This is a genomic window from Secundilactobacillus malefermentans DSM 5705 = KCTC 3548, from assembly GCF_001436395.1.
Taxonomy (GTDB): domain Bacteria; phylum Bacillota; class Bacilli; order Lactobacillales; family Lactobacillaceae; genus Secundilactobacillus; species Secundilactobacillus malefermentans.
Map to the genome: position 1 here is coordinate 1 of NZ_AZGJ01000010.1, position 52,208 is coordinate 52,208.

Here is a 52,208-nt window from a genome sequence, read left to right on the forward strand (position 1 = left end):
CTTGACTTATTACCACAAGGCTAAATTATTGTTCATCATTATTCTAAACCTTAAAGTTCACTTCATAGCAACCCTTATTACTCACAACTTACTTTTCATCGTTTGATATAAATTTATCAGATTCCCACAACTTTTCCGTGTTATCCGCATCCATATCACCAGCCTTAAACTTGGCAACGTGATCATCGTAGGTCTCAATTTTATACTTCAAGATGTCTCTGGTTCTATTTAATTCATCAAATTTTTTATCTATTTCTTCAAGCTGTTCCTTCAAAAGGTCTTTTTGCGCATTTGAGACATCATGTTTCGATTGTGCCAATGTGGCAAACTCAATCATCGACTCAACTGACATCCCCGCCTTTTTAAAATTTTTAGCTAGGAAAACCCAATTCAAATCATTGGTTCTAAAATTTCGATAGCCATTTTCATCTCTACCAATGGGTGGAATCACACCGACTCGTTCGTAATACCGAATCGTATCAATTGAAATTCCCATTAATTCAGATGCCCGCTTACTATTCATTAACTCATCTCCTTACCTTACAACCACATCATAAACCTTAAAGTTAACTTCATAGCAAGCAAAGCGTTTCAATTTATCCAAATTACATCTGTTATTTAACACCTAAGCCATCGTCGGCTTTTTTTGTTTGATCCGAATCACAATGGCCAAAATTAATGTCAAACCAGCATAAACCGCTGCATTTAGCCAAAATAGATCTCGTAAATTCGTAATATTCAACCAATCTTGAATCAATAGTGACGTATAGGGTGACAGTGATTCTGCCAAATTATAAACGACCAGAACGATTGAAGTCGCTAATGCGTTACCGGTTCCCCCAATGTTGACGGCATTTAGAACCCATGGGAAGAAGAACCGGGCACCGATTCCAGTGAAGAAACCGCCAAGCATCGTCAACCAGGTTGTGTTTGAAACGGCAATCAAGCTCATCGCGAGGGCCAAAAAGACAAACGCAATGACTAAGATGTAATCCTTCATTAATAGGAACACGCGACCAAACAAAATTCCACCGAGCATGGCCCCTAAACTCAAGGATAAAATGACAAAGCTTGCGGAAGTTGCGGTCCCATATCCTGCGCTAACCATCAGAGTTGGCACTTTAATCCCCATAATCATATGGAAGGTAATCACAACAAAGGTCATCACAAGATAACCAAAGAGGGCTTTTGGCAGCTTCGCTTTTGAGGCAACTTTTGTTTCCTTAGTCGTAGTTACATCTGCTTTGGGAATGCTTGGCACAAACAAGGTAAATAAAATGAGTGCAGGAATCGTAATCGCATATGCCCAAAACGACATGTGCCAATTAATTTGAACTAATTGACCTGCGATAAAGGTGACTAAAACGCCACCCAAGCCTTCAAACGTGCTTTGAAACCCAAGCGTTTGTGAGCGTTCGGGTCCTTTGAAAAAGTAGCTGATGATGGTAACCAGTAATGAGTTAAACAGGCCGACCCCAAAGCCAAACAGCGCTCGAGACACCATCAATAAACTAAAACTATTGATAAAAATGGGTGATAAACCGGCAACTGCCGTCATGATAACCCCAACAATCACGGTTTGTTTTAACCCAATCCGTTTCGCAATCCAGCTACTCAATAGGACTGCAATCATTAAAAAGAATGACGGAATTGTTGTGAGCAGTTCAATCTGTGCCAACGGAACGTTTGGAAACGCCTTTGCCAGCACTGGAATATTTGCATTAATTGCGGGTGCTGAAGCGGTGATAACTGAAACTAGTAAAATGGATAGTTTCATTAACGTGTGATTTTTATTTTGCATGTTATTTCTCTCCTTAATCAATTGGTAGTCTGAGTAACCAGTTCTTAAACTGGTCTCGCGTACTCTCTAATTTCGTATCATGAATGGTGTAGCCGGGTAAAATCTTTGCGGATTTTGGTAGTAAGGCCTGCAAGACCATTTGCGTATCACCATTCCCGTAACCTGCATTTGTTGAAAACGACGTGACCGTTTTGCCGGCCAACTGATCTCCAACTGTTTCCAAAAATTGACGCATGGGGTTCGCAATGGTCATCGCCCAAATTGGGTGTCCCAGCAGGATATTGTCATACTTAGAAAAATCTGGCAGGTTCTTCGTGATGATTGCCGGCCATTCCTCCGGTTCACGTTCCGCCGTTGCCCGCTCCACTGAAGCTCGGTAGTTTGCTGGATACGGGCTCTCAACAACCAGTTCCACCATGTCTGCCGTTAACGTTTCTTGAGCAAAAGTTGCTTGGGCTTCCGTATTACCACTTCGCGAAAAGTAAACAATCAACGTCCTCGTGTCATTGGTTAAAATTTGCATTGGCTTATTCTTCGCATTCGTATCAGCACCATCTGAAACGGCGCCGCAACCCTTAGGTAAGTTTGTCATCATCAATTCTCTCCTTCTATAATAATGACCATTAGTCATATTTACTGTTTAAGTTAACCACCATTTCTGGTGGCTGTTAGTTTGTTTGAATGAGGTAATCGCGTAATAGCGATGGTAACTGTAAATCGCAAAATCGTTTGACGGTGGTCACTGGATTAACGGTTTCAGGCGAAATACACCAAGTTAATAAAATGCCGTACATTTCGGTTAGCATCAATTGCGCAATTTGGTGAACGGGCGTCGTGATTTTTAATTTACCCGCATCAATGAGTTTCATCAAAATTCGTTCAAACGACTGAACATCGAACTTCCATTTATTACGATTGGCCGATGAGGCACTGACGTAGCTGATCCACTGGCGGGCAAGTTCGATTTTGGAATTCTCAATCACCGTCATGTAATCAACCAAATAATTTTTGATTACATCAAATGCATCCCCAGAAACCGCCTCATTGTCGTCAATTACATTAGCAAAATGTTCCTTGCTGAGTTCAAAAATGAGATCCTCTTTTCGCTCAAAGTAATTATAAAACGTGCCTTTGGCGATTCCCGCCGTTTTGACAATTTCATCAACTGAAATATTTTCATAACCGCGTTGCACAATGAGCTGGTCTGCAGTATCTAATAATTTTTTTCTGGTTGCAATGGCGTTATCTTCTCTCTTGCCCACTTCTATCACCTCGAAAAATAGTATACAACGTTTTAATTTAAAAAACAATGACTAATGGTCATTTATTTTTATAAATCTGGAATGAGCTTCCGATACAGCTTCAATATGGCCGCTTTTGATAAGGGTTCAGGTGCCTGAACGACCTGTTGCGCAAATTGGAGAATGGTCGCACCTAAGAAGGTTGCCACAAAGGTTCTATTGGGCTCCGGATAATCTCGCAAAATTAAGATTCGTAGTGCAGCACCTGAAATGACCGGTTCAATTCGAGGACGGCTTTGACTCCAATTCATTAATCGAATCAGATCGAAATTGGCATCAATTATGTTTACCAGTTCTTGGCTCCCGGTCTCAAAGTCCAGAAAGGTTAATTGATCCACCCGCGCTTCGAGTTCCGAAATCACAATGATAAACTGAACCGTCAATATATCGCGTAGATCTTGATGATGACGGTAAAAAGTCGCTCGAGAAACGTTGGCTTGTTCGCATGATGCTTTGACCGTTATCTTATTAAAATCTATGTTTCTTCCATAATAATGTCGCAAGGCTTGATAGAGCTTTTGCTGACTCTTTTTAGATCTAGCATCGATTGCCATAGGATTACTAAGTGGAATACTTGCCATTTTAATTTGGTATGATACATTGTGCCTAATATGTATCATAAACTCCTTTTTTTCTTAGTATAGCACCCTTACAATACATAATGAATCGGAAAGGACTGTTCACCTTGAAAACCATTACCGTGGAAGAACATTTTGAATCACAGCTGGTGACCGACCTTATGACTAAGGTAACCGGAAAGCCTACCGTTCCGTCATTAAGCGAAGATATGCTCACCTATATGCGGACAACGTTGCCAACGTCAGCCATTATGCAGGATGTCACCAAAAATCGACTAAACTTTATGGATCAGAATGACATTGATATGCAGATTCTGTCCTACGGCAACTCGCAACCCCAAAATATGGATCCAAAATTTTCAATCGATATTTGTCGGGTCGCTAATAATGAACTTGCCAAAATTGTAAATGAGAATCCTGACCGGTTTGGTGGTCTAGCCGTCTTGCCTGTCGGAGATCCCCAAGCCGCAGCCACTGAATTAAAACGAGTTGTCGAGGACCTCGGACTGAATGGCGTGCTCTTCAAGGGAAATTATGGTGGAAAATATTTCGACGACCCCTTCTTTCTCCCAATCTTTCAAATGGCAAGTGACCTGGACGTTCCTGTTTACTTTCATCCCTCGTTTATTCCAAACGACATTGCCCAACATTATTATGCCAACGATAACTGGTCAGATGTTGTGACCGGAATTCTCTCCTCTGCTGGTTTTGGCTGGCACATGGACGTTGGTATTCAAGTGATGCGTATGGTTATTTCTGGTATTTTCGATAAGTTACCCAATTTGAAACTCGTTTCTGGTCACTGGGGCGAATTAATTCCAATGTTCCTTGAACGATTAGATGACGAACTTACGCCATACGCTGGATTGAAGCACCCCTTTAGCACCTACTACCGCAATAACGTTTACGTGACGCCAAGTGGCATTTTGGCAGAGCCCCAATTACGGTTTATCCTGGATGAAATGGGTGCGGATCATCTTTTATATTCGATCGATTACCCCTACAAAACACCAGAAAACAGCGGAACATTTTTGGAGACGGCTCGTTTAACTGATGAGCAACGGGAGAAAATTTTCCATAAAAACGCAGAGACCATTTTTCATTTGAAAGGAGAAAAATAATATGACCTTAAATCCTAAACAATTAGACATGACCCGGCACGAGCTGCAACAAAATTTTGAGCTTAGTGGCTTGACGAAAAAGCAGGTCGCAACTGACCTCAATATTAGTGAAATCAAATTAGACCACCTATTTAACCTCAATCAACAATCCCTGGATGACCCTTGGATTTTGCGCAATTACCTCATTGAAAAGGTGCAGGAGGCTGGCAAGGAGCCCGTCCCATTCTCAGCAATGGGTGGTGATTGGCACCGGCACTGGTTCCTGAATAGTGAGGCGATAGATGCGCGCCAAATGACGCCGGGAGATAATTAAAGAAGGTGCGATAAGCTAAAGAGGAGAAGACAAAACGTTAGTTTTGTCTTCTCCTCTTTCTATTTACTATTCAATCACTAACATATCATGTTCATCAAATTGCCAATCCTTGGAATAGGCCACTTCCCAATAATAGCCATTAGGATCTTGGAAGTAACCGCTATAGCCACCCCAGTCGCCCCAAACCGGTTGTTTGACGATCACTGCGCCATTTTGCTGGGCATTTTCAAAAACAGTATCGACCTCTTCCTTCGATTTCGCATTGTAGGCGTGCGTCACGCCATTAAAGGTTGTGGGCATTGGATTGTCCTCAGCCTTAATGCCGATATCCTTCAATAGTTCATCATACGGAAACAGTTCTAATTTAGTACCCGTGTTATTGAAAAAGACGATGGTATCAGCCATTTTATCGTTCGGTTCGTCAAACCCGATTGCTTTGTAAAATTTGCGTGAGGCTGCGAGATCATTGACGCCAAGACAGATTAGATGAATGGTATTCATGGAATCATCTCCTATTTTTGCTTAAATTATAGCACGAAAAAAGGCTTGGCCACTTATGGCAAGCCTTCATTATTATTCTTAATTAGCTGAATACACCAACCGTTTGCAAGATTAGGTAAACATTTAAAGCAATCAAAACGATAGTTGATGTCCAGGCGCTGTACTTAACCCAGGCGTGATTCTTGAACTCGCCCATGAGCTTCTTGCTACTGGTGAAGATAACCAGTGGCACCACTGCGAATGGTAGTGCAATACTCAAGAAGACCTGTGAGAATGTCAGTAAGTTTTCAATCTTTGCTTCGTCACCGTGGTAATAAATGGCAAATGCAAGCACTGGTGTTACTGAAATCAATCGAGTGAGTAATCGTTGTGCCCAAAGTGGCATCTTCAATCGAATGAAACCTTCCATAATAATTTGTCCTGAAAGGGTTCCAGTAATCGTTGAACTTTGACCTGATGATAACAGGGCAACGGCGAACAACATACTGAGCATTGGACTGGCAATGGCACCTACGATTTGGTGATTACTTAGAGCGTTGAATAAATCAACGAAACGACCAAGTGAACTGTCAGTACCGAAGAACAATGCAGCTCCCAAGATTAAGAGCAAACTGTTCACGATAAATGCGATGAACAATTGGATATTTGAGTCAATTGTTGAGAACTTAACGGCCTTTGCAACGCCTTCGCGGTCGCTACGGTCAATCTTCCGTGTTTGAGAAACGGATGATCCAAGGTATAAGTTATGAGGCATAACCGTTGCACCAATGATACCAAGTGAAAGGTACAACATTGAGTGGTTCGTAATAATCTTATCTGAAGGAATGTAACCGTTCATGATACCGCTGATACTTGGGTTAGAAAGTAAAACTTCGTAAGCGAACACAAGGAGGATAACCCCAACCAGCGTTGCCACGATTGCTTCAATTTTCCGGAAACCAAGCTTCATTAATAATAGCAAAATCAATACGTCAGCAGTTGTAATCACAATACCGACAATCAGTGGAATATTGAATAACAACTTGATAGCAATCGCTGAACCGATAATTTCAGCAACATCCGTCGCCATAATTGCTAATTCAGTGATAACCCATAGGAAAATTCCCATTCCCTTTGATGTATGTTCACGGGTTAGTTGAGCTAAATCTTTTCCCGTTACGATTCCAAGCTTTGAAGACATTGCTTGTAGCAACATCGCAATCAAACTGGAAATCAAGATGACGGCTAATAAACTGTACTTGTACTGAGCGCCACCAGCAATTGATGTAATCCAGTTACCTGGGTCCATGTACCCCACGGCAATCAAAACACCTGGTCCTGTATATGCAGCTAACGTGCGCCAGAAACCGGCACCCTTTGGTACTTCAATACTTCCATTAACTTCATCCAGACTCTTGCTTCCTGCTGGATCAATATCTAAATTCGTTTCTTCATTAACACTTGTTACTTTCATTGTGTTCCCTCTTTTCTATTAGCTTAGAAATTCAGGTGATCTTCAAATTGATTAAATTGACAGATCTTGATTTATAGAAGTTTAAACGCAGCTAGTTTCTCTGAACTAAATATTTTTAAACAACCATCAATCGCCATCATTTTTTACAATCCAAAACCTCCTCAAAATTATAAGACGTTACTTTTTCGTCCTTACATACTATAGCACCTTTATTTGCTAAGTCAACAGTAATCTGGAATTTAATTGTGCCCGTTGAGTATAAAGTTTGGACAGCCTAACTTTATGATAAAAAAGCCAGTCCAACTTGAAGTGGTCTCCCAGATTGAGCAGATTAAATTCAATTTTCACCCTTTTCTCGATTTACAATGGCATAAATCCTACTTCAAATTCGATTTTTGTCGTTTTCTCAATTTACAACGGCGTACATCTCACTTCAAATTCAATTTTCGCCTTTTTCTCGATTTACAATGGCGTACATCTCACTTCAAATTCGATTTTTGCCGTTTTCTCGATTTACAATCAATTATATCCCGATTCAAATTCAATTTTACATAAAAAAACCAGTCCACTTCTGGACCGGTTCTCCGCTTGGTTGATTCATTATGTGTTTTGTACGAGTTGTTGCTATGTTTGGAAGAAAATAGTAATCCTAAATTTTCCGTCATCACCTCCAGATATGTGGGTTATTTCCAATAGGCATACTTATATTGAACGGCATTTAACATCCCGTAATGAATGCCACCAATTTTCGTACTCAATAGGTTGGCAGTTGCTGGCTGATACAAAGGAATCGTTCCTTGAATTGCCATTAGTCGTTCGTCAGCCTGTTGAATGTAGTTGGCGCGTTCCTTATCCGTATACTTGCCAAGGTTGTTCGCCTTAGCCATTAAGGCTTCATACTTGTTGTCAGTCCATTGGGTAAAGTTGATGGTGTTCCCCTTTGTGGCTAAGTTCATCATGTCGGTTGGATCAGGATATTCGGTTGAATATCCGGTTAGATTCATTTCAAATTTACCGGAAAAATCGCGGGAAACGTGTTGGGCATGTGGAATTGACGTGATTGAAATTTTAATTCCAGGAAGGTACTTCTCAAGTTGCCCTTGAATGTATTGGCCCGCCTTCTTATCGGAATCGGTATCATCCGTTAGCAGCTCCATCGTGAGCGTTGATTTACCAGTTTCCTTCTTAAAGGTGTTCCAGTATTTCTTAGCTTTAGCGAGATCGTACGTTTGCAGCTTATGGTTGCCATAGTAATCCTTTCCGGTTCGGGGATCCTGGTACTGATCCTTAATAATTTCACTTTGAGCCGCAACCGATCCATCTTGAAGCACTTTATCGGTGATGGCGGAACGGTCAAGCGCATTACTAACGGCTCTCGCTAAATTAGGATTGTTTAGGGTTTTGTTTTTGGCGTTAAACATCAAGTAGTTCAAGCGGTTTTGCGGTGTGATGTGCAGGCTCTTCAACTTAGCGTCTTCTTTAACAAATTGGCCGGAAACCTGCGTCTCTTGAACCTCATCTGATTTGAATAAATTTTGCGCGGTGTTTGGATCAGAAACGACCCGCGCATCAATTTTACTAATCTTGGTATCCTTGGCATCCCAATATTGCTTATTTTTACTGTATGACCAGGAATCCTTGGAAACGTTCCAGTCAGCTAATTTGTAGGCGCCGTTAGAAACCGTTTTGTCACTGCTGGTCCCGTACTTGCTCCCATATTTAGCGATGGCATTGGTACTTAATGGATAAATTTCAGTTAAAAGGTAATCAAACCAGGAAGATCGCTGGCTCAGTTCAATTTGGAGTTTATATTTGGAAATGGCTTTAACGCCTAACTTACTAGTCGCCATTTTGCCGGAATAAACGCCCTCATAATTTTTGATTGATTTCAAACTATCTGTATTTTGAGATTTCGTTTTTGGATCAAGGTGGCGTCTAAGAGAAAGAACAAAATCTTGGGCAGTCACCGTGTCGCCGTTACTCCACTTTGCGTCTTTTCGTAAAGTAAACGTGTAAGTTTTGCCATTATTTGTGGGCTTAACAATTTTGGTTGCGACCCCAGGAATAATTTTACCGGTGGCACTCTTTGCGTAGAGGCCTTCATATAACTGGTTTTGAATGAGGTCTGAATTAGTGTCCAGCGTCTTGTCGGGGTCGGTGGTCATTGCTCGACCAGGAATCGTGATGTTCAGCGTCTTGTTGGTACTACTCGCTTGCGAATTGCCGCAAGCTGCTAATAAGAGACTACTCGCTGCTAAAATTAAAGTTCCAATCAATTTGTTATGTTTCATGTTAAATCCCTCCAAAAATAATTTTGGCAAATAATCGATTACTGCTAAAAAAATAAACAAAAAAAAGCCCTGCAAGACCTAAAGTCTTAACAGGGCGTTCACACGCGGTACCACCTGATTTTGTTGTTGCCAAAATGGCGACAACCTTATTCGTACAGTAACCTAAATTACGATACGTCAACACGGTAATGGGTGTCCCCATCGCAAACTTTGATTACTCATCGCTCGCGCCACTCAAAGGCTACTTTCATTCATTAGGTTAGGCTTCCTTGCACCGAACGAAGCTCGCTTAACTAACTGCTTGAATTACTTTCCTTATCTGTGTGTTTAATTTCTCATTTATTTTTAATGTACTGAGTATGCCTTATTTTTAGGGGACTGTCAACCCTTAAAATTAAAATAAGATTAAAAAGTGAATCTTAACTTTTTTAGGCTTTTTAATTTGCCGCAAGATGCTTATTATGAATTTAAGGGAGTTCAGACCACCTACAGGAGGTGTATCCAATGACGTATATTCGCGCAAACTTATCCTTATTTATCGGAATCATTTTAGTCTCATTTCTCATCTTTTTTGGATTCGGCGTCTTTGTGTCCAATCATTCAACCAGTCGAGCAGCTTACCATCGACCAACCCTTTTACTAACTGGATACGGTGCGGTATCAGATACGTTTGACGCAATGATTTCCCGAGCCGAGGTTAAAAAGGACAGCCAGGCCACGGTCATTGCCACCATTCATCAGAATTCGGTTAGCTACCAAGGCAAGTGGCATCCCAGTGATAAGCACCCAATGATTAAGGTTGTTTTCGCTGACAACAAGATGTCCTGGATGGACAATGCCAAATGGCTGAATCGCCTACTTTCTAGTTTGAAACAAAAATATGGCATCAAAACCTTTAACGCCATTGCTCATTCTCGTGGCAGTCTCGACTTACTGGTCGCATATGGAGAAAAGCATCCTTTAAAATTAAAGCGCGCCGTTTTTGTCGGAGCTGCTGCAAACGGGCACCTTGGCCAAGATGATAAAATTGGGCGAAACTACTTTTTGAAGAATGGACAACCCAAATACAAGCATCAAGCTTACGCTGATATTACGAAACACAAACAGGATTTTCCAAAGGGAACCCATGTCTTAAACCTTTATGGTAACGTTGGTAATGGATCAGATACCCACGTCACTAATGTTTCAAGCCAATCGCTTTATCCAGGGTTGGGCAGTCGTTTTGCTTCATACCAGCAAAAAATGATTAAGGGAAAGTACGTTTCTCACCACTGGATTATTCGCAAAAATGGCCAAGTGCGCAAATTGGCGCTGAATTATATTTGGCGGTCAAATAACTAAATCTTTGAACACGACAACACAAAAAATCGGCATCCCAAGTGGAATGCCGATTTTTCATTATTTATCCGTTTTTCTTCTTCTGAATCCAAAAAGTCCCGCAAATGCCGCTAGCAGCGTGATGATTCCCGCCCAAATGCTCATCGAACTGGATTGTTAATTTGTTTGTGGAAGTTTGTCAGCACTTGTACTCGTCGTGGCGTTCGAACCCGTCCCATCAGTTGTCGTTGCACTAGTTGGCGTTGTAGTCGCATCGGATGCTAAATCGGTAACACCACTTTGACCACTGCTGGTAGTGCCGGTACTTCCCGACCCATTTTCTGCATTCTCAGCCGTTTCAACCGCAGCCCCGCTAGCTGTGTTGCTTACTGCTGACTCGGTGTTGGTTGTGCCAGTAGAATCAGTTGACGCAGCACTAGTCGTTGTTCCCGTATCACTACTTTCATCAGACCCAGTCGTTGAAGCTGCATCAGTTGAAGCACCACTGCTCGTTGTCCCAGTTGTGTCGGTGTCAGTGTCAGATCCCGTAGTCGTACCACTTCCTGTTCCAGTATCCGTATCTGTGCTGGTGCCAGTATCAGTGTCACTACCTGTGTCTGTATCCGTGTCTGTACCCGTGTCTGTACCCGTGTCTGTACCCGTTCCAGTATCCGCTGCACTCACAACCACGTTAACGGTTTTGGAAATCGTTGTCCCGTTGACCGTTTAACTGTACGTTGCTGTGTAGGTTCCAGCTTTCGAAGTATCGACATCGTCCGTTTCAGTCACGTCTGCATACGTTAGCGTATCACCCGTTGATGGATCAACTAAACTGACAAAACTGTCAGTTTCTGGATCCCAAGTATCACCGACCGTCAAAGAAGCATCTTTGGCGTCAATGACTTGAACCAATTCGACATATTGACTTCCATTTGCCATTTCAACACCCGAAGCCGTTCCGACAACATTTCCATCTGTATCGTAGATAGTGAGACCCGAATTATTCATCGTGTAGCTATAGTAAGCGTATGGCTCACCCGTACTACTATCAAATTTGATCGTGTAGCCATCAGTATCAACAGCTGCTTGCGTTGAGCTGGTGTTAATGTAAAAGTTTGAACCACTATAGAGAACCGTTTGACCGGCCGCGACACTAGCACCGTCATCGAAATTATCAAATGTAATGTCACCATCCGCAACGTCCGGCATTAGACTCTGAATATCGCTGGACACCATCGTATAAGTCCCATCGCTATTTAAGATAGTCCCTATATATTGACCGCCAGGATCCGTTGTCGCTAATTTAGCAAATCGTGCCGTAGCAGATGTCTGTTGCGCCGAATAGCCATTTTCAACATCGTAGTTAATGTCGCCGTATGTCATTGTTGCCGTGCCATCATAGACATTAAGATCGTCCGCATTGGTCAGGGTTAGTGGCGTAGACAAGTTGACGATTTGACCAGCAGCCAAAGTTCCAGTAATCTCAACTGCGATTAATTGATCCCAGGTGAAATCAGGATAGGCGGCTTTCAGTTCTGTTAACGTCAAATATTCCCCACCCTTAATCGAGTAGAGAAGTTGCAGTGATGTGGAAGTATTGGCTTCATTGCTGTAAGTGAGTTCCAAACCGGTGGCTGAAATTCGCGAAGCATCGGCGACAACGGTTGCTGTCGTCCCAGTACTCGTAACGTTATAACTAGGTAGCAGTTGGATGTCTTCAATGACCTTATCCGTATCACTTGTATTAGTGACGGAAGTATTTTCGTTCAAATCGGTTGCCGTATCGACATTGACAATGGCCGAAACACCCGAATTATTTGTCTGCGAGTCACCGGTTGAAACGGTATCACCGGTACTACTGTCCGTTGCCGTCACCGTGGTATCGTGCGTTACGTCATTTTGTGTTGAAGGCGTACTCGTTGACTCAGAAGGATCATTATAAATAGTGGTTGAATCGGCATCGGCAGTTGTGTCGGCGGTATCATCAGTTGTGCTAGTTGCACTTACATCACTAGACTCACTAGTCGTGTCAGCCGCCACGGTAGCAGCCGTTTTAGCCTGTTTGGTAGCGGTGCTAGTTGCGGCAGTTGATGACTCAGCTGAAGTCGTTGCAGCTGTCGTGTCGGCATCAGTCGCCGTCGTATCCGAACTAGTGCTAGAGGTACTTGATGCAGCAGTTGTAGCGGTTCCAGACGTCGTAGTCGCGGCATCACTACTGTCAGCCGCATCCTCACTCCCTGAACTACCGCTAGACGTGGTTGTTGCAGTGGCAGTCGTTGTTGCCGTATCACCAGTGGTATCGGCGCTGGCGGACGAATTTGAAATTGCCAATCCTGTTCCAAACGTGATGACGGTAATCGCAGCAAATACCCAATTCCTGCCGGACTTGTATATCTTGAAACGAACTTTTTGTTCACTCATACTAAAATCTCCCTACATTTGAAGTTTTGTATTTGTAACCGTTATTAACTTAACATCATCTTTACCAGCAGTTACGCAACTTTATTTAAACGTTTAAAAACGTTCCCTTTTTTATCATATTGTTTAAATGAAGGTTAATTGAAGATTAATTGAAGATTAAAATCATCGTGCGTCATCAATAGCTAGTTAGCATTGAATAATCAACCAAACTCTGGAATAATATACCTATGCCGTTGGGGAACGCTTCCATCTTTATCATTTAAGCGGCAAAAACACATTAAAGGAGTGGGGTCATTGAAACAACATCGTAAATTTTTAACCATTATTGTTGTCTTTTTTGCATTATTTTCCGTAGGGGCGACTACGGCAATCGTCAACCCAGAAACTGCCCAAGCAGCCACGCACGTTTACGTGACTGAAACGGGTAAGCATTACTTTTATCACAAAGGTAATAAAGGACTTAACCGCGCAAAGAAAATCTACAAGGTTACTTTAAGTGCCGCCAAAAAGCACGGCTTAACTTTGGCAAAGACGGACTACAAACCGGGCAAACGAAAGGTCGTTAAAAAGACCACCGTTAAGAAGGCCAAGGCCGCAACCAAAAAAGCCAAGAAATCAGCGGGAAAATACGTTACTTCTGGGAAATATAAAGTAAAAGTTCTCAACAGCAATAAACCTGGCTTCTCAAAAGCCACCCTTTCACTTAAAAAGGGGGCATGGCAAAAGTTCGGTAACTTGGATCGATTGAACCGGGCTACCACTGCTAACGCCATGCTAAATAAAAAGTTGATGCCTAAAGGTGAGCGAGAAGCCCTTTACGTGAACCCGACCGCTTGGCACAATAAAAAAATTAAAACTGGCTGGCTTTATAACCGGAGCCACTTAATTGGTTATCAATTAACGGGTCAAAATAACAACCTGAAGAATCTCATTACTGGTACTCGCGAGCTCAATGATCCCGGCATGGTAAAGTATGAAAATAAAGTTGCTAGTTATCTAAAATCTAGCAAGAAACACTATATTCGCTATCAAGTTAAACCAGTTTTCAAGGGAAACAATCTCCTCGCAAGCGGCGTTCAAATGAAGGCTCAATCCATTCATTCAAACGCGGTTCGCTTCTCAGTTTACTTACCTAATACGCAACCTGGCATGAAGCTTAACTATGCCACTGGATACAGTAAGGTTAGCTAATTAATTTTCCGTACAACAATAACTACGAAAATAAATCATCATTCCATTTTTTACTTTGGAATGATGATTTTTTTGTGAAGAACTACTATGATAAACGTTATAAATCAATTTAGGAGATCATCACATGAACGCATCGAAACCAGTACAATGGAAACGAAACTTATGGGCCCTTTGGCTTGGCAACTTTGTCACGGGTGCCGGGTCCAGCATGAGTTTGCCATTCTTACCCCTATTCATTTCAGAAATGGAAAATTACTCCAAAGCCGAATTAAGCATTTTAAGTGGGGTCGCATTTGCCGTCACCTTTCTCAGTCAAGCAATCGTTTCACCGTTATGGGGGAAATTAGCCGATCGGACGGGTCGTAAGCCAATGCTGATGCGGGCCGCCGTCGGAATGACAATCACGGCCACCCTCACTGGTTTGTCACCAAACGTTTGGATTCTGATTGCCTTGCGACTTATTCAGGGTGCCTTTTCCGGCTATATTAACAACGCCTACGCCCTGATGGCCAGTGAAGTTCCAATGAACCAAAGTGGCCGCGTGATGGGCACCCTCACAACTGGTAACGTCGGTGGGCAATTAATTGGTCCCATTATCGGTGGATTCTTAGCTGGTATTTTGGGCTACCGGATTCCGTTCTATTGCTTTGGTGGCTTGATGTTGATTGCATCACTATCCACCCTCTTCTTTGTGAAAGAAGATTTTCATCCCACAACCAGTCAGGACAAATCCGAGAGTCCGTTTGCCCATATCAAAAATCCTTCAATCGTTTGGACGATGATTATTTCGTCCATGCTGATTCAAGCGGCAACGACCTCCATTAACCCAATCTTGAGTCTCTTCATCAAAGAACTCATGCATGGTTCGGGTAACGTGGCGTTTGTGAGTGGGGTAATTGCGGCGCTTCCCGGTATCGCGACTATTTTCACAGCACCACAATTGGGGGCGCTTGGTGATAAAATTGGCCCGCAAAAAGTCCTCATTGTTGGACTCATTTTCTGCGGGGTCGTCTTCTTCCCAATGTTCTTCGTGACAACCGTTATTCAACTAGGGATTCTCCGCTTCTTGGTCGGAATTTCTGACGCCGCCCTGCTACCCGTCACGCAAACGGTGATGACGCTAAACACCCCCAGCGAAGTTGTGAGTCGGATTTTTAGTTACAATCAATCCTTCCAGGCAATTGGATCAGTGATTGGCCCATTGTTAGCCTCGGCTGTTGCGAGTGCCTTAGATTACCGTTATGTCTTTCTGATGACCGTTCTTCTGGTTCTCATTAATTTGGTTGTCGTAACGCGAGCATATCGCAAGGATCGTAGAACTACTCAATCAATGACAAAGTAAAAGAACTAATCAAAAACGATTAGCTCTTTTTTTGACTTATCTATGAAATTGATATTATGAAAACAATTAAATACTAGCTCCTGTCCTAATTTTTGTTTGAACCCAAAAAATAATTTATTTGCTAGTGAATCCTGTAACCAACTTGTAACCATTAAACAGCTGAAATGACACTTTAAAACACTTAGTATTATAATGGTTATTATTCGATAGAAAATATAGGGGTGACAAAATTATGAAGCGTCAACGAATCCAGTGGATTGACGTTGCAAAAGCCTTTGGGATTATCGCCGTCGTTTTAGGACATAATTTACCGTATCATGGGGCTTTTTTCCATTTTATATACTGGTGGCACATGCCACTGTTCTTCATTGTTGGGGGCTTTTTCCTCAAACCAATCTCAAATGATTTACATAAGATTATTCCAACGTGGTGGGCATTCTTTAAAAAGCGCATTTGGCCGTTACTGATTGGCTACTTTGTCCTAGGTGCCTTCTTCATCCTGGCGTATCACTTTATCTATGATAAACAATGGTGGTATACCCGGGGCTATTTCCTTCGATTACTTTGGGGTGGCCGAACGCTGAACCTTTACGTCACAAATTCGTGGTTTATCGAAGTTTTCATTCTATCGTTAATCGTCACAACGTTCGTGATTACCTACGTTAAATCAGTTCGCCTTCAATACATTCTTGCTTTTCTAAGCCTGATTGTTGGCATGTCCTACACGCACATCACAATTTGGAAACATTTTAACTTTTACGCAACGCCGTGGGACTTCGATATCACATTTCTCGCCTTCTTCTTTATGTTCATGGGGCGCGAATTTTTCAGACACGCACGCCAACTGATTGAAAAATGGTATGTGGTTCTGGGCAGTATGGCCATCGGTGCGTTCTTGCTGTACATGGAGCATTTGGATAAATTCCACTTTGCCTTCTTCATGAAGTCACACAGTATCAACGCCCGCCCTGCCAACGCGACAACCTGGGTTGCCATCGTTCCATTTTTAATGGTCGCAGGCGTCTTCGGAGTTTCGTACTACGTTTCCAAATGGATTCCATTTACCGGTGGCTTGCTTGCCATCATTGGTGAGCATTCATTGGTCATCATGTACTGGCACCGATTCATTTTTGACATCATGGATCGAATCGGCTGGACCTCATGGCAATGGCAAGTTGTTGCGGGGGTTCTGTTACCGGTCATTGTGATGGTCCTGTATCAGGCAATCAAGCAAAAGATTCAAGGCAATAAAAGCTCACGAAATTTTAGTTCTAGTAAAGATTAGAATAAGCAGTATTTGTCAGACTTTTAAGCTATAATAATCGTGTAACCATAAAACTAAATTTATCGGACTGGGGTGCCATTTGGCTGAGATTAGACCCATTGAACCTGTGCAGTTAATACTGACGAAGGAAGTCGAAAAGTAAGCGACCCCTTGCGTTTTGTAGGTGGTCGCTTTTCAGTCTGGAAGGGAATTACGATGAAATTTACTGATGATTTATACACGACGGCTAAACCGCTTTGGCAAAAGAGCATGCGCCATCCATTTATTCAGGAACTAGCGGCTGGAACGCTTCCACTGGCAACATTTCGCTACTATCTCAAACAGGATCAACACTATTTAATGGAATTTGGTAAATTGCACGAAATTATTGCCGCAAAAGTGACGGATCCTCAAGATAAAGGCATTTTATTAGCAGGCGCTGGCGCTGAAGACAACGAAGAAACGCTCATCCGCAACGATATGCTTAACCAGTTAACAATTTCTCAAGCTGAAATTGCCGCAACCCCTTTGTCTCCAGCAACCTATAAGTATGTGACTCACATGTACTACGAACTGAACGCCGGTTCCCCGGCACGGGCAATTGCTGCACTCCTCCCCTGTTACTGGCTGTACAGCAACATTGGGAAGCAGTTAAGTCATGCAACATCCCCCGTTCCCATTTATCAGCAATTCATTGACGGCTACGCAGCTGATGCGTTCACAACCGCAACGACGGATATGATTGACCTCGTTAACCGCGAAAGTACGGCAGTTGATGCCGCAGAACAAGTCGACATGAAGGATGCCTTCATGAAAAGTAGTGAGTATGAGCTCGAATTCTGGGAAATGGCTTATACCAAAGAAAAATGGCCGTACGAAAGCTTAAGTATTTAAATCAATACGTGAAAAATGGTTTAACCCAACGGAAATAGTCCGGGTTAAACCATTTTTTTAATCTTTAAATGCTGTTATTCCCTGTTTTAACCGTGACAAAGCATCCAGCAACTGCGCCGTTGGACACGCAATGTTCATCCGAATAAAGTCGTGGCCATCACCACGATAGTCGTTTCCAGTCGACAAAATTAATCCGGTTTCTTGACGCAAAAAGTCGGTCAGTTTCTGCGCATCATCGGTTAAGTCACGAACGTCGAACCAAAGTAGATAGGTGGCGTTTTCTGACACTAATCGAATTTGTGGCAGCTGGTCGTGAACAAATTTAGCAACCTCGTCCCGGTTCTCAGTCAGCTTCGCCTTTAGTTCATGCAACCAGTCAGCTCCCTGCGTATACGCAGCGATTGTTCCCGGTAATGCGGCAAAATTTGGCTCACCTAGCTCCTCGTTATTGAGGCCGCGAGAGACTGAAGCGCGCAAATGAGGCTCGGGCACAATAACGGTTGCAGCGTGCATCGCCGCAACGTTGAACGTCTTGCTGGGTGACACACAAGTGATGGTGTTGTTCCGCAAATTTTCAGGTAGTGAGAAAACGGGCGTATAGTGAGGCTCTCCAAAGACGAGATCCCCATGAATTTCATCGCTTAATAAGGTGACGTGGTTCTTTTGACATAGCGTTGCAATTTTAGTGAGCTCATCCCGTGACCACACCTTGCCCACCGGATTGTGTGGGTTACAAAGAATCATCAACGTTGTCAGTGGTTCTGCTAATTTAGCTGCCAGGTCCTCGAAATCGATATGATAGCGGTGATTCGTTTCATCATAAACTAAGTCGTTTGATAGCACGTGTCGCCCATTATTTTCGATTGAATTGTAAAAAATATTATAAACCGGTTCCTGTACCAAAACGGTGTCGCCAACGTTGCTACTACTGCGAACAACGGACGAAATAGCTGGTACAACGCCAGTACAGAATATCTGCCACTCGTTTTCCAAATGAGCGTGATGCTCCGTTTGGTACCAATTTGCGACAGCATCAAAGTAGTCGTCCCCCGGCTCTTCATAACCAAAAACGCCAAAGTCGACCTTCTTGCGCAGCGCCTCAATAATTGCGGGTGCCGTTTGAAAGTCCATATCTGCAATCCACATTGGCAGTTCATTCGGTTTGATGTCCCATTTGACGGAATTTGTGTTGCGGCGGTTCAATTTTTGCTCAAAATTAGCCATTTAGCCCGCCCGTCTTTCTGTCTGAGCGTCATTGGTGATGATGGTCGTCTTTGATGGATCCACTTTGTCGACTTCCATAATTAATTCGCCAATTGACTCAGCTTTAATGATGCCGCTGATTGGATTTTTAACGCTAGTAATATTGGAATGGATGTCCGCATCAATATCACTGCAGTATTCGAATGCCAAATCGGTCTCGAGTAACGTGCAGTTTTTCATGACAAGGTGGTCGATGTAGCAAAGGCCCTGATCACTCTCAATGGTACAGTTAATGAGCGTTAGATTTTTGGTGTTCCAGCCCAAGTACTCGCCGTTAATGGTGGAATCGTAAATGGTCACGTTCTCACAGTTCCAAAATGCATCCTTGGTCACAAACGTTGAGTTATGAATCTCAACGTTTTTAGCACCATCAAACCCGTAGTTTCCAATTAAGCTGAGGTGATCTGCGTAAATATTTTCGCTGTTCATGCCAAAGTAGTCACCGCGGGCCTGCACATTTTCAATATGAATATCCGAACAGTTCCACAATGTCTCATCTGCATCTGAAAAATAATCGTTAATCAGGGTAATTCCCTTGCCCCGCCTAAATTCTTTGGGCGCCTGGATGGAACTATTTGTCACTTTGATATCGTTGGTATACCAGATTCCGGAGCGGGACATTTCTTCCAAAATGATGTGATCCGCTTCGATGTGATTGCTGTACCAAAGCGGGTACTTCCATTTAAAAATGGTGTTCTTCAAGTTAATGTTGCGACTTTCCTTCAATGGCGATTCACCATCGCTAAATGTGACTTGGTTGAGGGTGGCGTCCTGCTCCGCAAAGAGTGATCGTTCACCAGTGAATAATTGATTTTGATAAGTTGTCAATATAAGTCCTCCTTATGCCTAAAAAGAAACTTTCCGTAAGTTCTACTTTAGCACTAATCGTTGCATTAATAAGTTAATTTAGCCAATTTGAAACAGCCTGACTTGCGCATTCTACTCGTGACCCGCGCATCGGTAATTCTTTCGCAATCGTTGCATCGGGGACGAGCTCATGAATGACTTCGAGGCAATTGCCAAATCTGCTCCCCTCATGTGTACAAAATGGGTGGATGACTTTGCCAGAAAGCGTCGCCTGCTGTCTACTGCTCCCGGTAGCGTGCCCCACCAAACGGGAAAGCCAATGTAAATGTCCCGTTCTGCCCTTAAATCGACCGCAATTGGTTGGATTGCGACTAGTTTTTCAGCATCAAGTTTGCTCCGTTGGAGAGTCTGATCATAACTGTCGGGATAGGGAATGGCCGCCAAAATAGGGAACGTTGGCATCCCTAACTGCTTACCAATTAGTTGCGCTAATTTAGCCGTATTTCCAATGTCTAATTTTTTAATTTCTCCGTTAATCAGCGTTTCACCACCATGAGAAAAGTAAATCACGACTGCCATTTCAAACCCTCCTTTCAACTAAAAAAGCCGTCACTATTGATTATCAATAGCGTACAGCTCGTCCTCTTCATCGTCTAATACTTAATGAAAGTTAATCTATGCTTGAAAAGCATTTTTAAAACGCTTGATTAGCTCGGAGGCCACCGGTGACATGACCCGATTTTTCCGCCAAGCAAGCACACAGTTAGTGGAAATGGCCGGGTCTAGTGGCAGAAAGGTTGTCTCTACATTCCGATTAGTGACCGCCCCTTCGATTCCAACGGCAGCGGCAACTTGTTTTTCGACCAACGGTAAAATATTAAATGCCAAATTGAAATTGCCAACCACGTTTAATTCGCTGGGGTCAATTTTTGCCCAATTTGAAATCAATTTAGTAATTTCCGGTCGTTTGGAAATCATGAGTGGCATCCCCTTGATATCAGCAGGTGTAATCCCTGTTTTGGTTGCCAAAAATGAGTTGTTTGCTACTAATAATCCCCATTTTTCTTGGCGTGGTAATGTCAAAGTGGCGTATTTTTCCGTATCAATTGGTTCCAATAGGATTGCCATATCGACCAGCCCTTTGTCCAAACGGTCGATAATATCATCACTGGTGCCTGTTGTAATATCAAATTTCACTTCGGGATAATCACGCACAAATTCTTCCACCATCATTGCCATGGTGTCCGAATTATCAGCTTCCACACAGCCAATTTTGAAGGTGCCACTGAATAGTTTATGGCGCCTGTCAACGAAGGCTTGCTCAGTCGATTGAGACAGTTCCAAAATTTCTTCAGCCCGACTCTTTAAAAATAGCCCCGCTTCGGTTAGTCGAAATCGTCCCTTTTCGCGGTCGAATAGTGGCGTGCCCAGCTCATCTTCGAGTTCACGCAACTGCCGACTCAAGGTTGGTTGGGTAATATGGAGCTGTTCCGCAGCACCGGAAACTGTGCCGACATCTGCCACCATCCAAAAGTACTGTAAAAGTCGTAGTTCCATGTGCTGGTTTCCCTCCATTTCGAATTCTAATAGATTTATTATACCATTGAAAAACGAGGGTGAGACGAAAGGCGGTTTGCTTTTGAGCATAGCCTAGATTAACGAATAATCCTGCACTTGGGATTGTTTGTTGATCGTAGCTAGGCGGAGAAAGCAGCCTTTTGGAACCCGACTAAGCAAAAGTATTCGGAAATAACAGAGCTGGGACAAAACAAATGTTTTGTCCCAGCTCCGTCTTTTTGTCTTATTTTATTGGAAGTACCACGGTGAAGATACTACCACCACCGGGATTATCGGTCACTTTAATGCGACCATTATGTGCCTTAATAATCCAAGCAGCGATCGCAAGTCCTAACCCATTTCCACCGGTTTCCTTATTGCCTGAGCGTTCTTCCCGATAGAATCGATCAAAGATTCGCTTCTTGTTCGCATCACTGATTCCCTGCCCAGTATCCATGACCTGAATTTTCAGCGAGTTGTTTTCGATAACCGTGCGCACCGTAATCGTATCACCCGGCATCGTATATTTGGCGGCATTATCCAGCAAAATCACCAGTAGCTGATGAATTCGTTTGGTATCCAGCATGACGGACTGCGTTGTTTCCGTCTTAATCACAAACTGTTTATCCTCACTTTGAACAAATTCTTGGTACGGATCCAACACTTCGCTCATAAATTCCGGCACAACGACGCTCGTTTTTTTGATGGCAATGGCGTTGGAATTCGCGCGGGCCAAGGTAAGCATATCGCTCGTCAACCCGTTTAATCGCCTAATTTCCGACAGCGACATGATAATTGGGTCAATCTGATCCTTAATCGTATCGTTGGGTTTGGTCATCAAGCCCTCCAGCTGATTCTGGATGATGGTCAATGGTGTCCGAATTTCATGCGCTGCACTGTCAACAAAGTCCTGCTGCTGTTGCCAGGCTTTTAGAACGGGTTTCATGTTAATCCGCGAGACAATGTAACTAATGATGAAAACTAATACTCCAAATAAAATCAGCGCTGCTAACAGCAGATTTTTGAATCGATTAATTCCCTGCAAATCTGGGGTGATGTTCTGAAGCACCATGGCGTACTTGGCGTTCTTCAAAAAATCGTTATTTTTAATATTATTTCGCTTTTCCACCCCTGCCGGTAGGCGATGCCGCTGAGTGTCTGCATTTACTTTTACGTAAACACCACGCATGGTTGCTTTACCAACCTGTTTGCTAAAAGTTTTATTGAGATCTTTCGTTTGCCCTTTGACCTTCAAAATTGACGCGGAAAAGCGCTGGAGACTGTCGCGATTCAAAATTTTGCCATTTTTATCGTAGTAAATCGTAATCGTCTTAAAATCAGAAGGTCGATCCATTAGCATTGGCTTCTTGGACACGATGGCTGCCCGCTGCTCTAATCCTTTATCAATGTTTGCATAGGTACTTTGTTGAAAGCGCGCAAAGATAATCAGCCCTAAGATCGAGAAAATGACCATAAAACTGATTAACTCGGTTAAAAATAACCGTAACTGTTGTTTGCGATTAACAATTTTATCCACTAAATTACTTCACTTCCAGTAAGAATCCGACGTTTCGAAGCGTTTGAATCAAGTCTGGCCGACCCGCATGCTCCAATTTTCGTCTTAGGTTACTAATATAAATGTTGACCACGTTAATCGTCGTGTCGGAGTCCATCCCCACACTCGGTCAAAAATCTGCTCGCGGGAGACGATGATGTTTTTGTTTTGCACCAAGTAGGCTAAAATATCGTACTCCTTACCCACTAACTTGAGGGCTTGATCGGAAATTAAAACCTGGCGATTTTCAGTATTTAACCACATTGCATCATCAACGACCAGTCGTTGGTCGTCTTGATAAACACCGCTTCGTTTGAGCAACGCCTTCACCCGCAAAATGAGTTCTTCACGATGAAAAGGTTTCGTCAAATAGTCGTCCGCACCAGCCTGAAATCCCGTTACTTTATCATCCAGACCATCCTTAGCCGTTAAAATGAGCGCCGGTGTTTTCACTTTATTTTTTCGGGCACTCTTGATAACTTCGATACCGTTCATGAGCGGCAACATCAAATCCACGATGAATAAGTCAAAGGGCTCTTCAATGGCTAAATATTCGCCTTGCTCGCCATCGAATGCCTGGGTCACCTCGCCAACGTCCTGTAAGAATCCTTTGACGCTGTCTGATAACTGGTGATCATCTTCAATCAATAATATTTTTATGCTACTTGCCATGTACACCATCCCAATTTTGTTCGCAAGATTTCGTTCCGTGAATTGAAGCAACTGTGAATCGTCACAACATTTCTATTCGTGCTCCGCTCCACTGCGTACTACGTCTAACTCTAGCCTACGAGGAACAAGTTCCTCTTCCAGGCTCTTCGTTAGTCCTCGCAAGCAATCGTGGATCGTCACAACATTTCTATTCGTGCTCCGCTCCACTGCGTACTACGTCTAACTCTAGCCTACGAGGAACAAGTTCCTCTTCCAGGCTCTTCGTTAGTCCTCGCAAGCAATCGTGGATCGTCACAACATTTCTATTCGTGCTCCGCTCCACTGCGTACTACGTCTAACTCTAGCCTACGAGGAACAAGTTCCTCTTCCAGGCTCTTCGTTAGTCCTCGCAAGCAATCGTGGATCGTCACAACATTTCTATTCGTGCTCCGCTCCACTGCGTACTACGTCTAACTCTAGCCTACGAGGAACAAGTTCCTCTTCCAGGCTCTTCGTTAGTCCTCGCAAGCAATCGTGGATCGTCACAACATTTCACAACAAGGTTGCCCCAAACCTCTCGATTTGAGCCAACCTTTTGCTTTTCTCTATTTTACCCTATTAACGGGCCAACTTCATTGCCAACCCTAAAGTGAAACCTAATTGTTAGACACTTTGAATTGATTATCCTTTAATTCAATTTTGACATCGCCCTGCTTGGCAATTTCTGAATCATGCGTCACGATGATAACTGTTTTGTGATGATTATGCGCCAGATCCTGGAATAACTTTAAAATCATTTCCGAGTTGGCAGCATCTAAATTTCCAGTCGGTTCATCGGCGATAACCGTTGTTGCATCCACAACCAAAGCTCTAGCGATGGCCACTCGCTGTTGTTCACCACCAGATAATTTCTGAACGTTCTTACGTGCCTTTTCTTCTGAAATGCCCACATTTTTCAAAGAATCAAGCACAAATTGTTTGTCACCGCGATGACTGGACTTAGTGATATCAAGTGCCGTCAAAACGTTATCAATCGCTGACATGTATGACATTAAGTTATATTGTTGGAAAATCATCGCAATTTTGGTGCGGCGATAATTTGTTAACCCAATTTTATTGATATTCTTATCATCAATTGTGATTTCTCCCGTTTGGGGGGAGTCTAATCCAGCAATGAATGATAGAAAAGTTGTTTTGCCAGAACCGGAAGCCCCAACAAACGTATAGACCTTACTTTGATCAAAACTCAGGTTAACATTTTCATATAACGGTTCTGAATTTGCATACGCATGGGTAAGTTCTTTAACTTCTAACATGTGTGCGCTCCTTTCGCTTTCAATGGTTATGTCGCTAAAGCGACCAGTCGGACTGGGACCTACTCGTTTTCAATGTCTATTTTGCTGTCGCAAAATCTGATTCTCATACGGAGAACCATCCAAACTGCCATACTTCAACTTAGCGACTTTTGCTTTAGTTGAATGGACAACGCCCGGAACATCAGAGATTCTCGGAACGAGAATATTCCTTAGAGTGAAGTAGTTATGTCGCTAGAACGACTAGTCGGACTGGGACCTATTCGCTTTCAATGTCTATTTTGCTGTCGCAAAATCTGATTCTCATACGGAGAACCATCCGAACTGCCATGCTTCAACTTAGCGACTTTTGCTTTAGTTGAATGGACAACGCCCGGAACATCAGAGATTCTCGGAACGAGAATATTCCTTAGAGTGAAGTAGTTATGTCGCTAGAACGACTAGTCGGACTGGGACCTATTCGCTTTCAATGTCTATTTTGCTGTCGCAAAATCTGATTCTCATACGGAGAACCATCCGAACTGCCATGCTTCAACTTAGCGACTTTTGCTTTAGTTGAATGGACAACGCCCGGAACATCAGAGATTCTCGGAACGAGAATATTCCTTAGAGTGAAGTAGTTATGTCGCTAGAACGACTAGTCGGACTGGGACCTATTCGCTTTCAATGTCTATTTTGCTGTCGCAAAATCTGATTCTCATACGGAGAACCATCCGAACTGCCATGCTTCAACTTAGCGACTTTTGCTTTAGTTGAATGGACAACGCCCGGAACATCAGAGATTCTCGGAACGAGAATATTCCTTAGCGTGAAGTAGTTATGTCGCTAAAGCGACCAGTCGGACTGGGACCTATTCGCTTTCAATGTCTATTTTGCTGACGCAAAATCTAATTCTCATACGGAGAACCATCCGAACTGCCATGCTTCAGCTTAGCGACTTTTGCTTTAGTTGAATGGACAACGCCCGAAACATCAGAGATTCTCGGAACGAGAATCTTCCTTGAAGTGAAGTAGTTATGTCGCTAAAGCGACCAGTCGGACTGGTTTATTCGCTCGTCAATATTTTCTTTGGCTTCAATCTCAAAATTCCTATCGAAGCAACACACACTGCCAACGCGATAATGACAAATCCTAAACCACCCAACTTCATAATTGATGAAGGCGTAATCGTCGTCTTCAAACTCTTCAGTTGACTCGCTTTAGACGTTGAAGTTGTTCCTTGGCTCATTCCTGGACGACCCATTTTGGCGCCGCCACCAGTGCCACCAGGTGCCTGTCCTTGACCACCACCGCCTGGTCCACCTGTTGAGGTGCCCGTGCTCGTTGACGTTGTGAGAGAGGAATTTTGCTGTGCCAGAAGTTGGTTACCAACCTTATTACCCACGATATTTCCAAATAAGCTGGCCACTACTAATGACGCAATCATGATGATGAACAACTCTGAAAATAGTTGTGCCACAATCTTTGATTTAGATTCACCTAACGAAACCAGAATTCCAATTTCACGGCGACGAGAACGAACTGACAGGATGATAATCAGTGCAAGAATAATTGTTCCTGCAGCAGCAACCAACCAGACAATTTTAGAGGCAAACGCTTTGACGTTCTTCATTGGCTGAAGCAATGATTGATAAGTTGAATCATCAGATGTTACTGAGAAATCTGAATCACTAATGATTGACTTGATTTGTTTGATTGTTGCCTTTGATTTCTTCGAATTAGATAACGTATAAGTTACAGTGCTTGCCTTGTTTTCCTTGCCGTTGATGCTGGCCGGTAACGTATAGCTGGTGTAAATCGTATTGCTTGGATCGCTACCCGGCATACTGCTACTTGAACTCGTTTTATAGATTCCGACAACCTTCATGGTGACATATTTCTTGGAGGTCGTCTTAATTTTGATGGTACTGCCCACTTTTAAAGCGTCTTGCTTAGCTAATTGCTTTTCAATGACGACATTCTTGGTGCCGGCATCGCTAGCTGTGATATTTCGGCCAGATACTAGTTTAGAAGTCTTAGACGTGAAATCCGAAGCCAGTTTAGTGCTCGTAACCCCACTTAGCGTTGTGTCGTCGGAAGAGGTACTGCTAGTGCCGCCTGGTCCACCCTTCATTGCTCCCGAAGAACCAGTTGTGGTTTCTATCGGATCAAACGAGTTAGCGGTAACTAAGGCAGTCGTTTGAATATTGTAACTGGCGACCGTACTTAATTGTCCGGCCTTTTTCGCCTTTGCATTTGAAACCGTTGGCGTTGTGATCTTAGTGGAACTAGAGCTCCCTGGTTTCATATTTTTGAACATTTTATTTCGGTTCGCTGAAACGGTGATTGTCGTTCCTGCTGATTTTGTTGCACTCTCTGTGGCGCTGACTGCGGCACTTTGAATGATGATACCTAAAAGAATGAAAATTAAAATGGCTGTCATTATCAGAAAGAGGAGGAAGCTTTGTCCCTTTTTGTGAATGAGATATTGCTGTGCCCGTTTTAAAAAGTTCAATGTCCCATCTCCTTAGCTTTAATGTTATTGAGTCTATAGGCGTGAGGTTAAATGAAGTTTAAAGCAGGAAGTGCTTTACCAATCGTTAAGTTATTGAGGATTATAAAGAAAACAAAAAAACGCTCATCCCAATTAGATGAACGTTCCCATTCCTATTTCGTTAACTGATCCACCCATGCATCACATTCTGCCAAATGTTTGGGCAAATAATCCTTTAAATAATCAAGCGTAAACCAATTTGCAGGCGACTCCCACAATGCTTGATCCAGCTTGACTGATTGCTTAATCTGGCCTGCTTGTGCTTCGGCATCTGCCATAATTAAATCGGACTGCAGCACCGTTTGGCGCAAGGCTTGCCACTGTTGCTGAATCTCAGTTGCAAACGTCCGCTTCATTTTCTCCCAAAGGGGACTCGTTTGATCATCAACCGTTTTTTGATGATTTTTACTTTCAGGATTGACCTTGTGGCCAGCCCTTCCCACCATGAAAATAGCGTCTAAATCCAGAATCGTAAACAGCCACTTTTGCCCGTCATACGTGTACATCACGTTATTGTGCGTCATATTATCGTATGCATCGGTTGCAATCACGAACAGAAAATAATTAATCACGTTGATTGGGTCAAAATAGTCGTTGGCCTTCGCGTAAAATTCCGCATCACTTGCCTCATGAATGAAGCTGGTTAACCGATAAATCGACTCTCGCACCACTTTATTGCCAGCTGATTGATGGCTCATAATGTCAAAATCACTGCCATCCAAATGAGGGTGCGATTCAGAAAATACTAAACCTGGCTTATCTGTGTGGCCTTGGCGCCCCATAATCATTATTTCGGACGATGAGCGAGAATCAATTTCTAACGAGTCGGCATCCAAATAGGTCATTAAATTGTAGATTCCGGTCGTTTCACCGTTCATGCTTAAATTAACTGGATAGCCGGCTGTAGTTCCCAAAAAATCAGTATCCCGCACCGTATTGACGTAAGCATCATCTGTTTTTAAAATGGCCCGCCATAAATTTAAAGCGGTTTGCGTCCTCACGTGAGTCGGATCCATGTAGTCAGACCTCAAAGAAAATTTGGACCTTGCTTGTTGCCAATCAAATAGCTTCAGCTTCACAGGTTCTCGAGTTGTCGCATCCTTAAATAGTTGAATTTCATAATTATGGCGCGCCCAACTTGCACTCGAAGCTCCCTGAACGGTGATTCGCCCCCAAGCTGTTACGGGGGTCTGATTGAGGAGATGAATTGTCACTGGGGCAACTGCCGTCCGCCCCTTTGCGAGCTTAAAAACATCTCCAGTAATATTAATAAGCGGCAAAACAGTGCCAGCATTCGTTATAAATTCCTTATTAATCCAAATTGTTCTGCGATTATCAATCACATGGACAAATGTGCCAGCTGAACTCGTCGCTTCTTCAAAGACTTGGACAACATTTTCCTTAAAGTAATTTTTCCGAATCGACCGGCGCTTAACGTGCGCTGTGGGTGTGCTGTACGGCAAGTTTTCGTAGATGGGCAAATGTTCCGTGAAAGTCAATTGGGCCAAGTATGGCGTTTTCGAAAAAGTATATGTCCTGGTGGGCACCTCTAACGCATCCTTCGCAATCCAGTAAGCTTCATCCCGAATTGTGACGTGACACCAAATTGAGCCAATGTTGAGCAACATTTCCTCAAAAACGGCCACCGTTTCGCCATGAAACCGGCCGAGGTCGCCACCCGATTTAATCGTCTCACCTGCTCGAACGGGCCAGGGATTTCCGGCATACATCCCATCCTTCCGATTATTTTGGTTAATAACGCCATCATAAGCTACCTTCTTAAAATTGACGACGTATGATTGATATTCAGATTTCGATTCTTTCGTCATGCTGATCCGCTCCAATTATTTTTTCGCCAAACTCGCCAATAACGTTGTCCAAGCTTCAGTTCCATCCGTTTGATAATCGTTACCACGTACCACTTGAACGCCTGCTTTTTCAGCCATTTGCGCCTGATTATCATTTCTAACAAGCAACGCATCGTAGGCGGCTAACTTTTTCGGAATTTCGTTATAAATGGTCCCCACTTTTAGAATAGTTTGGGGTAATTTTGCCAGCAACTCATCGTAGTCCGTTCTTTCAGTGACAACGATATCGCCAGGCTTTAGGCGCTGCTCTAAAAATTCCAATTCTAAGTCTTGCCTGCTATAAAATCGCGCATGCTGACCAGCCTTACTAAAAGTTGCGTAGTGCTTTTGATCAAACGTCGCCGTTAAGGCCGTCTTGTCTGCCTGATCAAAATAAGTTTGCGCTGCCGTGACGCCATCCCGTTGATAGGCTGTCATCGCCAACCGGCCTAAGTCATTGAAATAGTCCAATTGAATTTGATTCCCTAACCGGTCAAAGTACCGAACTTGTTCCACTTTTCCCCGTTTATCAGTTTGCGCTTCGGCAACGGTTAGGTCACCATCCTGAAATTGATAGTCTCGACTCTCAGGGTGCATTCTAAAGTAGCCATCCAAATCATGAAAATCATTCACCGATAGTGGACTAGCTGTCGGTTGTTCAAAGCCTTGCAGTTCATCAAATAGCGATTTAATTTGACCCTTTTGAGCAACGATTGTCCCAGCGGTTTTACGCCAATTTGGTGAAAAATGCATGAGTAAGAGGGTCGTATCAACGCCCATTTCACTGAACATTTTGAGACGCTTAAGACTCGTCTTTTCAATAATCGTGTTTTTAGCATTCAAAGTTCCATTGATGAGATATAGCATCATTGTTGACCGCCTTTCTCGTAAAATTCTGCCGCCCGATCACTAATTTGTTGCCACTGCGCAAAGACTTCTTTTTGACTAAACCGCAGCGCAGATTCGTAGGCGTGATTGCTATATTCTTGCCACTTTTTCTTGTCCTGCAGCAAATCAATCCCGGTACTGGCCGCGATTCCACGATCGCCCATCGCAACAATATTGCCATTTTCGCCAGGAATAATGAATTCGCGCGGTGCGTATTTGAAATCATAAGCAATCACTGGAACGCCGTGTGATAGGGCTTCATTAATGACCAGCATCACGCCTTCGTACTCACTAGTTACAATCATCAGTTGCGCTTCGTCGTACACCTTGGAAATATCTAGTGCGAAATCGTGAAATTGGATTTCCTTTTCTAGCTTCAACTCTTTAATTTGCTGCTTCAATTTATCAAAGTAGTCATCATCAGAAACCAAGCCCCAAATATCAAACGTGGCATCCGGAATCTCCGCGTGAATTTTGTTAAAAATATGAATCTGTTCTTCAATCCGCTTTTCAGGTGAAATTCGCGAAATTGAGATCATTTTATAGGGTTGGCGATCCTTTAGCTTATTCTTTGTAACAGTTTCAGGATCCCACGAAGCACCAGAAATTTTCACCACTTTATCATCTGGAAACTGGAGGCGACAGTCAGCAGCTTGCTGGTCCGTTTGCGCAATCATGCAGTCCCACTGATTCAAATTTAGTAGGGGTTGGCGATAGTTAAAGTTATAGTCCTTTGATGTGGGATTTTTTAGGAGGTTGGTCGCGTGAATATTGTGCAAGAAGAGGGCCTTATAAATTGGCGTCTTAGTATTTTCCATTGCCCAGGAAACGTCTAATGCTCGGTCAGTGATGAAGGCCGATTGCGGAAAAGCTTCGGCCAATTGGCTAAGAAAATAAGCTTGTAACTCATTCTTCCCAGTCAAGATCGTTTTTCGCTGGCCATCATCGATGATAACCGACGTTTTACTGACCTTTTCATCCTTGAGTTGCCAACGCTGTGTGATGCGCTTGTTGCCCGCCAAATCAAAATAAATATCAACTAGGCGGCGCTGATTAACATCAAAAATAATGGTTGATGATAAAAATCCGCGAACATCATACTTGTCCTCCGACGTGTATTTTTCATCAGGACCGTAGTGCAAAACGCGCTTTACGTTTCCGTTTGAGAACGTGTCGATAAATAAGGTGAGCTTTCCCTTAAGGTAGTATCGTTTATTCTTTTCTGTCACTGATGATAACGGTAATTTGGCCATTTTTAATATGTCTGTCGGTTGAATTTGCTGTTGTTCAACTTCACGAATATCGCACAAATAATCATACAAGTTAAAATATTCATCGGCGTGCACGCCGTGAGCTGCCATTCTAACGCTAGTTTCAGGATCATACAGCATTGTTAAAATTTTAGCTGGCTTACCAAATTTTCGAAATAAGACTAGCCGTTTAATTTGCGCATTTTCGATTCCTGACACTTTAATTTTCATCGTTTTCCCTACAAAGAAAAACATCGTGACATCCCCCGTTAATTATGAATTTTGGTTATCTTAATTTTACTATAAAACCATTTATGTAAAGAAGCCACCCGACCTTAAAATCGAGTGGCTCCTTTTTAGCGTCATTTCAAATTAGCTTTTCGTTACGCCTCGTCTTTGCGATTCTTTCGACGTAATCCAAAGAGTGCAAGTAGGCTGGTAAGAGCCACCATTGCAAGTCCCGCTTCAGCTGCCGCATTACCAGTTGTTTCATTGGTTTGTGGCAAACTGTCCTTTGGAGATTTAACGTTACTTCCATTAACGTTACCGTTTGCTGAATCAGCAGTTGCTGAGGCGGAAGAATTCTTACTCCCAGCCTTACTACTTGAATCGCTATCGTTTGACCCGGATTGCTTTGCACCTGATTTAGGTGACTCATTATCCGAATTCGTTTTCTCAGTAGCGTCAACCGCTTCATTAAATTCTACCGCATCCGACTTAGCTTCACCTGGCTCACTAGGAGTCGCTGGTGTCCCACCAGAGGTAGCTGAAGCGTGGTAAACGTCATCTGAAGGATCTAATGGATCAGTGCCATCAAGCTTTTCTTGGCCATCGTTGGTTCCACCACCATCAGTGTCGGACTTAGTTGGATTTGTGCCATCAGTCTTTTCTTGACCATCAGTCACGCCATCACCATCAGTATCTGAGTTCTTAGGATCAGTGCCATCTGATTTTTCTTGACCATCAGTGACGCCATCGTTATCCGTATCTGGATTCTTTGGATCAGTGCCATCGGATACTTCGGACTCATCCGTCACGCCATCACTGTCGGTATCTGGATGAGAAACATCGTCAGTTGGGTCTAATGGATCGGTCCCATCGTCAATTTCTTTCCCATCAGTAGTGCCACCACCATCAGTGTCTGGGTTCTTAGGATCAGTTCCCGCTGGGTTCTTAGGATCAGTTCCCGCTGACTTCTCAGCACCATCACTCAGGCCATCTTTATCGGTATCGGAACTTAGTGGATTAGTCCCATCAGATTTCTCGGTGCCATCGTCGACACCATCACCATCAGTATCGGATTTTGTCCCATCAGTACCATCTGACTTCTCAGTGCCATCAGTGACGCCGTCGCCATCCGTATCGGACTTGTTTAGGTCCGTGCCGTCTGATTTTTCGGTGTCATCAGTAACCCCGTCGCCGTCCGTATCTGTATGAGTTTTGTGATCCGTTGAATCAAGTGGGTCAGTCTTATCGGATATCTCAGTCCCATCAGTGACGCCATCCCCATCTGTGTCGGGTTTATTAGGATCAGTTTCAATCGTTTTTTCTGTTCCGTCAGTCAGGCCATCGCCGTCGGTATCCGACTTATTTGGGTTGGTCTCATCTGACTTCTCAGTACCATCATCAACGCCGTCACCATCCGTGTCAGGCTGAGTCGGGTTAGTGCCATCTGATTTCTCAGTACCATCAGTGACCCCATCACCATCGGTATCAGTCTTATTCGGATCGGTGCCATCGGATTTCTCAGTGCCGTCTGTGACCCCATCATTATCCGTATCTGGATCAAATGGGCTGGTGCCATCTGATTTTTCAGTTTCATCAGTAATGCCGTCGCCGTCCGTATCTGGATGGTCCTGATCATCTTTAGGATTTAATGGGTTAGTCCCATCTGACTTTTCTTGACCATCAGTTGTTCCACCACCATCGGTATCCGTCTTATTCGGATCAGTCCCATCGGATTTTTCGGTACCATCCGTCACACCATCGCCATCGGTATCTGGTTTGGTGCCATCGGTGCCATCTGACTTCTCAGTGCCATCAGTGACCCCACCACTATCGGTATCGGCCTTGTTAGGATCAGTCCCATCGGATTTTTCTNGGTGCCATCGGTGCCATCTGACTTCTCAGTGCCATCAGTGACCCCACCACTATCGGTATCGGCCTTGTTAGGATCAGTCCCATCGGATTTTTCTGTTCCGTCAGTCACACCATCGCCGTCTGTATCGGATTTAAGTGGGTTCGTGCCATCGGATTTTTCGGTGCCATCAGTGACCCCATCGCCATCGGTATCTGACTTATTAGGATCAGTGCCATCGGACTTCTCAGTTCCGTCAGTCACGCCATCCGAATCAGTGTCTGATTTATTTGGATCAGTCCCGTCTGCTTTTTCTGTATTGTCAGTGATACCGTCACCGTCTGTGTCTGGATGATCTTTATTTTCCGCTGGATCAAGCGGGTCAGTGCCATCGGATTTTTCAGTCCCATCAGTGACACCATCGCCATCGGTATCAGATTTGTGCGGATCAGTCCCGTCAGATTTTTCGGTGCCATCATTGACCCCGTCGCCATCCGTATCTGACTTCAGTGGGTCAGTCCCGTCCGACTTTTCAGTGCCATCCGTGACGCCATCGCCATCGGTATCTGATTTGAGTGGGTCAGTGCCATCAGATTTCTCAGTGCCATCGCTCACTCCGTCAGAATCTGAGTCTGAATTTTCCGGATCAGTCCCATCAGACTTTTCGGTAATATCCGTGACACCATCACTATCAGTATCAGGATGGTCTTTATCATCCGTTGGATCGAGTGGATCGGTGCCATCCGTTTTTTCTTGACCATCAGTTGTGCCACCACCATCGGTATCTGGTTTTAGTGGATCAGTTTTGTCTGATTTCTCAGTCCCATCAGTCACACCATCGCCGTCGGTATCTGGTTTTGTCCCATCAGTGCCATCGGATTTTTCGGTCCCATCAGAAACACCATCACTATCGGTATCTGACTTCAGCGGATCAGTTCCGTCTGATTTTTCGGTTCCATCCGTCACACCGTCGCTATCAGAATCAGAATTTTCTGGATCGGTGCCATCAGACTTTTCAGTCGTATCGCTAACCCCATCACTATCTGTATCTGGATGATTTTTATCATTTGTTGGATCGAGTGGATCGGTGCCGTCAATTTTTTCTTGAGCATCACTTGTTCCACCACCATCGGTATCGGGATTATTAGGATCAGTTTTATCTGATTTCTCAGTCCCATCAGTCACACCATCGCCATCGGTATCTGGCTTAAGCGGATTGGTACTATCGGACTTTTCAGTACCATCCGTCACACCATCGCCATCGGTATCTGGTTTATTAGGATCAGTGCTGTCTGACTTTTCAGTTCCGTCAGTCACACCGTCACTATCCGTATCTGGCAGCGTTGGATCTGTCCCATCAGACGTCTCAGTTGCATCCGTCACACCATCATTATCAGTATCAATCGTTGTATTGATGGCTCCTTTAACATCCTCTGGATCATTAATGCTGTAATCTGATTCATCGGTATCAAGTGCGTCAACCGCCGCATTAACTTTAGCAATGCCACTTTCGTTCAATTGGTAAGTATAAGCGTAGGTCGAGCCATCATTTTGAGTGATTGTGAAGTCATCAACCGTTAAGTTTGGTGCCAATCCATCCACGTCAGTGCTAAATGCAGTTCCATTCGCTAAAGCATCCGTCAACGCGCCTTCAGCTGTTTGGTCAGTTGCGCCAATAATGGTGTTGAGGGTAATGCTCCCAACGACCACTTGGGTTGGCGTTGTAACCGTCACCGTTTCGTCAAGCGCCCGAATGGCATCATCAACATCTTCCTGTGAAGCATTGACGTTACTCAAAATATCAGCGCTAGGATTTAGTGCTTCAAGTTGGGTTTTATCCACATTTTGGTAGGCAATCGTTGTGTCAGCACGCGTAACGGTATTGTATAACTTCGTTGCTTCGTTAAATTGTTCCCCAATGAAATTACCAGCTGCAACACCCGCAGCGTTTAAATCTGGGTCAGTCCAAGTAATTGGGACGATTGTCGTTGTACTTGCCCCAATCCCACCATCAATGGCAGAACTAATCAGTTTGTCGAGAGTATCATCAGTCAAAAAGTTCGATACGGTAGCGACAGCCGTATCAATTCCATCTTGAAGTGTATCTGATGCTGTATCTAATGCAGCTGATAACGCATCTGATGCAACGCTAAAAATTGAATTTCCCACAATTGTGTTCATCAAGTTTGATAGCGCCGTTGAACCGGTCGAATTATCGGTACTCGTTCCGGTAATTCCAGCCAAAACGTTGCTCGTTGATGACTCCCAGCCATAAAGGTAGTTCGTAATCATTCCTGAGATGGCAGCTGTCGCTGATGCGTTACTGAACGCACTAATGGTGCCCGTTGCGGCATCGTAAGTCGCATTAACTAATTCGCTAACCGCAACCCCATTTTCCATCAAATTATTTCCGGAAGCGGTCATGGCATTTGCCTGAGCGACCGCGTTGTTAATTGCCTCTTGATAAACTGACGCAGCGTCAGCAATATCACTTAGTCCCCATAAATCGGCTAGACTTCCGATTGCGTTAACTGCAGCACCAATCCCAGTAGAGATAGCTGTCAAAGGTTTCGATGCTAATGTATTTAAATTGGCGATAATTGTATCCGTAAAGAAAGATGTAATGGCTTCCATACCAGCGCCATTGAACGCGGTTTTAACAATCGCCTTGTTCGTAATGGTGCTATTGACAGCATATTCTCTGGCAAGGTTGTAATCCGTAATTTGAAATAATTCGCCGGTTGACTCATTTTCAATCGTGATACCGACCCCATCATTGGCCGTTACCAAAAATGTGCCAACACTGACAGAATCGCCAATAAGTGAGGGTACACCAATGGTCGTCCCATGCTCATTATTTCCAAGCATCGACGTATTAATTCCTGATTGTTGCGCATTTGCATAGAGGGTTGTCCCTCGTTCTTGAAGATTTTCGCTGTCCGAACTGATTGCGCCTTGGTTGTTGAAACTATCGGTAGCGGGTGTCTCTGTATTTGCTTCCGTCCCATTGAGGATTGCGCCAGAAACGTTGAGATCATCATCTAAGTCATCATTATCCGTCGCTTCCAAATCGGCTCCATCTTTTGCGGTGACGTCGCCGTACTGTCCATTTGCACGGTCCGTGTCAGCATTTGCCTGCTGGATTGTTGCTGAAGCAGTCTCACTGTCACCTAGATTTGCCGTTGCACTATTTTCCGCTTGGGCGCCATTAGAGCCAAACAAGGTTCCTTTAAAAAGCGCATCCCCCGTCTCAGGATCCGTCACGATTCCTTCTTTTGAAGAATCAGTTTGACTGGTTCTGTCTTCGGTTGATCCGTCCCCTAATTCAACGGTGGGGTTGGTACTTTCATCAGTGGTGACTGAGCCATTTCTGACCACGTCGCCAGCCTTTGCTGCAGTTTGGTCACTGGTCGCTGTGCTTTTTTCTGAGGTACTTTCAGAAGTTGCGGTAGCTGGAGTCGCAGCCTTCGGAGCGGCTGTGGCTCCTTCCTTAGCGGGCGCATCAGAAGTTAGTGGATTAGTATCTGCGCCATCCTTAATGCCATCCCCATCAGTATCAGCCTTCGTTGCATCGGTCCCAGCTGTGGTTTCTTGAGCCGTGGTAAGGCCGTCACCATCAGCATCTTCGTTTGCATCCGAAGCCGCGTCCGAAGCGCCATCAGATGTGCCATCTGAAGCAGCATCTGAGGTACCGTCAGAAGTTGTGCCTGACGCATTTTGAGTCGCATCAGACTGCGTTGTCGCCGTTTGCTCGGTTGCTGGATCCTCAGTTGTGGCGGCACTTGCGCTATCCACCTGTGCAGCACCTAAAAAGAAGAAAAATGTCGTAATCAAACCAGCTAAAACCCACTTCTTACCTGATTTGTACAATTTAAAACGTTCTTTTTCATCCGACTTGACCCGTGTCTTTTTAGACACAAAATTACCCCTATAATTAATCTTCATATGTAGTTATCCTCCCTACAAATACACTTGTTCTGAATCGACAAATCACGAAGCTTCCCGTCGCTTTATAATTATCTACAGCTTAAATCCCACTAAAATTTAAGCCCCATCAAGGTTTCCCCCATGATTGATTAACATTATATTATAGTTCCATGATAAGTAAAGCTTTTAATATCCCAATTTTAGTCCCCACAAAATGGTTTTAAGACCATGTGCTTCCTTTATGTACAGTATTCTAAGATATTATGGCAAAATAATAAGAATCAGGTCGATTAAAGTCGCCTGATTCTCATTATTTTTATCTCCTTAATATTTTTTAGGGTCCACCTGCATAGGACCATACTCATCCGCATCGTCGTCCATATAATCCCACCACTCATTTTCATAGCCATGAAAGCCAGCCTGTTCCATTGCGATTTTCAGGGCTTGATAATTTTTCTCTTGAACGACACTTCTCGGATAACTGCGTTTTGCCTTACCGGTGAAATCATCAAAGTCGCTTTGCATGTCAACTTCATTGCCATCCAGATCCGTTAGTGTCAAATCAAAGGTGACCCCCTTTTCATGACTGTAATTTGGATTGGGCTTTGCCACCCACATCTCGTCTGGATAAACTTCGTACAGTTTCTTTTGGGCATACGTGGGGCGATACGCATCCCAAATTTTGATTCGGAATCCCTGTTGACGCAGTATTTTAGCGGCAATTCCTAATTTTTTAACCGTCCCGGCCCGCGAAATCGCTTGGCTAAAATCATAGACTTTTTTGCCAGTAAAATTAGCCGCGGTTGCGTATTTCAAATCAACAATAATGTCTGGGACCACTTCATGAACGTTAATAAAATCCGGATCCTGTTTGACCGCTCGTGCTTCTGGTAACACGCGTTCTTTACTCATTAATGTTGCCCCCCTGGTTTTCTTCTATTTTACGCCATAAACCGATAAGCAAATAACTATCCGTCCAAATTGGCATACGTTAGACTGAAATTAACGCATCAACACACTCATTTAGGAGGACGTTTATATGACTGAACCCCATCTTCAGGACCCCCGTGAATTGTACTATCGTCATGAATTTCCTGATCAAGATCAAGCAGCCCCCGCTCTACAATCTGAAATGAATCCGCAACCTGATTGTGGCGAGACCAGCTATGAAGGTCACGACCGCCTGTTGAATCGGCGCGTTCTCATCACTGGTGCCGATTCCGGAATTGGCCGGGCAGTTGCGATTGCCTTTGCTCGTGAAGGCGCTGATGTTGCCATTCAATATTTGCCCGGTGAAGAAACCGACGTCAACATGGTCGCAACCTTGATCAAAGAGGCTGGCCGAAAATGCGTCCTGCTTTCTCACGATTTGAGGGACGAAGCTGCGCCCGAGGAAATGGTCGCCAAAGCCGTCGAAGAGCTAGGCGGGCTCGACACGCTTGTCTTAAACGCTGCACAGCAAATTGCACACAAGGATATCGCAGATCTTTCAATGCACCAGGTGAAAGACACCTTCATGGTCAACATCATTTCCATGTTCGCCATCGTTAAGGCGGCAGAACCACATCTTCCCGCTGGTGGCGCCATTTTAACGACCTCGTCCATTCAGGGATTCAATCCCAGCCCCCAACTTTTGGACTACGCAACCACCAAGGCTGCCATCGCTAACTTTACAATCAACTTATCGCAACAATTCATCAAAAGGGGCATTCGAGTGAACGGTGTGGCGCCCGGTCCCATTTGGACGCCGATTCAATTAGCTGGTGGCCAACCACAGGACGCGATTCCCAAATTTGGTCAAAACGCACTCCTTGGACGTGCCGGTCAGCCGGTGGAACTTGCGCCGGTTTACGTCTTTCTAGCATCAAATGAAGCAAGTTACGTCACGGGTCAAATTTATGGCGTGACGGGTGGCGAATCAATCAATTAGTTGCAAAAATAGCACATTCCTCGATAAGTAGAGAAACGTGCTATTTTTTGTTTTCTAGTGATTCTTATAGTGATTGAAGCAGGCAATACTAGTTATTAATATCTGCACCAAAATACTTCTTTGACAGCTTCGTCAACGTTCCATCAGCCTTCAAATCTTTGATTGCTTGACTGATTTTTTTCTGAAGTTTAGGTGACTTTTTGTTCAAGAGTGCTGCAACCTTAGCAACTGGAACCTTTTCTGGATCAAGCTTTTGGTACTTTAATCCAGCAGTTGAGTTATCTTTTGCATAAACTAACCATGAACCCAATGAGTTAATGGTGGCTTCACCACGTTTTTGTTTGAGCATCTGTAGCGTTGTTGGGAAATCACCATTTGGCACAACGGTTGCACCATACTTCTTGGCGATTGCTGCGTTATCTGAACCGGTTCCTTCAACAAGGCGCTTGCCCTTGATGTCGTTAATACCCTTAATGCTGTTGTCCCCTTTGCGCGTTACTAAGACGTACTGTGAATTGATATAAGGCGTTGAGAAACGATACGTCTTTTGGCGTTCCGGCGTCACAGTGATGTTATTGAGGGCGGCGTCAAACTTGCCACTTCCAACTCCGGCAATCAAACTGTCCCACTTTGTTGGTTCAAATTTAACTTTTAAGCCAAGTTTTTTAGCAATATCACGGCTCAAATCGACTTCAAAGCCGACTAATTTGCCATTTTGACGGTATGAATAGGGTTTAAATGCCCCTTCAAGCCCAACCGTCAGCGTTCCTTTGTTCACTAGCTCTGATTTATAGGTTGATTTTGAACTCGATGATTTATTTGATGAGCCACATGCTGTTAAGGTAACAGCGACTAAAAGTGCCCCTGCTAAAACTGATAATTGCTTAATTCGTTTTGAAAATTTCATAATGTAACTCCCCCTGTGTTGTCCAAAAATAATTTTTGCTACTTTTACGCGATGCTTGAGAACGTCATTGCCGATACAAAATCTTTGATTCGTTTGTTTTCCGAGTTGAAGAATGGTTCCACTTCCCCGTCGTAAAGGATGCAGCCCTTTTCGATGAAAATGACCTTATCTGCCACCTGACGTGCAAACTCCAAATTATGCGTCACGATAATCATCGACTGCTTTTCCTTTGCAATCTGTAGAAGCACCTTGAGCACCTCGAGTTCCAGTTCAGGATCCAATGCACTAGTCGGTTCATCCAGTAAAATGTAGTCCGGATGCATCGCCAGTGACCGTGCAATGGCAACCCGTTGCGCCTGACCACCGGATAACTGGTTTGGATAGCTGTCAGCTTTGTCGCCAAGGCCCACCTTTTTGAGTAACTCTAAGGCTTCAATGCGAGCCTTATTTTTGTTCTGCTTTAAGACCTGAACCGGTCCCTCCATCACGTTTTTCAACACCGTCAAATGCGGAAATAGATTATATTCCTGAAAAACCATTTCCGTTTGGCGCCGGACGGAGAGAATGGTTTTGTTTGCAATTGGTTTGCTCAAATCAATGTTGATTTCATTAAACTCGTACTGGCCTGACTCCGGGCGTTCCAAAAAATTCAGTGATCGCAGTAACGTCGACTTTCCGGCTCCTGATGGGCCAACGAGAACGGTCGTCTGATTTTCAGGAAATTCTGTCGTAATGTCCGTTAAAGCCGACTGTTTGCTGAATGTTTTATTTAAACTGGTAAGCTTTAACATTAAACGTTTCCTCCTCCATTTGCTGAAATGTAACGGGACGTGACTTTTTCAAGGTAGCCTTGCAGCCACGAAAGCACGGTACAGAATATGGCGTAAATCAAGGCTACCAGGCTATACATAATTAACGGTTGGTAATTTTCGGCGGCAATTTGCTGGCTCACTTCGAACATTTCTACTATTGTAATGGACGCTGCCAACGATGTATCTTTCACCAACCCGATAAAACTGTTGGAAAGGGGTGGCAAAGAAACTCTTAATGCTTGCGGTAAAATGATGCGCCGTAACGCCTGGGCTCTGGTCATTCCGATTGAGTAAGCGGCTTCCCATTGCCCTTCCGGAATCGACAGGATGGAAGCTCGAATCGTTTCCGAACAGTAAGCACCCGTATTCAATGAAAAGGTGATAATCCCAGCGGTCATCGGTTCCAATTTGATTCCGTCTGGAAAAATTCCCTTAATTTTCAAATAGGGTAACCCAAAAAACACGATGAACAATTGAACTAGCAGTGGTGTGCTCCGGAATAACCAAACGTAGAATCTGAAAATGGCTTTAACAATGTAGAAGAACCCTTTTTGATTTGATAGGCGAACCAACGCCGTAATCAGCGCCAAAATGAGTCCCAGTACAAATGAAATCAGTGTTAACGGAATCGTATACTTCAACCCCGCTGCTAATAGCTGCGGGAATGAATTTGTAATTATTTGCCACATAAGTTTGTGTCATTCCTTTTTATTTAGATAATTGATCAAGTGATTGCGCTAAATCTTCAATTAAGTCGTTTGCATCTTCAATTCCGACTGAGAACCGCAGTAATTGTGGGGTAATACCCGCCTTCAACTGATCCTCTGGCGAAAGTTCTGCATGGGTCATCGTGGCTGGTAGCTCAATCAAACTTTCAACGGCACCAAGACTCACGGCGATGTGAATGAGTTGCAGGTGGTTCACAAACTGGATGGCGTCCAGATCATCCCGGAGTTCAAATGAAATCATGGCCCCGTATCCGCGAACTTCTGCGGTGGCAATTTCGTAATCTCTAGTTCCTGGAATGCCTGGGAAGTATACTTTTGCAACTTCATCGCGATCTTGTAAAAATTTAGCAAGTTTCAAGGCGTTTTCTTGATGACGATCCATCCGAACAGCAAGCGTCTGAATCCCACGGCGCAACAGTGTGATGTCTTGTGGTGATAAAATGCCGCCAATTGCGTTTTGCGCAAAGTAAATTTTTTCGGCTAAGTCTTTCGCCTTCGTGACAACCAACCCAGCAATGAGATCGGAATGTCCACCAAGATATTTGGTAGCGGAGTGAAGAACGATGTCAGCGCCCAAATCAAGTGGCTGTTGTAAGTATGGCGTCAAGAAAGTGTTATCAACAATCGTCAGCAGGCCATGCTTTTTGGCAACCGCTGAAATTTCTTTAACACTGGTCACTTGAAGGCGGGGATTCGTAAATGTTTCAAAGTAAATTGCTTTGGTGTCTGGTGTAATCGCAGCTTCAACTGCCGCTGGATCCTGCGTATCAACTTCCTTAAACTTTAGTTGCCAGCGTTTAAAGTACTCGTTAATGAGGCGGTAAGTTCCACCATAAATCTTGTCGCCCAAAATAATTTCATCGCCTGGTTTAAATTGGGATAGAACGGCATGAATGGCAGCCATTCCGGAAGCAAAGGCAAATCCGGCCTCACCATGTTCAAGTTGCGCAATCAGACTTTGGAGATTATCTCGCGTTGGGTTGCCAGAACGAGAATAATCGTATTGCACGTTACTTTCGGCATCTGGATAAGCGTACGTTGTTGCCGTATAAATTGGGGGGTTAATTGCCCCGTTTGCATCCTTAATCTGTTTGCTACTGCCGTGTACTAAATCTGTGTTAAAACTTGTCATTTGATCTTCACCATCCCTATTAGAATAAAAAAATCCGCCCCCACATATCGCTATGTAGGGACGGACGCACCGTGTTACCACCCATATTTATGTTAGTTTAAAGCCAACACCTCACTGGTACCTATTGATACCTGACAATATAACGGTTGTAACCGGCTAGTTAGCGTTAACTTTCTAGCAACAATTCGGAGCTCATCTTCGCGACCAAAACTAGTTCCCTTTCTCACCATCCGGGGTCTCTTTATCTACTTTTTGGTTGTTACTCTTCTCTTCAATGTGTTCACTTATTAAAATTCACTGTATAAATTAGAATTTAATGAAAGAATACACTCGTTTTTTAATCTTGTCAACATTCTATTGCAAACACAAAGATTTCAAAACATTTGGTCACTACCTTGTTACTTTCCCTCAGACTTTGGTACACTGAAGGATAGACCACAAATCAGTCAATCAACGAAGGCTCGGGGGCAACATTATTATGAAAGAACGTAACATTCCAAAAAGATTCTGGGATCGTGGTGAAGCAATTGCCAAATCCGGAAAAGTAATTATCAATTCAATCGATCGAAATAACCACGTCATTGAAGCGACGGTTTACGGATCAACTCCCTATCACGTCACGCTTAGACAAAATGAATTAGAAGATGACTCCTGCACCTGTCCATTTTTTGATGGCAACGGTTTTTGTAAACACGTTGCTGCCGTCATCGAACTGCTTGAATCAGAAAATCGCCCATTAGAAACCCTGTTCGACGATATAGCAGATGCCAACGATCGTATTTCCAAAACGGATACGTCAATCGTCCAGGCCAGTGAAGCTGCTGACCGCTTCTTCAACATGCTCAAAGAACGCCGAAATAAAACCGTTGAAGCAGATCATAGCGGTGAAGAATTTTTGGATCAATTATCCTTACCTCGGCAGCAATATTTCCAACCAATTGCCGATGACGCATCAACACAACTCAAACTTGAAGTAACCCTATTTGTCGATAGTTTGGATCCATACTGGGATAATCCCAACGCCCAAAATCGACTGCTCATTCGGCTGCGAATCGCGTCAAAGGCCCAAAATCGGTTCTACATTATTAGTCGAATTCAAGAATTTTTAGAAGCCTACAAAATTGGGGGCGACCTGCACACTGCTGGTAAACAGGTTTTCCACATTAATAAGGAATCATTTTCAAGTCCAGATCAACAATTTCTGGATTACCTCTTACTCATGCAACCCGATATCGTCCCCGATGAACACCAAATTAATCGAAACCGCGACTTACTATTACCACCACTGTACGTCTCCCATTTGCTGGACCTAAGTCAATCATTACCCGACTTTCAATTCGTGTTAGACGACAAACACTACGATTTGATTGAGCAGGAAACTTTTGCACCAGATAATGGCCTCATTACCGCTGAAATTAAATCCGTTGCGGACGGTTATAATTTAAGCATTACGGTACAACCGCAAACCCAAGTCCAAGCGAACCTATTTGATATTTCGGGCAACGTTTTTTATTCAACAACGCCCCTCCAAATGACGTTACTATCGAACATTATCAGCACGTATAAATTATCACTTCAGCGCCATTCGATGCTCAAACTACCCGGCGAGCCACTCGAAAGAGCAGCCCTACATTTTTCAGCTGGACAGGTCGCCGAATTGAACCAATTTGTCGCTAACTTTAAGAAAATTGGTGAGATTACCGTCCCCGATGAATTAAAAACAGTTCAAATGGTGCCCCATTTTGATTTAAGTCATGCCGGTAATCAGCTCGATTTAGCACTCTCCTACGAATACGAATCAGGGCTGGTTGCTGAAGCGGATGCAGCTGAACTGCCCGAAGCATCCCGAAACTTGCAAATGGAACAACAGTCACAGCAATATCTCCGCCAGTTACAGTTCATTCCGGCCAATAATACTTGGTCCAAAGACTTTTCCAGTGGCGCAGCACTGTATCGTTTCTTTGCGCAAGAACTTCCCAATTTACGCCTAAACGGGGTGGTCACCGTCAGCGATGATCTAAACGATTTGGTCGCCGACGCATCAGACCTCGATTCCTCGGTCGCGGTCAGCGAAAATGGTGGCTTACTGGCCGTTGACTTCAACTTCAAGGGCATTGATGAACACGAAGTTGACCACATTTTAAATGAGCTGGATAAGAATCAGCCCTACATCACTCGGAAAGATGGGACAATTGTTTTAGTTGATGAATCGTTAAAGAAAATTAGTACCGCTCTCACCCAAGTTCGAAAATGGGCCAATCAACCCATTAAAAATGGCCAATTAACCGTCTCAAATACCCAAGCACTTGCCGTTCAGGCTGTGCTAGGTAAGGATGCTCATTTTGATGAAAAGTTTTTAAAACTAACGCAAAATTTAGCTCATCCGGAACTATTTGACGTTCAGCCCAGCCACAGAGTCCATGCAACTCTCCGTCCCTATCAAAAAGTCGGTGTTCAATGGCTAGAAATGCTGAATTCTTACCATTTTGGCGGGATTCTTGCTGACGATATGGGTCTTGGAAAAACGATTCAAATGATTGCCTTTTTGCTGAACCATTTGGATAAGGACAAGCCGAGTCTGATTATTTCCCCCGCCTCCCTTATTTATAACTGGCAGGCTGAATTTGAAAAATTTGCACCAGAAATGATCGTTGAAGTTGTGGATGGTAGCAAATCCAACCGCGTCGCCGTGATTGAGCAGGGAGACGCTGACGTTCTCATCACCAGTTACAATAGCGCTCGCCTTGACGTTGCTGAGTATGAGCAACGCAAGATTAACTACTTGGTTCTTGATGAAGCGCAGTACGTTAAGAATTCAAGCACCAAAACGAACCAGAGCCTACAAAAGCTGAATCCAACGAACACGTTTGCCCTCTCTGGGACACCCATTGAAAATCGGATTGAGGAGCTTTGGGCCATTTTCCAGCTGGTCATGCCTGGCTTGCTCCCCAGCAAAAAAGAATTCAAAAAGTTAGATCCGCAAGAAATCGCCTTGCGCGTTAAACCGTTTATTTTACGACGGGAAAAGATGACCGTTCTAAAGGACATCCCTGCCAAGGTCGAATCCAATCTGACCAATGAGATGACCAAGGAGCAAAAGACCGTCTATCTAGCTCAACTCAAGCAAATGCAGGTTAAAATTCAAGGGATGTCGAGCGAGTCATTTGTTAAGAATAAAATTGCCATCTTGGCAGGACTTACTCGTCTCCGTCAAATTTGTGATACACCAGCGCTTTACCTGGATGATTATCAAGATAGCTCTGGCAAATTGGAACAGCTGACTGAGATTGTGAACCAAGCCATCGAAAACAATCGTCACGTGCTGATTTTCTCTCAATTTACCAGCATGCTGGACATCATTAAACAACGCTTAGATGCGGAACATCACGATAGCTTTATGCTTCAAGGAAATACCAAACCAAAGGATCGCCTCGCAATGGTGAACTCGTTTAATCAGGGGGATAAAAATCTTTTCCTCATCTCCCTAAAAGCGGGTGGTACTGGATTAAACTTAACCGGTGCCGACATGGTCATCCTGGTTGACCTTTGGTGGAATCCGGCGGTTGAGGATCAGGCGACCGCCCGAGCGCACCGAATCGGTCAGAAAAAAGAAGTCGACGTTTTCCGCCTCATCACTAACGGGACAATCGAAGAACAAATTTACAAACTGCAAGAAAAGAAGCGCAATTTTGTGGACCAAGTCCTTAGTGGCACCCAGAATAAGGGGTCGCTGACGGAGGATGAAGTTCGTTTGATATTGGGCATTGATTAGCTAAATAGACCAGCTCTCCGAATGGGAGGGCTGGTCTATTTTTGTTTCATGTGAAACAATTTTTTATGCGTAATTCAACTTAAAGTTATCCTCTTCGTAAAAGTGCAATTTATCTTCAAATACGTAATTGCTCAGGATTCCCAATCCAATTGGCAGGATTAAGACGAGCACCGTTACCAGCGTAATTGAACCAAGTGTCACTTGCCCCAACCCATTTAACGCAGCAATTGGTCCAATCAGACCAGAGAAACCGAATCCCGCACTCATCGTCGTTCCTTGAATGTTGAAAAGTGCGCCGAGTCCACCCAAGATTCCCGCATTAATAATAATTGGAATGATTAATTTTGGCCGAGACATAATGTTCGCCATTTGCATCTTGGGCGATCCTAAGAAATGGGCTAAAGACGTCCCCACTGAATTAACTTTCCAGCCGTAAACAGCCAAGGCAAATCCAGCAGCAACAATTCCTAAGTTGGCGGATCCAGCTGCAATGCCATTGATACTGATTGCCGCTGCAATTCCGACCGATGAAATGGGCGAAATAATTAAAAGTGAAAAGACAATTCCCAGCAAAACGCCCATGATAATGGGTTGTAACGTGGTCAATTGCATGACGCTTAACCCGATTAATTTGGTAATTTCGCTTACTGGACCCAAAGTTAACGTTCCGATACCGCCCGCAATCACGAGCACTAACGTTGGAATCAGTAAAATGGTGTACGCCTTAAGTCGTTGCCCCAATACCAAAATGACCGCGTAGCCAATCATAATGGTGATGGCAATATTGATAACATAGCCCGTCCCACTGGCGACAAACCCGTTGGCACCCGCCTTAAAGTTACCTGCCCCCATGACGGCGGCTAACGCAATTGACGTTGTTTGAATCGGCGAAAATTTGGCAAGCATCCCCACGCAAACCGCAGCAACCGCTGGCAACAAGACCATTGTGGCATTCGTCATCCCCATAATGGTTTCCCCGCCTGGAAAAACGGGTAACAAAGCCGTCAACAGTTGGTTAAGCAAGGCACTGGGAACCAGTGCCACGATAATCCCAATCGATAGTCCATTTAGCGTATTCATGACCACTTCTTTAGTTGTTTTTCCAATTGAATTTTGTGACTCACTTTTTGTTATTTCCATCCTACTCACTCCTATTAATTTATCGTCCCGCCGTTGGTAGCACCTGTTTTACAACGTAAGCTTGAATCCGTTCAATTGCTTTCGTCAAATCTTCAGTGCTGGCTGCATAGCTAATCCGCACGTAACCCTCACCGCCAGGGCCAAATGAAGCCCCCGGAATCACGGCCACTTTTGCTTGCTTAGCCAAGTCGTAGCAGAATGTCCAACTATCCTGATTTAGCGTTTCTGGAATTTTAGCAAATAGGTAGAAGGCCCCGTTTGGACTCGCACATTCAAAGCCAGCTTTAGCTAACCCAGCTAACAATAAGTCCCGGCGTTCTTGGTAGACCGCGCGCATTTTAACGCCATCATCCATCCCATTTTCAAAGGCCTCCTGGGCTGCGACCTGAGCATTGGTGGTTGCTGAAGTAATCGCAAACTGATGAACCTTACCAATTTCCATGATCACGTCGGCTGGTCCGCAAAGGAGCCCAATTCGCCAACCCGTCATTGCGTGGGATTTTGAGACCCCATTTAAGACGAGGGTTTGTTCCGGAAGCATCGTCCCCATTGACGCGTGCGTCCCCTCGTAAGTTAATTCACTGTATATTTCGTCGCTAAGGCAAAAGATATCGTATTGCGAAATGACGTCAGCAATTTTCTGAAGATCGTCATGCTTGTACGTCACACCAGTTGGATTGCTTGGAAAGTTGAGGACAACTGCCTTAACGGTTTCTTTATTCGCCTCGATTGCGGCCTGCAATTTTTCTGGAGAAAGGACAAATCCATCAGCCGATGTATCGACAAACACAACCTTGGCCCCATTTAGCATGGCAACCGGAATGTATAATGGGAAAATTGGCGTTGGGATAATCACCGTGTCGCCAGGATTTAAAATGGCGGTTAAAGCTGAATAAATCGCCTCGGTAGCCCCCGTGGTCACGAGCATTTGGGTTTCCGGATTGTAATCCAATTCATATTTTTGCTTCAAAAAGTTGGCAGCTGCTTTCCGAAGACCAATGATTCCACGAGAATTCGTGTAATGACTCTCATTATTCTCGATACTCCGAATTGCGGCTTGTTTGACGTGCTCTGGGGTGTTGAAATCCGGCTCTCCCAAAGTTAACTTGACGATGTCCGGAATGTTCGCAATTTCCTGATTAAACTTTAAAATTTCTGATGGTGCTAATGCGCTTAATTCCTTTTTCATGTGACCAATCAATCGACTCATATGCCATTCCTCCTGTAATATAAAAACCCCTTCCAGTCACGACAAATGACTGAAAAGGGTTCGCAGTTACGCTTATAGTCCCCCCGCACAGTCAGTTAACGTGATCTGTGCGGCCGGTTTTAATCAAAGCTAAAATGCTTTTGGCTCTCCACAAATCACACCCGGAAAAACCAAAAGTAATAACGACAATTATTCAGTTGAGTTTTTTCATTAAGTTTCATAAGTGAAAGCTCCCTTGAATTAAATGTTGCATTTATCATACCATTTTAATATTTTTAATCAAGCTCTAATTTATTTTAGTTGGCTTAATTAACGTTTCAATCTGCGCAACAGTAGGTGTTGCCAGTAATCCAATCGATTGGCTGATTCCACCATTTCAAAATTGCGAGTTTTTCAATCACTTCTTCGGAAAAGCGCTGTTTGATGGACTGTGCGGGATTGCCACCCACAATTGAGTACGCGGGAACATTCTTGGTAACGGTACTATTTGCGCCGATAATCGCACCATCCCCAATCGTAATGCCCGGCAAAACGGTCACTTTCTGCCCAAACCACACATCATTACCAACAATGGTATTCCCCTTCATCGGCAGGTCGCTAAGTTCTGGCGTGTTGGCTTCCCAGCCATTTGCCAGAATGTTAAATGGGTACGTCGAAATCCCTCTCATCACGTGGTTCGCCCCATTCATCACAAATTCAATCCCGCTTGCGATTGAACAAAACTTACCAATGATCAGTTGATCCCCGAGGAACTCATAGTGATGCGTCACGTGGTCCTCAAAATGGTCGGAATCTTCTGGGCTATCATAATACGTATAATCGCCAACCGTGATATTGGGCCGGGTAATTGTCGGTTTTACAAATGCTAACTCGCCAATTTTTTGATTAGGATGACGATCATTTGGATTTGGCCCCTGTGCCATAGTATCAGCTCCCATTTCGTATTTTCCCCATTATACCGTATAAACTTTTCCTTGACAGACTATTAAATTACGGTTAGAGTGAACACATATTTTAACCGTACGGATTAAATAAGAGAGATTAGTCACCGGCTGCAAGCTAATCACAAAAAATGGCGAACCACAAAATGTTTGGCCTCAATACCGGCTATAAAGGCAATCTAATTAATTGTGAATTAAGGATGGAACAGCGCTAAGGACGCTCCTAGTAGAAATACTAGGGGTGTCCTTTTTTATTTTAAACGGAGGTTATCAAAATGGAAGATAAACAGAAACTATCACGCTCACTCAAGAGCCGCCACATTCAAATGATTGCAATCGGTGGGGCAATCGGGACCGGTTTATTCCTGGGATCCGGGAGTGCCATTCGAGCAGCTGGTCCCTCAATCATCCTCGCATATCTCGTTGTTGGGATCTTTTGTTTCTTTCTCATGCGGGCAATCGGGGAGTTACTCCTCTCCGACACCAGTAAGTCGTCCTTCATCGATTTTGTGAAAGAGTACCTCGGTGACCGAGCCGAATTCATCACCGGTTGGACGTACTGGTCCTGCTGGATTAGTTTAGCAATGGCTGATTTAACGGCTACAGGAATCTACGTAAAGTACTGGTTCCCAGGCTTTCCACAGTGGCTAACTCCACTCATTATCATTTTATTATTATCACTCATTAACCTCGTGAACGTTGGGCTATTTGGAGAATTTGAATCATGGTTCTCCCTTATAAAAGTTGTCGCAATTATTGCGTTAATCGTGGTCGGGGTCGTTTTAGCAATCGGGCACTTTAAATTAGGTTCCACAACGACCGGTTTCTCAAACCTTGTCAGTCATGGTGGCTTCTTCCCAACAGGAATTTCTGGATTCTTGCTATCATTTCAAATGGTGGTCTTCGCTTTCGTTGGGATTGAAATGGTTGGGCTAACCGCTGGGGAAACTGCCAATCCCGAAGAAAATTTACCAAAAGCCATCAATAGTTTGCCAATCCGAATCGGGCTATTCTACGTTGGGTCAATGATTGCCATCATGAGTGTTTACCCATGGGACAAAATTACCACGACCTCTAGCCCCTTCGTTCAGGTCTTTTCTGGAATTGGGATTGCTGGTGCTGCTGGGATTCTAAACTTCGTCGTCCTAACCGCGGCCATGTCAGCAACGAATAGCGCCATCTTCAGTACCAGCCGGACACTGCACGCCTTGGCAACTGGGGGTAACGCGCCTAAACGGTACAGGGAACTGGATCGCCGTTCGGTACCTAGCAAAGCTTTAAACGTGTCATCCCTCTTCCTATTTATCATCGTTATCCTAAACTTCATCATGCCAGCAAAAGTCTTCACCCTCATTTCAGGGGTTTCAACCATTAACTTTGTCTTTGTGTGGGTGGTCTTGCTGTGGTGCCACATTAAATATCGGCAAAAGCACCCAAAGGGACACGCCAGCTTTACGATGCCAGGGTATCCGGTTACGGATTACCTCAGCCTCATCTTCTTCATTGGCGTTCTGATTTACCTATTCTTTGTGCCATCAACAAGAATCTCATTAATAATTTCAATTGTTTGGTTTATTGCCCTAGCAATCGTTTACCAGGTAGCGTATCGCAAACGATACTGAAAAGAACCCCTCACTTTGACCACTAAAGTGAAAGGTTCTCTTTGTTACAAGCACTATTATACTTCTTATTTAGCCACAATAGGTAGGTATATTTTAAACTTGCCCTTCCCCGAAATCAGGTTCGTGACAACTTCCAAATTATAGTTTCCGGCAACTGCGTAATCAATAGATTGAGCCAATTCGCCATATGCCGCACCAATCATTTGATCGATTTCGTTGCGATCCAATGATTTGAACTCAAACTTGGCATACTTCCCAGCTGGAATCGTAAATGACTCAGTGGGTGCGGCCATAACTCTAACGCCCACGAGGTAGTGCTGCTTCTCATCTTGATTGAAGTTGACAGCGTAAAAATCATCGTCCATTGCATCCTCAGTAACCTGATCCTGAATGTCCTTTAATTTACTGATGTAATCGGCTTTGACGACACTCATTTCGGAAATATCGTTAAATGACGCAGGTGTTGGTAGGGTCGTTTGAAATCCTGAGATAAGTTGTTCTGGTAATGTTTCGACTTTAAATGGCATATTAATCACTCCTCGTATTATTAAAATTAAT

At 43.9% G+C, this 52,208-nt stretch carries 41 protein-coding genes, 2 pseudogenes, 1 riboswitch and 1 other annotated feature; of the genes and pseudogenes, 10 read left to right on the forward strand and 33 right to left on the reverse strand.

Going from position 1 to position 52,208, the window contains the following annotated elements; translation table 11 throughout:
- Window positions 1–88: 88 nt before the first annotated feature.
- The 5 genes from FD44_RS03050 to FD44_RS03070 all read right to left on the reverse strand — a co-directional run bounded on the left by FD44_RS03050 (window position 89) and on the right by FD44_RS03070 (window position 3,722).
- Entirely contained in the window at window positions 89–523 is a 435-nt protein-coding gene (locus FD44_RS03050) for a MerR family transcriptional regulator (RefSeq protein ID WP_010619141.1), read from the reverse strand.
- A 102-nt stretch (window positions 524–625) separates the two neighbouring features.
- On the reverse strand, window positions 626–1,801 hold the full coding sequence (locus FD44_RS03055; protein ID WP_010619140.1) for an MFS transporter: 1,176 nt from the start codon (window positions 1,799–1,801) through the stop codon (window positions 626–628).
- A 13-nt stretch (window positions 1,802–1,814) separates the two neighbouring features.
- The gene (locus tag FD44_RS03060) at window positions 1,815–2,396 is read right to left on the reverse strand and encodes a flavodoxin family protein (RefSeq protein WP_225423051.1); all 582 of its coding nucleotides are present in this window, start codon (window positions 2,394–2,396) and stop codon (window positions 1,815–1,817) included.
- Window positions 2,397–2,469: 73 nt separating this feature from the next.
- A complete protein-coding gene (locus tag FD44_RS03065; RefSeq protein ID WP_010619138.1) occupies window positions 2,470–3,063 on the reverse strand; it encodes a TetR/AcrR family transcriptional regulator in 594 nt (197 codons plus the stop codon).
- Window positions 3,064–3,131: 68 nt separating this feature from the next.
- On the reverse strand, window positions 3,132–3,722 hold the full coding sequence (locus tag FD44_RS03070; protein WP_010619137.1) for a TetR/AcrR family transcriptional regulator: 591 nt from the start codon (window positions 3,720–3,722) through the stop codon (window positions 3,132–3,134).
- A gap of 65 nt (window positions 3,723–3,787) precedes the next feature.
- On the opposite strand from FD44_RS03070, the gene FD44_RS03075 reads away from it, so the two are divergent.
- Together FD44_RS03075 and FD44_RS03080 are read left to right on the forward strand one after the other, a co-directional pair.
- Window positions 3,788–4,801, forward strand: coding sequence for an amidohydrolase family protein (locus FD44_RS03075; protein ID WP_010619136.1), 1,014 nt, complete (start codon window positions 3,788–3,790; stop codon window positions 4,799–4,801).
- A 1-nt stretch (window position 4,802) separates the two neighbouring features.
- Window positions 4,803–5,114: a DUF2316 family protein gene (locus tag FD44_RS03080; protein ID WP_010619135.1), complete on the forward strand. Its 312-nt coding sequence runs from the start codon at window positions 4,803–4,805 to the stop codon at window positions 5,112–5,114.
- 66 nt (window positions 5,115–5,180) lie between these two features.
- Here the strand turns inward: FD44_RS03080 and FD44_RS03085 are convergent, their stop codons facing one another.
- The 3 genes from FD44_RS03085 to FD44_RS03095 all read right to left on the reverse strand — a co-directional run bounded on the left by FD44_RS03085 (window position 5,181) and on the right by FD44_RS03095 (window position 9,359).
- Window positions 5,181–5,615, reverse strand: coding sequence for a VOC family protein (locus FD44_RS03085; RefSeq protein WP_010619134.1), 435 nt, complete (start codon window positions 5,613–5,615; stop codon window positions 5,181–5,183).
- Window positions 5,616–5,697: 82 nt separating this feature from the next.
- Window positions 5,698–7,068 (reverse strand): Nramp family divalent metal transporter, encoded by a 1,371-nt coding sequence (locus FD44_RS03090; RefSeq protein WP_010619133.1) that lies wholly within the window; start codon window positions 7,066–7,068, stop codon window positions 5,698–5,700.
- Window positions 7,069–7,751: 683 nt separating this feature from the next.
- Window positions 7,752–9,359, reverse strand: a complete 1,608-nt coding sequence (locus FD44_RS03095; protein WP_010619132.1) for a peptide ABC transporter substrate-binding protein — start codon at window positions 9,357–9,359, stop codon at window positions 7,752–7,754.
- Window positions 9,360–9,446: 87 nt separating this feature from the next.
- Window positions 9,447–9,690: a binding site (T-box leader), on the reverse strand.
- 173 nt (window positions 9,691–9,863) lie between these two features.
- On the opposite strand from FD44_RS03095, the gene FD44_RS03105 reads away from it, so the two are divergent.
- Window positions 9,864–10,700 carry an alpha/beta hydrolase gene (locus FD44_RS03105; RefSeq protein ID WP_010619130.1) on the forward strand — a complete coding sequence of 279 codons (837 nt, stop codon included), beginning with the start codon at window positions 9,864–9,866 and terminating at the stop codon, window positions 10,698–10,700.
- Between the two features lie 57 nt (window positions 10,701–10,757).
- Here FD44_RS03105 and FD44_RS10885 read toward each other — a convergent pair whose 3' ends face one another.
- Genes FD44_RS10885 through FD44_RS03115 form a run of 3 tightly spaced genes read right to left on the reverse strand, consistent with a single transcriptional unit; the run spans window position 10,758 to window position 13,097 of the window.
- A complete protein-coding gene (locus FD44_RS10885; protein ID WP_081483990.1) occupies window positions 10,758–10,841 on the reverse strand; it encodes an LPXTG cell wall anchor domain-containing protein in 84 nt (27 codons plus the stop codon).
- Between the two features lie 12 nt (window positions 10,842–10,853).
- Window positions 10,854–11,360 (reverse strand): hypothetical protein, encoded by a 507-nt coding sequence (locus tag FD44_RS03110; protein WP_133278358.1) that lies wholly within the window; start codon window positions 11,358–11,360, stop codon window positions 10,854–10,856.
- A 42-nt stretch (window positions 11,361–11,402) separates the two neighbouring features.
- Entirely contained in the window at window positions 11,403–13,097 is a 1,695-nt protein-coding gene (locus FD44_RS03115) for a KxYKxGKxW signal peptide domain-containing protein (protein ID WP_010619128.1), read from the reverse strand.
- A 294-nt stretch (window positions 13,098–13,391) separates the two neighbouring features.
- Here FD44_RS03115 and FD44_RS03120 point away from each other — a divergent pair, with 294 nt between their 5' ends.
- From FD44_RS03120 to tenA, 4 genes are all read left to right on the forward strand, one after another.
- Window positions 13,392–14,288: a DNA/RNA non-specific endonuclease gene (locus tag FD44_RS03120; protein ID WP_010619127.1), complete on the forward strand. Its 897-nt coding sequence runs from the start codon at window positions 13,392–13,394 to the stop codon at window positions 14,286–14,288.
- 124 nt (window positions 14,289–14,412) lie between these two features.
- Entirely contained in the window at window positions 14,413–15,630 is a 1,218-nt protein-coding gene (locus tag FD44_RS03125; RefSeq protein ID WP_010619126.1) for an MFS transporter, read from the forward strand.
- Between the two features lie 232 nt (window positions 15,631–15,862).
- Window positions 15,863–16,915, forward strand: coding sequence for an acyltransferase family protein (locus FD44_RS03130; RefSeq protein WP_010619125.1), 1,053 nt, complete (start codon window positions 15,863–15,865; stop codon window positions 16,913–16,915).
- Window positions 16,916–16,973: 58 nt separating this feature from the next.
- A riboswitch (TPP riboswitch) is annotated at window positions 16,974–17,062 on the forward strand.
- A gap of 48 nt (window positions 17,063–17,110) precedes the next feature.
- The gene (gene tenA, locus FD44_RS03135) at window positions 17,111–17,788 is read left to right on the forward strand and encodes a thiaminase II (RefSeq protein WP_010619124.1); all 678 of its coding nucleotides are present in this window, start codon (window positions 17,111–17,113) and stop codon (window positions 17,786–17,788) included.
- 57 nt (window positions 17,789–17,845) lie between these two features.
- Here tenA and FD44_RS03140 read toward each other — a convergent pair whose 3' ends face one another.
- The 14 genes and pseudogenes from FD44_RS03140 to FD44_RS03205 all read right to left on the reverse strand — a co-directional run bounded on the left by FD44_RS03140 (window position 17,846) and on the right by FD44_RS03205 (window position 38,368).
- Entirely contained in the window at window positions 17,846–19,012 is a 1,167-nt protein-coding gene (locus FD44_RS03140) for a MalY/PatB family protein (RefSeq protein WP_010619123.1), read from the reverse strand.
- On the reverse strand, window positions 19,013–19,879 hold the full coding sequence (locus tag FD44_RS03145; RefSeq protein WP_010619122.1) for a DUF3737 family protein: 867 nt from the start codon (window positions 19,877–19,879) through the stop codon (window positions 19,013–19,015). It abuts the gene before it with no gap.
- A 111-nt stretch (window positions 19,880–19,990) separates the two neighbouring features.
- Window positions 19,991–20,437 carry an NADPH-dependent FMN reductase family protein gene (locus FD44_RS10560; protein WP_010619121.1) on the reverse strand — a complete coding sequence of 149 codons (447 nt, stop codon included), beginning with the start codon at window positions 20,435–20,437 and terminating at the stop codon, window positions 19,991–19,993.
- A gap of 96 nt (window positions 20,438–20,533) precedes the next feature.
- On the reverse strand, window positions 20,534–21,415 hold the full coding sequence (locus tag FD44_RS03155) for a LysR family transcriptional regulator (protein WP_010619120.1): 882 nt from the start codon (window positions 21,413–21,415) through the stop codon (window positions 20,534–20,536).
- A gap of 244 nt (window positions 21,416–21,659) precedes the next feature.
- A complete protein-coding gene (locus FD44_RS03160) occupies window positions 21,660–22,952 on the reverse strand; it encodes a sensor histidine kinase (protein ID WP_010619119.1) in 1,293 nt (430 codons plus the stop codon).
- A 4-nt stretch (window positions 22,953–22,956) separates the two neighbouring features.
- Window positions 22,957–23,642: pseudogene (locus FD44_RS03165) on the reverse strand (response regulator transcription factor).
- 635 nt (window positions 23,643–24,277) lie between these two features.
- Window positions 24,278–24,937 (reverse strand): ABC transporter ATP-binding protein, encoded by a 660-nt coding sequence (locus tag FD44_RS03170; RefSeq protein WP_010619118.1) that lies wholly within the window; start codon window positions 24,935–24,937, stop codon window positions 24,278–24,280.
- Window positions 24,938–25,979: 1,042 nt separating this feature from the next.
- Window positions 25,980–27,428 (reverse strand): ABC transporter permease, encoded by a 1,449-nt coding sequence (locus tag FD44_RS03175; RefSeq protein ID WP_010619117.1) that lies wholly within the window; start codon window positions 27,426–27,428, stop codon window positions 25,980–25,982.
- A 152-nt stretch (window positions 27,429–27,580) separates the two neighbouring features.
- The gene (locus tag FD44_RS03180) at window positions 27,581–29,296 is read right to left on the reverse strand and encodes a CotH kinase family protein (RefSeq protein WP_010619116.1); all 1,716 of its coding nucleotides are present in this window, start codon (window positions 29,294–29,296) and stop codon (window positions 27,581–27,583) included.
- Between the two features lie 15 nt (window positions 29,297–29,311).
- Window positions 29,312–30,184 carry a glycosyltransferase family protein gene (locus FD44_RS03185; protein WP_029327479.1) on the reverse strand — a complete coding sequence of 291 codons (873 nt, stop codon included), beginning with the start codon at window positions 30,182–30,184 and terminating at the stop codon, window positions 29,312–29,314.
- Window positions 30,181–31,683 carry a glycosyltransferase gene (locus FD44_RS03190; RefSeq protein WP_162097559.1) on the reverse strand — a complete coding sequence of 501 codons (1,503 nt, stop codon included), beginning with the start codon at window positions 31,681–31,683 and terminating at the stop codon, window positions 30,181–30,183. The genes FD44_RS03185 and FD44_RS03190 overlap by 4 nt, the downstream gene beginning before the upstream one ends.
- 152 nt (window positions 31,684–31,835) lie before the next feature.
- Window positions 31,836–33,552, reverse strand: a 1,717-nt coding sequence (locus FD44_RS10890) for an LPXTG cell wall anchor domain-containing protein (protein WP_420865789.1), incomplete at its 5' end; no start/stop codon positions are given.
- A 1-nt stretch (window position 33,553) separates the two neighbouring features.
- Window positions 33,554–37,474 (reverse strand): annotated as a pseudogene (locus FD44_RS10895) (KxYKxGKxW signal peptide domain-containing protein); the annotation flags it as partial.
- A gap of 306 nt (window positions 37,475–37,780) precedes the next feature.
- Window positions 37,781–38,368, reverse strand: a complete 588-nt coding sequence (locus tag FD44_RS03205; RefSeq protein WP_010619112.1) for a M15 family metallopeptidase — start codon at window positions 38,366–38,368, stop codon at window positions 37,781–37,783.
- Between the two features lie 127 nt (window positions 38,369–38,495).
- On the opposite strand from FD44_RS03205, the gene FD44_RS03210 reads away from it, so the two are divergent.
- Entirely contained in the window at window positions 38,496–39,386 is an 891-nt protein-coding gene (locus FD44_RS03210) for an SDR family oxidoreductase (protein ID WP_010619111.1), read from the forward strand.
- Window positions 39,387–39,474: 88 nt separating this feature from the next.
- On the opposite strand, the gene FD44_RS03215 is transcribed toward FD44_RS03210, so the two are convergent.
- The 4 genes from FD44_RS03215 to FD44_RS03230 are packed head-to-tail and all read right to left on the reverse strand — an operon-like array spanning window position 39,475 to window position 42,965.
- Window positions 39,475–40,293, reverse strand: a complete 819-nt coding sequence (locus FD44_RS03215; RefSeq protein WP_010619110.1) for a transporter substrate-binding domain-containing protein — start codon at window positions 40,291–40,293, stop codon at window positions 39,475–39,477.
- A 44-nt stretch (window positions 40,294–40,337) separates the two neighbouring features.
- The gene (locus tag FD44_RS03220) at window positions 40,338–41,084 is read right to left on the reverse strand and encodes an amino acid ABC transporter ATP-binding protein (protein ID WP_010619109.1); all 747 of its coding nucleotides are present in this window, start codon (window positions 41,082–41,084) and stop codon (window positions 40,338–40,340) included.
- Window positions 41,084–41,794: an amino acid ABC transporter permease gene (locus FD44_RS03225; protein ID WP_010619108.1), complete on the reverse strand. Its 711-nt coding sequence runs from the start codon at window positions 41,792–41,794 to the stop codon at window positions 41,084–41,086. Before FD44_RS03225 ends, FD44_RS03220 begins: the two co-directional genes overlap by 1 nt.
- Before the next feature lie 19 nt (window positions 41,795–41,813).
- Window positions 41,814–42,965, reverse strand: a complete 1,152-nt coding sequence (locus FD44_RS03230; RefSeq protein ID WP_010619107.1) for a trans-sulfuration enzyme family protein — start codon at window positions 42,963–42,965, stop codon at window positions 41,814–41,816.
- Between the two features lie 478 nt (window positions 42,966–43,443).
- Here FD44_RS03230 and FD44_RS03235 point away from each other — a divergent pair, with 478 nt between their 5' ends.
- Window positions 43,444–46,737: a DEAD/DEAH box helicase gene (locus FD44_RS03235; protein ID WP_010619106.1), complete on the forward strand. Its 3,294-nt coding sequence runs from the start codon at window positions 43,444–43,446 to the stop codon at window positions 46,735–46,737.
- A 63-nt stretch (window positions 46,738–46,800) separates the two neighbouring features.
- Here the strand turns inward: FD44_RS03235 and FD44_RS03240 are convergent, their stop codons facing one another.
- From FD44_RS03240 to FD44_RS03250, 3 genes are all read right to left on the reverse strand, one after another.
- Window positions 46,801–47,844 (reverse strand): PTS sugar transporter subunit IIC, encoded by a 1,044-nt coding sequence (locus tag FD44_RS03240; RefSeq protein ID WP_029327476.1) that lies wholly within the window; start codon window positions 47,842–47,844, stop codon window positions 46,801–46,803.
- Between the two features lie 52 nt (window positions 47,845–47,896).
- Entirely contained in the window at window positions 47,897–49,087 is a 1,191-nt protein-coding gene (locus FD44_RS03245) for an aminotransferase class I/II-fold pyridoxal phosphate-dependent enzyme (RefSeq protein ID WP_010619104.1), read from the reverse strand.
- Window positions 49,088–49,404: 317 nt separating this feature from the next.
- The gene (locus FD44_RS03250; protein WP_033445163.1) at window positions 49,405–50,010 is read right to left on the reverse strand and encodes a Vat family streptogramin A O-acetyltransferase; all 606 of its coding nucleotides are present in this window, start codon (window positions 50,008–50,010) and stop codon (window positions 49,405–49,407) included.
- Between the two features lie 293 nt (window positions 50,011–50,303).
- Between FD44_RS03250 and FD44_RS03255 the strand changes: the two genes are divergently transcribed.
- Window positions 50,304–51,650: an amino acid permease gene (locus FD44_RS03255; RefSeq protein ID WP_010619102.1), complete on the forward strand. Its 1,347-nt coding sequence runs from the start codon at window positions 50,304–50,306 to the stop codon at window positions 51,648–51,650.
- A gap of 65 nt (window positions 51,651–51,715) precedes the next feature.
- Here the strand turns inward: FD44_RS03255 and FD44_RS03260 are convergent.
- Window positions 51,716–52,208, reverse strand: a 493-nt coding sequence (locus FD44_RS03260) for an effector binding domain-containing protein (RefSeq protein ID WP_156656217.1), incomplete at its 5' end; no start/stop codon positions are given.

Coding starts and splice junctions, on each gene's coding strand:
- FD44_RS03050 (WP_010619141.1), bottom strand. CDS start 523: ATGAATAGTAAGCGGGCATCTGAATTAATGGGAATTTCAATTGATACG.
- FD44_RS03055 (WP_010619140.1), bottom strand. CDS start 1,801: ATGCAAAATAAAAATCACACGTTAATGAAACTATCCATTTTACTAGTT.
- FD44_RS03060 (WP_225423051.1), bottom strand. CDS start 2,396: ATGATGACAAACTTACCTAAGGGTTGCGGCGCCGTTTCAGATGGTGCT.
- FD44_RS03070 (WP_010619137.1), bottom strand. CDS start 3,722: ATGATACATATTAGGCACAATGTATCATACCAAATTAAAATGGCAAGT.
- FD44_RS03080 (WP_010619135.1), top strand. CDS start 4,803: ATGACCTTAAATCCTAAACAATTAGACATGACCCGGCACGAGCTGCAA.
- FD44_RS03085 (WP_010619134.1), bottom strand. CDS start 5,615: ATGAATACCATTCATCTAATCTGTCTTGGCGTCAATGATCTCGCAGCC.
- FD44_RS03090 (WP_010619133.1), bottom strand. CDS start 7,068: ATGAAAGTAACAAGTGTTAATGAAGAAACGAATTTAGATATTGATCCA.
- FD44_RS03095 (WP_010619132.1), bottom strand. CDS start 9,359: ATGAAACATAACAAATTGATTGGAACTTTAATTTTAGCAGCGAGTAGT.
- FD44_RS03105 (WP_010619130.1), top strand. CDS start 9,864: ATGACGTATATTCGCGCAAACTTATCCTTATTTATCGGAATCATTTTA.
- FD44_RS10885 (WP_081483990.1), bottom strand. CDS start 10,841: ATGAGCATTTGGGCGGGAATCATCACGCTGCTAGCGGCATTTGCGGGA.
- FD44_RS03115 (WP_010619128.1), bottom strand. CDS start 13,097: ATGAGTGAACAAAAAGTTCGTTTCAAGATATACAAGTCCGGCAGGAAT.
- FD44_RS03125 (WP_010619126.1), top strand. CDS start 14,413: ATGAACGCATCGAAACCAGTACAATGGAAACGAAACTTATGGGCCCTT.
- FD44_RS03130 (WP_010619125.1), top strand. CDS start 15,863: ATGAAGCGTCAACGAATCCAGTGGATTGACGTTGCAAAAGCCTTTGGG.
- tenA (WP_010619124.1), top strand. CDS start 17,111: ATGAAATTTACTGATGATTTATACACGACGGCTAAACCGCTTTGGCAA.
- FD44_RS03140 (WP_010619123.1), bottom strand. CDS start 19,012: ATGGCTAATTTTGAGCAAAAATTGAACCGCCGCAACACAAATTCCGTC.
- FD44_RS10560 (WP_010619121.1), bottom strand. CDS start 20,437: ATGGCAGTCGTGATTTACTTTTCTCATGGTGGTGAAACGCTGATTAAC.
- FD44_RS03155 (WP_010619120.1), bottom strand. CDS start 21,415: ATGGAACTACGACTTTTACAGTACTTTTGGATGGTGGCAGATGTCGGC.
- FD44_RS03170 (WP_010619118.1), bottom strand. CDS start 24,937: ATGTTAGAAGTTAAAGAACTTACCCATGCGTATGCAAATTCAGAACCG.
- FD44_RS03180 (WP_010619116.1), bottom strand. CDS start 29,296: ATGACGAAAGAATCGAAATCTGAATATCAATCATACGTCGTCAATTTT.
- FD44_RS03185 (WP_029327479.1), bottom strand. CDS start 30,184: ATGATGCTATATCTCATCAATGGAACTTTGAATGCTAAAAACACGATT.
- FD44_RS03190 (WP_162097559.1), bottom strand. CDS start 31,683: ATGAAAATTAAAGTGTCAGGAATCGAAAATGCGCAAATTAAACGGCTA.
- FD44_RS03205 (WP_010619112.1), bottom strand. CDS start 38,368: ATGAGTAAAGAACGCGTGTTACCAGAAGCACGAGCGGTCAAACAGGAT.
- FD44_RS03210 (WP_010619111.1), top strand. CDS start 38,496: ATGACTGAACCCCATCTTCAGGACCCCCGTGAATTGTACTATCGTCAT.
- FD44_RS03215 (WP_010619110.1), bottom strand. CDS start 40,293: ATGAAATTTTCAAAACGAATTAAGCAATTATCAGTTTTAGCAGGGGCA.
- FD44_RS03220 (WP_010619109.1), bottom strand. CDS start 41,084: ATGTTAAAGCTTACCAGTTTAAATAAAACATTCAGCAAACAGTCGGCT.
- FD44_RS03225 (WP_010619108.1), bottom strand. CDS start 41,794: ATGTGGCAAATAATTACAAATTCATTCCCGCAGCTATTAGCAGCGGGG.
- FD44_RS03230 (WP_010619107.1), bottom strand. CDS start 42,965: ATGACAAGTTTTAACACAGATTTAGTACACGGCAGTAGCAAACAGATT.
- FD44_RS03235 (WP_010619106.1), top strand. CDS start 43,444: ATGAAAGAACGTAACATTCCAAAAAGATTCTGGGATCGTGGTGAAGCA.
- FD44_RS03245 (WP_010619104.1), bottom strand. CDS start 49,087: ATGAGTCGATTGATTGGTCACATGAAAAAGGAATTAAGCGCATTAGCA.
- FD44_RS03250 (WP_033445163.1), bottom strand. CDS start 50,010: ATGGCACAGGGGCCAAATCCAAATGATCGTCATCCTAATCAAAAAATT.
- FD44_RS03255 (WP_010619102.1), top strand. CDS start 50,304: ATGGAAGATAAACAGAAACTATCACGCTCACTCAAGAGCCGCCACATT.